Origin of the sequence: Microcoleus sp. BROC3, assembly GCF_036702515.1 — a bacterium.
In the GTDB taxonomy this organism is placed as follows: domain Bacteria; phylum Cyanobacteriota; class Cyanobacteriia; order Cyanobacteriales; family Microcoleaceae; genus Microcoleus.
In genome coordinates this window covers 1-57671 of record NZ_JAUBTQ010000011.1, presented here as the reverse complement: position 1 = coordinate 57671, position 57671 = coordinate 1, and the positions used below count along the sequence as shown (strand labels likewise).

The following is a 57671-nucleotide window of genomic DNA, read 5'->3' as shown; positions in this document are numbered from 1 at the left end:
TAATCTCCCGTTACCTTTGTGACTAGAGCCAGTACCGCCATCGGGGTGAGTCCCATCATCAAGGAAATTGTGCAGAAAAAGGCGCTAGCAACCCGACTAACGCTGAAGGAAATCATCTATGTCGGGATGCTGGCGATCGACGAGTTGGACGAAAAGCGCTTGCAAGAGTTGGCCGATCAGGTGCATCAAATGCAGGTTAATGGCGAGATTTGAGGGGATGAGGGCGATTTCCTACGGGATAGCTATGCTTCACGCACTTCGGGGGAAGTAAGGCAAGGGCGCTCCTATGGAATTCGTCTACTGAAACAAATTCTCATTTTTTTACCAATAAATTGGGGTCTTCTTCTCCTCAACAGGAGCGTTTTCCCATCTAGTATTTGTACCCGTTTCGGTGCTCTTAGCCCCACACAGTCTGCTCAAATCAACTATCGTGCTATCGGAGCGCTGATAAAAACAAAAAGGTCGATCGTTGGATTGAGCCTGGGGTGGAGCAAAAATAGCAGGCATGGAAAAGCGCTCAGAAGACTGCCTCGGCATTGGGGATACTGGAACTTTCATCTCGGTGGTTGGCTCTGACGGTTTTGCACGGGCTGCGTCGGCCGTTGCCATTCCTGACAGCAGCAGAAATGCAACCGAGAGGAGGAGATTCGAGCGTTTCATATTACTTTTCGACAATCTTGCTTCTGAGACTCTCAACAAATGCCAGCACTTCGAATTTCTCTGATTGATTGACCCTATTTTTATCGAGAGCTTGGGATACACCATTAGCAAAAGCGTTAAATTCACTGTTCGTGAGACCTCCACCTATTCCACTATGGGAAAGCTTCATAGTCCGCCCTGTATAAACACAAGGCCCCCCTGCCGCTTGGCAGAATTGATCCACTAACAACTGACGCAGCCTCTGTTTTGAGTTTGTGCTCAAGCCAATAAAGTATTTACCAATTACTGGGTCAGCGAATATGAAAGTTGCTGAATCATCAATGACTGTGGCGATCGCGTTGTAGCCTCCCAGCCTATTGTAGAGAGAATTTCCTCCGGGAACTTGTGCAATCAGATCGGTAGTTACTTTTCCTGCTGATTCTTGTGCTGACATCGCCGACTGAGAACGAGCGAAACTAGGACTTAATCTGAAAGTAGTCACTACTATGACTGTGATACAAATTAATGTCAACAACGTTGCCAAAGATTTACTGAGTTTCATTGAAAAATCTCCAATTGTGATGGTAAATTGAATCGTCAGCACTCGGTCATTTACAGAGACATAGGGTTAAGAAGCCGGCAGCCGATGTCTGAGCCAAACTCAACTTCGTCTCTAGCTCGGTGCGATGATGGAGAGCGATCACTCTCCACATCAATTGATAACTTTACCATCAACTCATCTTACGGTAGAGTTTGTAATATTTCTTAGATAAGTCAGCATTTTTTGATAGATTAACTTCACATTGTGTTGCGTCTTGTCAAAACGCGGTTAAACAAGTTGAATCGCAGCTAAAAACTCAGGTTAAAAGTCCTAAGATTTAATCGAAGTTGTTAATCTCCGGTTAGTTTGTGAGGAGAGCCCGTACCGCCATTGGAGTCAGCCCCATCATCAAGGAAATTGTGCAGAAAAAGGCGCTAGCAACCCGACTAAGAGTTAAGGAAATTATCTATGTAGGGATGCTGGCGATTTACAAGCTAGACGAAAATCCCTGGCAAGAATTGGCCGATCGGGTGCATCAGATGCAGGTGAATGGGGAGATTTGAGGGGGTAAGGGCGATCGCCAGAGTGGTAGAGTGAAAAGGCCGATCGACCCTCAAGTCACTTATGCGATCGAGTTGCCCTCTAAAATGGGTTTACGTGCAACGAATCCTGCATGAGCTTTTGGCAAGTTGTACTCACCGTAACTACCTATGATTTGAACTTGAAAACCTACGCGATCGAGTGCTTCAGCAATATCTTTTGCCTTGTACAACCGCAAACAGTGTATTTCCTCATCTCGCCTGTAGGTTTCCCCTACTTTACGAAGAGTAATGATGCGGCAAATTAAAGTTTCATTCTCTTGATTTTCTTCCTTCTCAACCAGAACTATCCAATCTTTTCCTTCCGTGAATCCTTTGGTTGTGTTTCCAGCTACAATCTGTCCGGGTTCTGCAATGTCAAAAATGAAAACACCGCCCTCGGTTAAGGCGTGATAAATGCGACGGAAAAATTGCACCAGGTTTTGGCGATCGTTGTCTGCATCAAACAGATAATTCAAACATTCGCCGATCGAAGTGACAGCATTACAGGGTGGGATATCAGTTTTAAACAGCGACTCAACTCGAAACTCGCCATCTGGCACTCGGTTTCGGGCAATGGCAATCAAAGACTCAGAAATATCAACTCCCAGAACCCGATAACCAGCCTTTGTGAATTCTAGTGCGGATAATCCGCTGCCACAACCCAAGTCCACGACTAAACCTTGTTGTAGGTTGTTGTGGGCCAAGATATTCAATATAGCAGGGGCAGATTTGAGAGCATAATCGCTATGCCCAACATCATGAATATATGCGAGGTCTTCCTTATACCACTGTGTCATGACTTCCTTCCAGCAGACTACCTCACAAATGTAGTGGCGATCGCACTTTTATTTCTGCTTGACAGACTCAGCCAACGGCTTCGCATTCTCCCGCCGATGAACATTAATCGGACTGTTGCGAATATCAACTTCTAGGGTTACTTATTGTAACTAAGAATCTGTAGTATATTCCCATCCCTTTTAAGTTTTGACTCGATCGCCCCTCGCCTTTAGGCCTTGTCATTACCAACATATTTTAAAGTGGAACTGAGGTGTATTAGAGTCAGAGTATGAAATTGAGTAATTTCACAGACCTCAAGACTTGGGCTGTTGAACAGTGGGGAGATGCCGAGTTAGGGGATAGTCGTCGTACAGACAGAGCGATAGTCGTAGGAGCAGCACTCGGAGCGAACCCAGCAGCAAGTCTACCCAATATCATGGAAGGCTGGAATGAAGTCAGAGCAGCCTACAGATTGTTTGCAGAAGCAGAAGTTACTCACAGTGAGTTGATTAAACCACATACGACCGCAACTAAAGCAAGAGCCAAAAACAGCTCGCAGAAGGTTGTCCTATTTATCCAGGACACATCAGAACTAGATTACACAAAAGCACGAAACATAGAAGGGTTAGGACATATCGGCGACGGTAGAGGGCGAGGGATAATGCTGCATAATTGCTTGGCAGTAGTACCAGTGCCGGGAAACCCGGAGATACTGGGACTGGCAGGACAAATACCTTGGGTACGCAGTCACCAGAGCCCAAATCTCGAAATTGAGAACATTTCACAGGAATTACTCAGAACCGAAAGTGAAGGTGAAATTTGGTCGGAGATGGTCGAATCAATCGGCGAAGCACCAGCCGTTAATTCAATGTGGGTAAGTGTTGGGGACCGAGGCAGCGATATCTTTTCATATATCCGACGTACTACGGCATTGCATTGGTACTGTTTATTGCGGGTCACTCAAAATCGTGTAATTACCAAACCAGACGCAACAAAAGGACATCTTAAAGCATTTTCTCGTAGCTTGAAACCAATGGCACTCAAAACGATTGTGCTACGTGGTCGCAATGGCGAACCCAAGCGTGATGTGGATTTACAGGTTGCTTGGTCACCGTTAATAATTCAACCGCCAGCGACGGGTAATGAAAGAAAACAGCAGCCAATTAATGGTTGGTGTATACGTGCTTGGTCAGTAGATGGTGATTTGGAATGGATTCTGTTTACAACAGTACCTGTAACAGATGCCAACTCTGCCTTAATCCAACTCGACTGGTACGCTTGTCGCTGGTTGATTGAAGAATATCATAAGTGCCTGAAAACTGGTTGTGCGATCGAAAAACGTCAATTAAATTCTGCCAATGCCAAGCGTCACATTACTTGGGTTTTTTGCGGTCGTCGCCGTGCGATTATTACAGCTACGCCAAATTAGTCGCAGTCATCCCCAATTGCCGGCTCAACACTTTGTACCCCCGATCATGCTAAATATTTTAGTCGCTCGCCTTGGTTTGTTGTCAAAAAATTTAAGTCTTGGTGAGTTTTGGAAATATGTTGCCCGTTTGGGAGGTTTTCTGGGACGTAAAAATGATGGGCTTCCTGGTTGTCAAACCCTATGGCGAGGATTTAGTCGATTGATGGATATGTGCTGGGCTGCTGATTTTACAACCCAGTCGTTTGAAAAATGTTGGTAATGACAAGTAACTAAGGCTGGGTATTAACCATTAAATCCCTTTGAATCCCACTTCCAGATCCATCTCTTTTGCCGGACTTACAGGAGATTGAGGCGCGGATTGGGTTTGCTTGCGAAAAACGCCAATTTGATTGAGAACGATCCCGATTAAAATGATGCTGCCGCCGATGTATTGAGCTGTTGTTGGCGTTTCGGATAAAATCAAATAGGCGGCTAAAATCCCCGCGATGGGACTAAACGAACTGGCGAGGGATACATCTGCAGCGCCCGTCGTTTTTAGTCCGGTAAACCAAGACAGTTGTCCGCCAACAACAATAATCGCACCATAGACGAGCATCCACTGCCAGAGGAAGGGCGCAAAAACATCGATAAAGTGGGTGGGAGTATATAAGATTAAAACGGCAATAAAGAAAACAACTGTTCCCAGTGTGGTTCTGATAATAGAGAACAATCCTAACGGAATTTGTTTGAGTGTGACTTTACTAATAATTGTCGAAATAGCTAACGCGATCGCCCCTGCTGCTGCCATGAATTCGCCTCTGCCGATCGTCAATCCGCCCATCTCCATCATATCCGTAGTCGGGGTTTGCAATACAATAGTCAGTGCAACACCCACAAACGAAACCATCGCCCCGGCAATCACCCAAACATTGACGCGATCGCCCAAAATTAGAATGGACAGCGCTAAAATCAGAGGCGGCTCGATGCGTCCAATCAGTACCACATTATTGACAGCGGTTAAATCCAACGCCATAAAAGTTAAGGCTGGAGCCAATGCCCCAGATAGCAAAGAAATTCCGATCAACCCCCACCATGTTTTACTGGGAATCGATCGGAAATTTTGCAGCGTACATTGCTGGCGATAAACCACGAATAAAACTGCTAACGCGCAGAGATTCCCTACAAATAAAACATTACAAAGTGAAATCAAATTTCTGCCGTCGATCGGGTTCTGCGCTCCTAAATCGGTCAATTTGCGAATGACAGAGTTAGAGGCAGCAAAAATTATGATTGCTAGTAATAAATAGGTTCGTCCAGGGATGCGGTTGAATAATTCAGACACGATAATAGGAACATGAATATTTGATGCGTTCTCTTCTTTATAGCACTGTTTCCTATGCGGTAATTCCTTACAGAAATATACAAAAAAATCCCCCGCCAGAAGGCAGGGGATTTTAGTTAATTACCTAGAAACCAGAGTTCAGAGTTACCCGAATTTCCCGGCTGTCGAGGCAATTACAAAGGCCGCGTAAGTGAGGACGTTGCCCACAGTAAAGTGAACTAAGCCAACCAAACGACCTTGGACGATGGACAAAGCAACAGGCTTGTCTTTCCAGCGAACCAAGTTAGCCAAAGGAGTGCGCTCGTGAGCCCAAACCAAAGTCTCGATCAACTCTTGCCAGTAACCTCTCCAAGAGATCAGGAACATGAAACCAGTTGCCCAAACAAGGTGTCCGAATAAGAACATCCAAGCCCAGACTGACAAGTTGTTAGTACCATACGGGTTGTAACCGTTGATCAACTGAGAAGAATACAGCCAGAGGTAATCGCGGAACCAGCCCATCAGGTAGGTAGAAGACTCATTGAACTGAGCCACGTTACCTTGCCAGATGCCCAGGTGCTTCCAGTGCCAGTAGAACGTTACCCAAGCTAGGGTGTTCAACATCCAGAATACAGACAGGTACATCGCGTCCCAAGCAGAGATGTCGCAAGTACCGCCACGGCCGGGGCCGTCGCAAGGGAAAGCATAACCGAAGTCTTTTTTGTCCGGCATCAGCTTAGAACCGCGTGCATCCAGAGCGCCCTTGACCAAGATCAAGGTGGTGGTGTGCAAGCCTAGTGCGATCGCGTGGTGAACCAAGAAATCGCCAGGTCCGATCGCCAAGAACAGAGAATTAGTACCGCTGTTAATCGCATCCAACCAGCCTGGGAGCCATACGTTGCCGTAGTTCGGCCAAGCGGTAGAAGCAATGCTGTCAGGGTTAGACAACAGCACGTCCATGCCGTAGAGAGCCTTCCCGTGAGCAGCTTGGATGAACTGTGCGAACACTGGTTCAATCAAGATTTGCTTTTCAGGAGTTCCGAAAGCGACTACAACGTCATTGTGAACGTACAAGCCGAGAGTGTGGAAGCCCAAGAACAGCGACACCCAGCTCAAGTGAGAGATAATCGCTTCTTTGTGCTGCAACACGCGATCGAGCACGTTGCCTTTGTTTGCTTCAGGATCGTAGTCCCGCACCAAGAAGATAGCTCCGTGGGCGAAAGCGCCGACCATGATGAATCCAGCAATGTACTGGTGGTGGGTGTAAAGCGCAGCCTGAGTCGTGAAGTCCTTACCTATAAAAGCGTAGGGGGGCATCGCGTACATATGCTGTGCTACCAGGGAGGTAATTACGCCCAAAGCAGCGAGGTGAAATGCCAGTTGGAAGTGCAGCGAGTTGTTGTAGGTTTCATACAAGCCTTGGTGAGGCAAGTTGAACTGCCCTTCACTCTTGCCGCCGACCAAACCAGCCTTAGAATCCAACATCTCTTTGATGCTGTGACCGATACCGAAGTTAGTCCGGTACATATGACCGGCAACGATAAACAGAACTGCGATCGCCAAGTGGTGGTGAGCGATGTCTGTCAGCCACAGGGATTCTGTTTGAGGGTGGAAGCCACCCAAGAAAGTCAGAATTGCGGTTCCAGCGCCTTCGGAAGTACCGAAGACATGGTTCGCTGCATCTGGATTCTCGGCGTATACGCCCCAGTTACCAGTGAAGAACGGAGCCAAACCGGCCGGGTGAGGCGGGGTAGACAGGAAGTTGTCCCAACCTACGTGCTGTCCGCGAGATTCGGGGATAGCAACGTGAACCATGTGACCAGTCCAAGCCAAAGAGCTGACACCGAACAAACCAGCCAAGTGGTGGTTGAGGCGAGATTCAGCATTTTTGAACCAAGACAAGCTGGGGCGGTACTTGGGCTGGAGGTGCAACCAACCTGCGAACAGGAAGACAGCCGCCAGTAGTAGCAAGAAGATAGCTCCTTGATACAGGTCGGCGTTTGTCCGAATCCCTTGGGTGAACCACCAATGGTAGACACCAGAGTAAGAGATATCCACCGGGTTAGAAGCGCCCCCTTGAGTGAAAGCTTCTACAGCAGGAGCGCCGAATTGCGGGTCCCAAATCGCGTGAGCGATCGGGCGGACGTTTAGAGGGTCTTTAATCCACTGTTCAAAGTTACCTTGCCATGCTACGTGGAACAGGCTGCCCGAAGTCCACAAGAAAATGATTGCTAGGTGGCCGAAGTGAGAAGCAAAAATCTTTTGGTAAAGATTTTCTTCGGTCATGCCATCGTGGCTTTCAAAGTCGTGCGCTGTGGCAATCCCGTACCAGATCCGCCGTGTGGTCGGGTCTTGGGCAAGGTCTTGGCTAAATTTTGGAAATTTCGTTGCCATAAGCCTTGATTAATCCTGAATCCTGAACAAAGTTGAAGGGATTCGGTTCCGAGTTTGGATTCTCGATTTGAGATTCCTCCCAAATCGAGAATCCAAAACCTAGGGGTAGTTTACCCTACCGAAATGATTCGCGCTAGGAAAAATGCCCACGTAGTGACAATTCCTCCTAGGAGGTAGTGAGCTACACCCACAGCCCGACCCTGAATAATGCTCAGAGCGCGAGGCTGAATCGACGGAGCTACCTTGAGCTTGTTGTGAGCCCAAACAATTGACTCAATCAGTTCTTGCCAGTAGCCGCGACCGCTGAACAGGAACATCAAGCTGAAGGCGAAGACGAAGTGTCCAGCTAGGAACATCAGACCGTAGGCCGACAGTGCCGAACCGTAGGACTGAATTACCTGAGAAGCTTGGGCCCACAGGAAGTCCCGCAGCCAGCCGTTAATCGTGAGGGCACTTTGTGCGAAATTGCCCCCGGTGATGTGAGAAATTGTGCCGTCTGACGATACTGTTCCCCACACGTCCGACTGCATTTTCCAGCTAAAGTGGAAAATCACGATCGAGATGCAGTTGTACATCCAGAACAGGCCGAGGAACACGTGATCCCAACCAGAAACTTGGCAGGTGCCGCCACGGCCGGGGCCGTCGCAAGGGAACCGGAAGCCCAAGTTAGCTTTGTCGGGAATCAAGCGAGAACTGCGTGCGAACAACACGCCCTTCAAGAGAATCAGGACTGTAACGTGAATGGTGAAAGCGTGGATGTGGTGGATCATGAAATCCGCCGTACCCAACTCGATCGGCATCATCGCTACTTTGCCCGCGACTACTACTGCACCGCCGCCAAAAGCATGGCTGACGATTTCCGTTGCATTAGGCGCTGTTGTGCCCGGAGCCAAGGCGTGGATGTTTTGCACCCACTGGGCAAATATCGGACGCAACTGAATCCCGGTATCGGAGAACAAATCTTGAGGACGACCGAAAGCCCGCATCGTGTCGTTGTGAACGTACAGACCGAAGCTGTGGAAGCCCAAGAATATACAAACCCAGTTCAGGTGGGAAATGATCGCATCCCGATGCCGGATCACGCGATCCAACAAGTTGTTGACATTTCCAGCGGGTTCGTAATCCCGAACCATGAAGATTGCTCCGTGAGCGGCTGCTCCAACAATCAGGAATCCGCCGATCCACATGTGGTGGGTGAACAGGGATAGCTGAGTCGGGTAGTCCGTCGCGATGTACGGATACGGAGGCATCGCATACATATGGTGGGCGACGATGATGCTCAGAGAGCCCATCAGTGCCAAGTTAATCGACAGTTGCGCGTGCCAAGAATTAGTCAGGATTTCGTAGAGACCTTTGTGACCTTCACCAGTGAAGGGGCCTTTGTGGTTCTCTAGGATTTCTTTCATGCTGTGGCCGATGCCCCAGTTCGTCCGGTACATATGACCAGCGACGATGAACAGCACTGCCAAAGCTAAGTGGTGGTGTGTTGTATCAGTCAGCCACAAACCGCCTGTTGTGGGGTTCAGACCGCCTTTGAAGGTCAGGAAGTCTGTATATGCGCCCCAGTTGAGGGTGAAGAAGGGGGTTAAACCTTTAGCGAAACTCGGGTAGATGTCAGCCATCAAGCCCGGTGTCAAAATCCACTCGTGCGGCAGGGGGATGTCAGCAACTGTTTTGATCAGCTTGCCGCCGACTCTCAGCGGTGAGCCTGCATCGATCGCGTCCATGCAAGCGTTGATCGGCAGCGAAACGTGAATTTGCTGTCCCGCGTAGCCCAAGCAGCCGCAGCCCAACAACACAGCCAAGTGGTGGTTCATCATCGATTCCACGTTCTGGAACCATTCCAGTTTCGGAGCGCGGACGTGATAGTGGAACCAACCGGCAAATAGCATCAGGGCTGCCATTACCAGGGCGCCGATCGCAGTGCAATATAGCTGGTATGAGTTAGTGATGCCGTTGGCGCGCCACCACTGGAATAGACCAGAGGTGATCTGAATTCCGTGAAAGCCGCCGCCTACATCTGCATTTAAAATTTCTTGACCAAAAATCGGCCAGACCACTTGAGCGCTGGGCTTGATGGCTGTAGGATTAGTCAGCCAAGCTTCGTAATTGGAAAATTTAGCGCCGTGGAAATATGCGCCACTGATCCACACGAAGATTACTGCCAAGTGGCCGAAGTGAGCGCTAAAGATTTTGCGCGAAACGTCTTCTAAGTCACTTGTATGACTGTCAAAGTCGTGAGCGTTAGCGTGGAGGTTCCAAATCCAAGTGGTGGTTTTTGGCCCCTTAGCTAGAGTGCGATCGAAATGACCTGGTTTTGACCACTTCTCGAAGGAGGTTGGAACCGGATTCTTATCGACTACTACCCTAGCTTTTACCTCTCGCTCTGGAGGACTAATGGTCATGAAGACTCTCCTCTCGGTAAGACAAGGAACGAGAACTGAATAATGTACCTGACACTCCCCGCGCTTGATTAGGCGGGGGATTCTCGGGAAAGCCGACACTGCTTGCACTTGACTCTTTGCAGAGCTAGACGCAGGTGCATCGTCTCCCCAAGCATTTTGCTTCTGTGAAGAAGCCAGTTTCCCAGTGTCGCTAACAATGTGCCTGGGTACTGCCAACTCTTATCGCCAGATGAGCTGCCGATCGCGTTCCTGATTTAGGTTTGATGCGGCTGCTCCTTTTGAGGGAGTTTTATGAATTATAAGCTTGCTAGAGAAGTATTAATCGCTTGTTAACAATACTTAAAAAAGGCTCAATTATTGATGTAATAACGCCTTTAAATTCCACAGTCCCTCGAAAAAGTCAAGGGGTAGTGCCATTAACTTTACAAAACTCAAAGATAAAGTAATTTAGGAATACTCATTTGTAGATATATGTTTTGGAAAACGGCTGCGGGAATTAATAGTCGGAGAAGATGGGTTGCCCGCTGCTGCCTCAATCCTGCCTCCTAGGAGCCTTTGGAATTCATGAGCTGCAATTCCCCAATACTAAATTCATTTTTGGGCTATAGTTCCCTATGAGAAGGCTTCTAGGAGTATGGTTGCGTGATTGGGATTAATTGGCACAGAACGGTTGCGGGCAAGCTACTGGCATGGTTCGCAGCAGCAGTATTAATTTTGGGTTTAGCAAGTTGTGGCGCGGGCCACCCCGAATTGCCCAAATCAGGGAACAAGAGTGGCTCAGGTACCGCCCAGGTAAACAAAATCTCAGAGGTTTCTCCCCCAGAAGCCATTCAACAACTGCGTCAGGCTCTAAAAATCTACCAGCCTCAAATTAGTATTTTGAATCCAAAACCTGACGAAGTGCTTCAGGATATAAATGTCTCTGTTCAGTTTCAAGTTAAGAACTTACCCATTTTCAAAGATGCAAACTTGGGCTTGGGCCCCCATCTACAAGTTTTATTAGACAACCAACCTTATGCAGCAGTTTACGACATCAACCAACCTCTAACGCTGTCGGATGTAGAACCCGGAACCCATACCCTGCAAGTGTTTGCCGCTCGCCCTTGGGAAGAAAGCTTTAAAAACGAAGGTGCCGCTGCCCAAACCACCTTTCACATTTTTACCAAAACAGACGACAATAATCCCGATCGAAAATTGCCCCTATTAACGTACAACAGCCCCCAAGGCAGCTACGGCGCAGAACCCATCCTGCTCGACTTTTACTTGACAAATGCCCCCCAGCACCAAGTGGCGCAAGAAAATTCCCAAGATGAAATACTCGATTGGAAAATTCGAGCCACAGTCAACGGCGAAAGCTTTGCGATCGACCAGTGGCAACCTATATATCTTAAAGGATTCAAACCAGGGAAAAACTGGGTACAGCTAGAATTAATTGACGAACGGGGAAATATCGTCAAAAACGCCTTTAATAATACAGTCAGACTGATAAATTACGAACCGCTCGGTCAAGACACTCTTTCAAAATTACTGCGAGGCGAACTAACAGTAGCAGAAACTCGCGGTATAGTCGATCGTGCCTACCAAGCCCCCGAACCCACACCCACCCCAACCCCGGAACCGGAACCGAAACCGACACCTGCATTAGAAAAAACACCAGTTGTCCAACCCTCACCGGCAGTTCCAGAAACCCCAGTTACCCAACCGAGCTTAGAGCCAGCAGTCGCTCCGGCAGTTGCTCCGGTTCAAGTAATAGAACCGACACCGACAGCAACCCCCCAACTCGAAGCGCCAAAAATTGTAGAACCAGTTCAAGTCATAGAACCAACGCCGACAGCAACCCCCCAACTCGAAGCGCCAAAAATTGTAGAACCAGTTCAAGTCATAGAACCCAAACCGACAGCAACTCCACAGTTAGAAACCCCGAAAACTGTGGCTCCCGTTCAAATAATACAACCGACACCAACACCATCTCCAGAAGCAAAAAAACAGGAATACAAAGGATACTACAATCGGTTCCGGAACTTTTTGCGTCAAGTTTCCGAACCTGCTACTCCTTCAGAGCCACCAACCCTGCCAGAAATAACAGAAAAAGCTCCAGTACCAAAAGTAATCGCTCCTGCGATACCAGAACCGTCTCCCAATCTTGTACCGCCAGTGCCACCAGTTGCCGCTGAAACTCCTAGCCAGCCAACCAGTGGCGAATTATCCACTCCCAAAACAACAGTTTCCGAACCCGAAAATCCCCCCAAATCAGAACAAAAAGTCGAATTTGCCACCTAACAAAAACTTTCTGGGCTTCGTCATGGGCGTCCCGCCCGTGCTCCATCTGCGGTCAAAAATCAAAACTCAGGACAATCGAAAATGACCTATCTCGAAACAGCAGCCAAATTCTACAGCGATGTTGCCGAAACCCCCCAAATCGGACTTTGCTGCGTCCAAAGCAGTCCCTTGCAATTGCCAGGATTAAAAATTCCCGAACAAATGCAAGAAATGAATTACGGCTGCGGCACAACCGTTCACGCCGCCGAACTTGTGGGCAATCCATTCGTACTTTATGTAGGCGTCGGCGGCGGCCTAGAAGCACTACAATTTGCATATTTTTCAAGACACAAAGGAGCGGTTATTGCCGTCGATCCCGTTCCAGCAATGCGAGACGCGGCTGCACGAAACTTGCAAATTGCCGCCCAAGAAAATGATTGGTTTGATGCGAGTTTTGTGGAAATTTGTGAAGGCGATGCTTTTGCGTTGCCAGTGCCGGATGCTTCTGTAGATGTTGTCGCACAAAATTGCTTGTTTAATATCTTTGAACCAGCAGATTTAGCTAAAGCATTAAAAGAGACTTATCGGGTATTAAAACCAGGCGGCAGGTTGTTGATGAGCGATCCGATCGCAACTCGGCCAATTCCCCAACATTTGAAAGAAGACCAACGCTTGCGAGCCTTGTGTTTGTCGGGTGCTCTGACCTACGCCGAATACGTTCAACACCTTGTAGACGTAGGTTTTGGGCAAGTGGAAGTTCGGGCGCGCCGTCCTTACCGACTGCTGGACAAACACAATTATCAATTGGATGCGGATTTGCTGTTAGAAAGCCTGGATTCGGTGTCTTTTAAAGTGGATGTACCGGATGACGGAGCTTGCATTTTCACTGGCAAGACGGCGATTTATACGGGGAAGGAAGAGCTGTTTGATGACGGGGCGGGTCACGTTTTGCAGCGGGGAGTTCCGGCAGCGGTATGCGATAAAACTGCTGGGAAATTGGGGGGATCGATGCCCGATAAGGTGTTAATTACTGATTCGACTTGGCATTATAACGGCGGCGGTTGCTGTTAGGAAAAAAAAGCTGGTTTCAACTGCTATTCTCCATCCAACTGAGCAAATAGTTGCAAGATGGGGTAATTGTATGGTAACTCCCGTGATGGAAACCGCAGGCAGGGCGATCGCCAAATCATTAATTTTGACAATCACAATCAGAACTCTAGCACCGCCACTTTCCTCTATCTTTTACACCACCCGGTGCTGTCAGCATATCTCTGCCATTACAACGCTGGCTTGGGCTTTTGCAACCATCCCTCACACTCACAGCTTACGGCTAGCAACCTACTTATTTTTAAGGGCTGTGAGAGCTTGACTTCGTTCCGATTACAGATTGGTTGAACATGACAGCCTAATGCTTTCCACGCCAGTTTACGGGCAGTGCTTGCGCCTCACGAGCCAAGTGTAATCAGTTATCACTGACTCATCGGAGTCACGCTAACCGTCCCTGGATAGGAGTACCTATCAATTGAGGCTAGACGAATTGCAAACCATTATCCCCTTGTCCCCTTTTCCCACATAGAGGACTAAATCATGTAAAGTAATGTAAACAGCCGACGCTCTTTGGTGAAGATTTTGGTAGGTAGCGGATTTATCTATGAACCTGATGCTCGATAGCCAGTATGACTTTGTACCCCGCTACTTCCGACTAGCAATCGCCAACGTCCTCTCCAATATCATGGTGCCACTGGCAAATTTAGTCAGTGTCATCTTCTTGGGTCATCTTGAAGAAATACACCACTTAGCTGGAGTCGCCCTAGCTGGAAACCTGCTTAACTTTCTCTACGAGATTTTTATCTTTTTACGGATGGGTACCACTGGGGTAACGGCTCAAGCTGTAGGACGAAATGACCGAGAAGGCGTGCTGTTGGTGGGACTGCGTAATGGTTTAATTGCTCTGGTACTTGGTATCGCGATCGTACTATTGCAGTACCCTTTGGGACAACTGGGGTTTGCCTTCCTAGATGTCGCACCAGAAGTTAAAGCTTCAGGTCTAGCCTATTTCAACACCCAAATTTGGGGAGCGCCCGCCATTTTGCTAAATTTTGTCTTAATTGGTTGGTTTTTAGGACAGGAAAAAAATGGCTTAGTTGTGGTGGTGTCTGTCGTTGGCAATGCTAGCAAAATCGCACTCGACTACCTCTTGATTATGCGGTGGGGTTGGGAAAGTACCGGGGCTGGAGTGTCCTATGCTATAAGCCAATATCTGTGCCTATTAGTGGGATTGATTTTTTTGTACCAAGAAATCCAGTGGCAAGAGGTACGAGCCGTCGCTGAAAAAATTTGGCATCCCTCAGCGATAAGAGCTACCTTGACTCTTAATGGAAACATCTTTGTCAGCAATTTAATTTTTATCTTTACCTCCTTAACGTTTAACTATCAGGGGGCACAGATGGGGACGATTATCTACGCTCAAAATGCCTTGCTCTTACAGATATGCAATTTCAGTATCTATTTTGTTGAAGGATTGGGATTCGGCACGGAAACTCTGGTGGGAAACTTTAAAGGTAAAGGATCTTCACAACAGTTAGTACCTCTGGCTGGTGTTTCTCTAGGAACGGCTCTGCTGGTGGGACTTTCTTTCGGCGGAGCGTGTTGGCTATTTCCCGATACTGTTTTTGGGTTGTTAACCAACCACACCGAAGTCACCGAAAACATTAATATTTTTGTTCCCTGGTTGCTACTCGTCCTGGTATGCAGTTCAATAAACTTCATGCTGGATGGTTACTTCTTGGGGTTGGCACAAGGGCATACCCTCCGTAATGTTAGCTTAGTTGCTCTTGTGGTGGGCTTTTTACCTGCGGATTTTGCTGCCATTAAGTTTGAGAGTAATCATATCTTGTGGCTGGCTATGTTTTTGTTCGATGCTATCAGAATGGTGACGCTTGGGGTACAGTTGCCTAAGACATTTGCTCGTGATGTTGAGGATGGTGGTGTCTCTGTAAAAGCGTTATTCTAACCAAGTATTTTCTTCAATATTCCTATTTGCCATCGCTTTATCCTTTATACCTTTGCCATGCTGATTCAACAATTTCACCAATTAGTTGTGCATATTCTATTCCAGCCATACGCGCCATAATAATCAGATCCGATCGAACTGGGTGCAGTCCCGATAAAGGATTCACTTCCAAAAACTGCAATTCACCACTCGCATCGCAGCGCAACTCGATTCGAGTGGCATCCCGACAACCCAAAACGCGGTAAACCTCCAGCGCCAACTGTGTCGCCTCGACTGCCAGGAGGTCGAGATCTGTTAGCAAACAATAGGATACCCTTTCGAGATACTCGCCTTTGTTAAGGGCTGTGTAGGCAGCGGTTTCTGCTTTTTCGGTAAAAATTATTTCCATCACGCCGATTACTCTAGCTTGATTACCGTTACCGACAATACCCACCGCGATTTCCCTACCGGGAAGAAAAGTTTCTACCAGAACGGGTTGCTGGAATTCTTCCTGTAGCGCTTGATACACTGAAACTAAATCTTGGCGTTCTTTAACTAGGGATTTTCCTGTTATCCCTTTAGAACTTCCTTCTGCGATTGGTTTTAGGAATAAAGGCATGGGAAGGGATACCGCCGCCGCCTCTGCTGGCGTACTCACCAATTCAAAGGGTGCTGTAGGCAAACCGAAATCCCTAACTACGCGCTTAGTCATCGCCTTATCAAGGGTAAGGGCGCAAGTAAGCGGATCGGAAAAGGTATATGGTTGAGCGAATAATTCGCAGACTGCTGGGACTTGTGCTTCGCGAGAGCGACCTTTGAGTCCTTCGGCGATGTTGAAAATCAAATCCCAGCGATCGCCATTTGCTAACCTAAGAGTAAGTTCTCTACCATTGCCGATTCGTTGAACTTTGTGACCCAAACCGCAGAGCGTATTTTCTAGCCCGATGATGGTTTCTTCATCCTCAAAATCCATGACATCGGTCGCGCTCAAACCGCTCTGAAGATAGTCTTCCTTGAGGTCATAACACAAACCAATAAAAAGCCCCATAACTGTCCAATTTTCTCTTTTTAAATTTTTCCAAGAATAGTGACGATCGTATAAGTTCTTGTGCTAGCTAAACATAATAGTCTTCCAGCAAACCTGTGCGTCGCACATCAAGCGTCACACAGTGAAACCCTCCTCCTAATGTCCTCGCGTGTCTTAGTTGCAACGGTATAACATCAACACCACGCTTCTCAAGTTCTCTGATTAGCGGAGTTTGAGCTTTATCAACAATTGCGAGATTCGGATTCACCATCAGGAGGTTCATCGCAATCCACTTCGTGGCAAGACAGGTACTTGTATAACAACCAATATCAACAATATCATCTAAATAGATGACATCCCATCCTTTGAATAACTCTGGTAGATTGCGTTGACTGACTCGTTCGGCGTTAACTACAACCAAACCAGGGTGAATAGGTACAATTGTGGTGTCTACATGAGTTCCAGAGTAAATATTATCATAAGTATGTATTCTATAATCTTCACCCAAAACAGTTTGAAGCCATAAGGCCCCGCATTGGTTCCCTGTGCCTGAGATCAGGTAGAAAATATCTCGCCCTAAACGCAATATATTCGCGGCATCAAATATCGGCTCATAGTCTTTGATTGCCAAAGCACTCGCATCGAGAACATTGTAAAGTTCATTACTTAGCCTCGGTTTGGGAGCGGAAATCCATTTAGCTCCACTTTGCAAATAATCTATGAGGATAGTTTTGTACGATCGCGCTTCAAAAAAACGGCAACGGAGTGCCATCGGAGCTTCAATAATCCAAGTCCCCACTGTCACCAAAAGGTCTCTTGGGCAATAGTTTGATTGACCATCTGATTCCCAATCAGGAGTAGCAAATTTGACAGCATGATCGGCGATGTCAGGTCGCTGGACGGTCACACCTAGATTTTGAAGTGTTTGTACAAGTTCCTCTAGGTCTTCTTCAGTTTCTGCAATTACTTGATGGTCATAGGGGCCAGAGGGAATGTCCTGAATGCTGGCATATTCTTCTAAGTATTCAACAGCAAATAGCCCTGGGTCGGGGCAGGCAATGCGTGCATTTGTTGCACGTCCCACAATAATTTCTTCGAGGGAGTCCCACTCGTTAAACACGCTGACTTTGCTCATCTTTTTATAGTAGCAGTGAATTTCTTTTTTAAACTTAGGTATTACTTAGGTAACGCCGCCAACAAGCGCGGTCAAATAACTGCGCTTGTTGGCGGCATTAAGTAGAGGGTGCGTAAGTCCTGTTTTTTAGAAAAATATTTCAATCTGGGAACATCCTTAATGAAGATTGAAGCAAGTTATTTAGTAATACTTATTGCTACACTGGATCTACATAAGTGTACGTCTTTCCTTCCCAATTACGCACAGTAGTTTTGCCGTTCTCGTAAGCAATTAGGGCGTCCGCTTGAATTGGCACTTTGCCACCACCACCAGGAGCATCAATTACATAGGTTGGTACGGCGTACCCAGTGGTATGACCGCGCAGTTTAGATATTAGATCGATACCTGTTTGGACGCTTGTCCGCAAATGGGCAGTACCGACAACTGGATCGCATTGGTAAAGATAGTAAGGTCGCACGCGCAGTTTGAGCAAACCGTGAAACAGATCCTTGAGTGCCTGTTCGGAGTCGTTAACACCTTTGAGTAGAACCGTCTGACTGCCTAAAGGAATGCCACCATCAGCCAGCAAATCGCAGGCTTGTGCTACTTCCGGGGTCAGTTCCCGCAGGTGACAGAAGTGTAAAGACAGCCACACCCGATGCTTGCGAAGCACGGCAACGAGTTCAGGTGTAATTCGCTGGGGTAAGAAACTCGGTACGCGGGAACCGATACGCACAAATTCAATGTGAGGAATGGCACGTAAGCGCCCGAGTAAGTTGTCTAAAGGCTCATCAGACATCAACAGGGGATCGCCACCAGAAATTAGCACATCTCGCACTTCGGTGTGTTCCTCTAGGTAGGCGATAATGGCATCTATCCGCCGCGTCACTGGGTACATTTCACCTTGGCTGACTAAACGCGATCGCGTGCAATAACGACAGTAGGCGGCGCAAGTGTCTAGGGCAAGCAGTAACACCCGATCGGGGTAGCGGTGTACCAGTCCCGGTACTGGGCTGTCGTCGTCCTCGCCGCACGGATCTGCCATGTCTGCGGCATCGACTGTCAGTTCTTCCTCCCTTGGCACCACCTGCAACCGCAGCGGGCAAAGCGGATCTTCCGGGTCAAGCAGCGACGCAAAGTGCGGTGTCACAGCTACAGCAAACTTTTCTGGGGCGATCGAAAGTCCTCGCTGTTCGGCGGAAGCGAGGTTTAGCAAACCTTGAAAGTGTTCCAGCTTGCACAACCGATGCCGCATTTGCCAGCGCCAGTCTTTCCAGCGATCGGGGTCGTAAGATTCACCTAAAATCTGGCAAATTGCCTCACGTCGGGATGATGTATCTATCAGACCTTTATCTAATAAAGCGTTTTCGAGCATTTTGTTCTTAGTTATAGAGTCCCCTTAAATCTCGGCCAACTAACACACCAATGGCGATTGTGTGGCAAAGACTGCCGATACTCTGATAGATGTACCTGGTGTTGACACTTACCTGAAGATGGGTGCAAAACACTGATTAGTATCCAGGTACTGTGACGTGGTTAATTACAATTGCGGAAACTTGGTCTGAGTTTGGGGTTTGCTGTTGAGACAGACGCGGGATAGTTTTCTCGCGGGGCGATCGCCCTGCTGACTCTTCAATTAAATCAGGTTTAGGAGCGATCGCCTTCGGGCAATAAAATATAGGGGAGTTGCGATCGGTCTCTCTGTAAATGGGATTTAAGTCTAATTTTGTATCAGTGTCAAGATGTGCAATGCCAAAATATCAAACTGTGCGGTTGCGATTAATAATGCGCTTTACTGATTGTACCGCATGCGGTTGAAAACCCCTGTATTTGGTTATCAAAATCCTTCCTTTCCTCATCTGGTGGCACAGGTCGGAGAGCTTGTGACCAAAAGCCCTAGTCCTCCCATTTTCCCCATGCCGCGAAACTTCCCGCTAAATTAAAGAAGTAAAAAATCATTCACGCCCTCCCAAGGAGATGCCATGCCTCGCGTCAGAGCACCAGAATTCCCAGCAAACTACCCCTGGCTGAACACCGAGAAACCTTTATCCATTGAATCTCTAAAAGGCCGGGTCGTCCTGCTCGACTTCTGGACATACTGCTGCATTAACTGCTTGCACGTCCTGCCCGACTTAAAATACCTCGAACAAAAATATAAAGATTCCCTCACGGTTATCGGCGTTCACTCGGCCAAATTTGAAAACGAAAAAGAAGTAGAAAACATCCGCCAAGCTATCCTCCGCTACGATATCGAACATCCCGTAATCGTAGACAGCGGCATGAAAGTTTGGCAAAGCTACGCGGTTCGCGCTTGGCCGACTTTAATGGTGATAGATCCTGAAAGTTATGTCGTCGGCTTTGTTTCCGGCGAAGGCAATAGAGAAGCACTTGACGAATTAGTTGGGAAGTTAATTGCTGAATACAAAGATAAAAATGCGCTCAACTTTAAAGAACTACGTTTTAGCTTAGAAAAACAGCGCAAACCTGTATCAACACCGCTGGCTTTTCCCGGTAAAGTGCTGGCATTTGCGATCGCTGCAACGGAGGCAAAACAGCTTCACCCACAGGTCGCGCTGTTGGGCGAAATGACTGAAGAAAATGAATTTGTAGATGAAACTGTATTGCCAGGACCTGCTAATTCAGTCATACAAAACTTAGTCGGTTCTTGCTTATTTATTGCCGATTCAGGACACAACAGGATTGTTGTCAGCACCATCGAAGGTGAGGTGCTGCACGTCATCGGTACCGGCAAAGCAGGTTTAACTGATGGGGACTTTGAAGAGGCAGAGTTTTTTGCACCTCAAGGTATGGCTTTTGATGCAGAAAGTCAAATTCTTTATGTTGCTGATACGGAAAATCATGCTCTCAGAAAGATTGATTTTACGACTCAACGGGTGGAAACTGTTGCTGGTACCGGCGAACAAAGTCACGAAATTGCACCGGGCAGCGGCAAGGGTTTAGAAACTAAATTGAACTCGCCTTGGGATTTAGAAAGAGTTGGAAATAGGCTTTTTATTGCCATGGCGGGTTCCCACCAAATTTGGGAAATGCAGTTAGACACTGGCACGATCGGCACTTATGCGGGTATTGGTCGAGAATCCTGTGTTGACGGGAATCTTGCAGAATCTGCTTTTTCTCAGCCCAGCGGCCTCGCTACGGATCGATCGGAGTTGTTTGTTGCTGACAGCGAAATTAGTTCGATTCGCGCTGTTGGTATTGATGAAGACCCGAAGGTGCGAACTGTTTGCGGTAGCGGTGAATTGTTTGGTTTTGGGGATAAAGATGGTCGCGCTGAGCAGGTAAGGTTGCAGCACTGTTTGGGTGTTGAATACGCTCAAAATTACCTCTGGGTTGCTGATACTTACAATCACAAAATTAAGCGGATCGACCACCGGGGCGGTACGTGCAGAACAATGATTGGAGATGGTACAGCGGGTTTGGTTGATGCTAAAGGTCTCAAGGCTCGATTTTTTGAACCTTCAGGGTTGAGCGCGATCGGGTCTCACTTGTTTGTTGCTGATACGAACAATCATGTAATTCGGCGAGTTGAGTTGGATACGCTGGAAGTCACAACTTTGGATTTCGCCAGTTTGTGCGCTCCGGATGTTTGTCTTCCTGATTAAGCCGATCGACCTTTTTCCCATTAGCCAGGGTTCTCAATTCTCCTGATTGCCAGATTGATTGCGGTAAGGTAGGGTGCTCTTAGGCGCACCTTACCGAAATTGTTCAGCAAAGTAAGTTAACCTAATTATTCGCGGCGAGTGCAGTCTCTCACCAGTCATTCAGTGCTGGATGCAGAACCTTTATATTTATGCGGAACTTCTCCCGCGCGATCGCTATCGTTCCGGTTCAAACCAATACGGGGTCAGACTTTCCCGGTTTTGGAAAATCTTTTACACGACTGCAATTCCTGGAAACCCTTATGTAGCGTGGTTTTTGCTTAATTCCACTATCTCGCAAGAGGTAGTAGGCAAAGATTAATAAAATCTTAAATACATGACTGCAGATGTCTAACGATCAAATCGCCCAAACCGGTATCTCAACAGAAATACAGCCAACGGAACGGCCGCCAAAGCGGGGAAGTTCCGTTTAATGAACGCTGAGTATTGTGACAAAGCTCACTTCATTTGGGATGACCGTCAGCACAGGGAACTAGAGATGTTTACCGCTTTGCCGCACACTTAGCAGGTTTGATGCTCTGTTTGGGGTTGAAATTTGTTCAAATCTCGTTAAACTGAAGCCCGAGCAACCATTACTTCAGATTCAAGACTCTTATTTCTATCTGAATATGTCATTTTTTATTCCGCTGTTGACACCCTCCACTGTCATAATAATAGTAGTCAATTATTTATTTTTTATTTTAATCAAGAAAACCTCTAGCAGTAAGCTTTTTCATCAAAATAGTTTTGGCTGTGTTAAGAAATAAAAAAATAAAAAATAAAAAATCGTAAAGCGTGATACAAGTAGAAGTTATAACATATAATATGTTTTCATTTTAATCTTAATTCGGAGGTCTTCCTATGGCGATCGAACTTTCAAGTTTAACGTTTAGCAACCGCGCTGATATTGTCCCCGCCTCTGGGATTGAGCAAATACTCAATACTGGCACCGCCAATACTCTCGCTGGCAACGACAAAATTACTGGTGACACTGGGAACAGTATTAGCAGCCTTGAGAACAAGCTCAGCGGCGTTTCCAATAGCGGTACGCTCAATACCGCTGGTGGTAATGACATAATTAGCGGCACTGGGAACAGTATCAGCAACACTGGGAACAGTCTCAGCGGCATCTACAACACCGGCACGCTCAATAGCGGTGATGGTAACGACATAATCAGGGGCATCCGTAACCAAGGAGAAGACAACTTCAACGATTTTGATTATGATTTTGGTTATGGCATTTACACCGCAGGTGGAGGCACCATTGATACCGGTGATGGTAACGACCTAATCACTGGCATTAGCCAGGCACGGACAGGCAGGGGAATTCAAGTTGACGACTACAGCGCCATAAAGACTGGCGATGGTAACGATACAATCACGGGTACGGGCAACGGGTATGGCATAGTTATCCGCTACGGTGGCATCCTTGATACTGGAAAGGGCAAGGACATAGTCACTGGCGTTGCTACCGATTATGGCGAGGGCATCCTCAACACTTCCACTCTCGATACTGGTGAGGGTAACGACATAATCACTGGCAGTAACACTGGCACTAACGCTACTGGAAGTGGTATCGGTATGGGCATCGTCAACACTTCCACCTTCAATACCGGTGAAGGTAACGACATAATCACGGGTAGTGGTTCTGTTGGCATAGACAACTCTTCCACTTTCAATACCGGTGAGGGTAACGACAAAATAACTGGCAGCGGAACTAGCTCCGGCATTGACAACCGCGGAGTTCTTGATACTGGCAGTGGCAGCGACACAATTACCGGTACTACTACCGATGGGGGCAGCGCCATCCGCACCAGTGGCAGGACGATCCTCGGTGATGGTAACGACACAATTACCGGCATTGGCACCGGAACTCTCAGCAATGGGATCAGAATGAGTAATACCTTTAATACTGGTAATGGTAACGACACCATCACTGGCATTGGCACCCAATATGGCCTCTGGAACTTCGTTGGTATCCTCGATACTGGTGACGGCAACGACATAATTACTGGTAGCGGCACTAAATTTGGCATCTACAACCAGGGCACCATTAATACTGGTAACGGTAACGATTCCATCATTGCTGATGGAGGCTTTGAGGTAAGCCCGTCCGATCAGAGTGGCCTCGTGCTTTTAGGAAATGATAAAGACTACCTCAAGGGTTTTGGTAGAGGTTATTACCAGGGTGGCAATGATGAAGATACACTGGAATTAACGTCAGGCAGTTATACCGTTGGAATATCGGGAACAGCGGTGAGCTTCACCAAGGGTAGCAGCATTATGAGAACTTCCGAGTTTGAAAAACTCATAGGTGGTAGCACAACGTATGACTTCACCAGTTTGACCGAGGGTCAGACAATTTTTGTTGCCTAGCAGTCTATTTGAGAAGTCTGGGACAGCTAGTAATATGAAAAAGTCACCGCTGTTACTAACTTCTGGGATGTCATTGGTTACAAAAAAGCTGAAACTCTTAGAAAGAACGAAACCCCTCAGCCATGAGATAGGATAAGGAAACCATACGGGCCATGATGGAATTGTCCTGAACTTGAAGGTGTGCAGTTTTGATAGGGATAACAAAATTGTCTCAAGGTTTAGTCTCAAGTGGTAAGTTCCACCTTCCCGACCAAAACCAGGGGGGTGGAATTATTTTTAGCTTTCAGTTTTTTGAATGAATGTTCGGATTTGAGTACCTAGGTACTCAAACTTTTTGCTAGACAATTACTAGACCAACTTCTAGCATCTAAACGGAACTTCCCCGCTTTGGCGACCGTTCCGTTGGCTGTATTTCTGTTGAGATACCGGTTTGGGCGATTTGATCGTTAGAAGTCTGCAGTCATGTAAAAGATTTTCCAAAACCGGGAAAGTCTCACTCTGTATTGGTTGGGACCGGAACGATAGTGATCGGGCGGGGGAAGTTGCGTTTATGGTGTACGGCAGAAGACACCTGACCGATATAAGTAGAGCGTAAAACCACTTTTTGCGTCCAAGACTCAATTGCTAGATGTTGTTAATTCCAGGGCTACTCAAAGCGCGATCGCCAGTATTAAATAATCGCAAAAATCTTCGCCCAAATCTAAAATTCTGAATAGCTCAGCAGCCGCATTATTTTTTCATCATCGTTCAATTCGCCGACAATTCGTCGCACGGGTTTTGGCCAGATTTTAATCAAAGTAGGAGTTGCTGAAATCTGATCTGCCTCAGCTTGTTCTGGATGTTTCAAAACATCAATTACTTTTAAAGTGTAGGGACGATCGAGGCATTTCTCTAAGAACTGGTGTAAAGTTTCGAGGGTGCGTTCGGTGCTGGGATTGCTGCCGGAAACAAAGAGGCGCAAAACGTACCCTTGAGTTTGTGGCGGTGGGGTGAGTGCTGTTTGTTTGGGAAGCGGAGTCTGCTGCGATTGCGGGAAGGACGAGGGAGATACGATCGAACCGATCGAGTCCGATCTATCTTGGGGACTGGCATACTGTACAATTAAGTCGTGATTTTCCCAAAGTTCGGGGAATTGTTCGTGATAAGTAGCGATCGCCATCGGTTCGCACATTTCTTCGCTGCGGGGATGCCAAACCAAGTCGCCCGTTCCAAAAATGGCGTTCAGCAGCATTTGATGTCGCAGCACCGGGGGGTATGCCTCGGCAGCAACCCGCAACTGCCGATCGCTCTGATCGACCCAGCAGTCAACGGTTGCCGTATAGCAAGGTATTAGAAAATGCGGCGGTTCCGACAAACCCAGTATCTCCTGTAGAGCTACGCACAACTGCAAGTGCCACTGAGTTTGCTTGCGGGAGTCTATACAATAGATTAAGTCTCCCCCTGGTGTAAACAGCGCAATGCCTTTGAAAATTTCTGGCAAAATCGGGCGATCGACTTTCAATGAAGTACACCAATAAAAGTTAAAAGTTAACTTTTAACTGTTAACTTTTAACTGTTAACACTCGACCTTTAGACTCGGCCTCGCAGCATTTGAGCCATTTCGTTCGGGAACGGCGAGTTCTCTACACAAAGGTCTTCCGTAATCCGACCTTCTTGATAAAGGCCGTAGAGCGACTTATTCATCGTCGTCATGCCTTCATAAGTATCTTTGATCATGATTTGATTGATTTCCTCATTCTGGCCTTTCAGAATGTATTCCTTAACCACGTCGGTATTGATCAAAACGTCGTGGAAAGCAGCCCGCTTCCCGTCTGTGGTTTTGCACAGCAGTTGAGCAATAATCGCCACTAGGGATTCGGAAATCGAAACCCGTATGGCTTCCTGTTCTTCGGGCCCGAACATATCCAGAATCCGGTTCAGGGTTTTAATCGCACTGTTGGTGTGCAGGGTTCCTGCAACTAAGTGACCTGTCTGAGAGGCTTTGAGGGCGATTTCCACCGTCTCTCTGTCCCGAATTTCTCCTACTAGCATCATGTCCGGGTCTTGCCGCAGAGCGCCTTTGAGAGCATTCATAAACTTGAGGGTGTGCCTGCCGACTTCCCGGTGCTTGATCAAGGATTTTTTGCTTTCGTGTACGAATTCTACCGGGTCTTCGATCGTGATGATATTGTAGGCTTTATTCTTATTGATGTAATCGATCATCGCAGCCAAGGTGGTAGACTTACCCGAACCTGTCGGGCCCGTCACCAAAATCAGCCCTTTGTGGTAGCCGCATATTTTCTTAAAGACCTCCGGCAGCTTCAATTCCTCCAGTGTCATTATTTTGGAAGGAATTAGCCGCAGCACCATTGCCGGCCCGGCTAAGGAGTCCATGCAACTGATCCGAATCCGCACGAACCCGAAGTCGAAAGCGCCGTCAAAGTCTAGGGTTTTTTGGAAAATTTCAATTTCTTCATCGCTCATGCACTCGCGCAACCAGCCAAAAAACGTATCTAAATCTGTTGGTGGATAGCCGATGTCGGCAATCTCGCCCCGGGTGCGGAAGCGGGGAACTTCGTTTACTCCGAGGTGAAGGTCGGATACTCCTTCATCTTTGGCTCGGAGGACTAGCTCTTTCAAAGTCGGAGCTCCGCCGCTGCTAAAGCTCGGGCCTTTAGGTGTGGCGAAGGATTGCGGCGGGGGTGCTGGTGCTGGTGCTGGTGCGGGCGGCGGTGCGGGCGGCATTCCTGCTGCTCTGGGGGGCATCCCTGGAGCTGGAGGGCGGGGTATTCCTGGCAGTGGGGGAGCTCCGGGTACGGGCGGGCGAGGAGCTGGCGGATGCTGCTGTGTCATATGCGCTACCTTAAGTTGGTGAGAAGGCTGACTCGAACAGATGATTTGTGGGAGTTGGACAATGCCGATCGCCCGAAGAGCGTCTCTTGCACAAAAGCTTAACTGTTCTCCTCAGTCTATCGCAAGATCAGGTTCTGCTGGTGCAATACAAAGGAAATATTCTGCCAATAGGAGGATGCGCTCACTTTCGATCTACAACCAAATAGGGATTTTCCACATTTTTGGATCAATTTTTTAACGGAAAGAGTTTTACGCACTCAAGTAGTATAAATTGATACTTTATCCAACAGTTAAGGACTTAAACCGATGAATTCTGTCGATCGGGCTTTTACTCCAGCTCTGGAGTTGGCGGAGTCGATCCGCACCCTGGAAGTGTCGCCTTTAGAAATTGTCAATCTGTACTTGGAACGGATTGAGCGATTAAACCCTGAGCTTGGCAGTTACTTTACAGTAACGGCCGATCGGGCGATCGCCCTAGCTAAATCTCAAACCGAACAACTAGCTAGGTTAAACAAGTCACAGGAATTGCCACCTTTTTTCGGAGTGCCGATCGCCATTAAAGACTTGACACCCGTTACCGGCGTTCCATGTACCTACGGCACTCAGGCTTTGCTGGGTAACATCTCTGCCTACGACGAGTCAGTAGTATGGCGGATCAAAGCAGCGGGATTTAACATTCTGGGCAAAACAGCCACCTCTCAAATTGGCTCATTACCTTACACCGAACCAGAAGGTTTCCCACCGGCGCGCAATCCCTGGAATTTAGACTATACGCCCGGAGGTTCCAGCGGCGGCTCAGCGGCGGCTGTAGCAGCGGGTTTGTGCGCGATCGCCCAAGGTTCAGACGGCGGCGGTTCGATTCGAGGCCCAGCTTCCTGCTGCGGTTTAGTGGGCATTAAACCCTCGCGGGGGCGAGTTTCCTGGGCACCTGTCGGAGATTACCTCAGCGGCATCTCGGCCAACGGCCCCCTGGCGCGCACAGTAGCTGACGCCGCCGCACTTTTGGATGTAATGTCAGGCTACACAACAGGCGATCCGTACTGGCTACCAGATTCAAATCCGACGTTTTTAGAGGCTTCCCGTCAACAGCAGGGTAAGCTGCGAATTGCGTTTTCTACGACTATTTCCCCTGTGGGCGAGGCTGCGCCTATCTGTCAGCAAGCGGTACTCGAAACCGTCAAGTTACTGACAGATTTGGGTCATGATGTCGAACCTGGATGCCCAGATTTTACGGGTTTAATCGAACCCTTTATCGCAATTTGGCAGTCAGGGGCGGCTGCAAGCGGCATTCCAGGCCCTGCTTTGGAACCCATGAATCGCTGGCTGTTAGAAAGAACTATTTCCGCTGGGGAATATTTGCGGGCGGTGAATCAAATGCAGGTGATTTCACGGCGGATTGTGGGATTCTTTGAAAAATTTGATGTGTTAGTTTTGCCGACTTATATGCACTCCCCCATCCGGGTTGGGGAGTGGGCGGATTTGAGTTTTGAAGAAACTTTGCAGCGGATCATTAATTGGATTGCTCCTTGTCCGCCATTTAATGCTAGCGGTTTGCCTGCGATCGCACTTCCTGCCATTTTAGATGACAACGGTTTGCCGGTGGGAATTCAAATTATCGGGCGGCCGGCGGCGGAAGCAACTTTAATTGCTTTAGCGGCGCAGATGGAAGCGGCGAAACCTTTCCCGGTTTTAGATTTTAAATAGACAAGAGCAAGGGATAAAAGCACGTTTCCCTTTTTTCTGGGTATTATTCAAAATTAGGACTTGTACGCGGGGAACTAGAAACCCGGTTTTTTCCATAAAATTTTCGTCATCAAACCCATGTTTTACGAAGAAACCGGGTTTCTCCCGCCCAGTCCTACTTATTAAGAATTACGCTGTAAAACTTTAACAATACCTCTTTAGATTGATATACATTTTGATTCTTTTATTTTAAATATTGTAGCAGTTCGCTGCCAATATTTAGGGAAAATTTTTTATGTTTACTTCCGGGCCGATTACCGCTCCCGTTCCCGTTTTTCTGCTTCTTTTAGCAATCATGCTACTCGCGCCGCTGTTATTTGAGCGCTTGCGACTGCCGGGAATAGTCGGTTTAATTATTGCTGGCGTAATTGTCGGGCCCAACGGTCTCAATTTGCTGCAACGGGACCCTACTATTGTTTTGTTAGGTACTGTAGGATTGCTGTTTTTGATGTTCCTAGCGGGGCTGGAAACTAGCCTAGATGACCTCAAACTCAATGCAGACAAAGCTGTCATATTTGGGTTGGCTACTTTTTCGTTGCCGATGATATTGGGGACAGGAGCAATGCTGCTGTTGGGATATAGCTGGCTAGCTTCAATTTTAGTCGCTTCTTGTTTTGCTACGCACACGCTGTTAGCGCTGCCAATTCTCACCAAATTGGGATTGATGCGAACTCAGACTATTACTACGACTTTGGGGGGGACTTTAATTACGAATGTGTTGGGACTGTTGGTGCTGGCAATTGTTGTTAAAGCTTTCAAAGGAAATCTAACTCTCGAATTTTGGCTGTTTCTCATTCCATCTCTTGCTATCTACACTTTTGCTACTTTATGGGGAGTCCCCAAAATCGGTCGCTGGTTTTTCAAGAAATTCGGACACGACGAAAATGCCGAGTTTATATTTGTATTGGCTACCCTATTTCTAGTTTCTTACGCAGCCGAACTAATTGAAATTGAGGCAATTATTGGTGCATTTTTATCGGGAATTGCCATCACTCAAATTATTCCCAAAATGAGTCCGCTGATGAATCGGATTGAGTTTATTGGCAACACCCTGTTTGTGCCGTTTTTTCTAATTTCTGTGGGGATGTTAATTGACCCGCTAATTTTGGTGAAGCAGCCGCAGTCTTTGTTGGTGGCGGCGGTGATGATTTTAGCAGAGGTGGTGAGCAAGTTTTTGGCAGCTTGGCTACCGGGGAAATTATTTGGTTTTGAGTTTCCGAACATTATGGTAATGTTCGGTCTGTCTGTTGCTCAAGCTGCTTCTACTTTGGCGGCGATTACGGTTGCTTTTGACATTAAATTGGTCGATCGCGTAACGGTGAACGGCATCATTGCCATGATTTTAGTAACTTGTGTCGCTTCTCCTTGGATTGTATCTCGGTGGGGTCAAGAAATGCAGCAGCCGGGGTTGAGTTTGCCGACTGCTAGTTCGGGAAAGCATTCATGGGGAGAGCGAGTGTTAGTGCCTGTTGCTAATCCGAATACAGAAGATAATTTGCTGCGTTTGGCTTTGATTTTAGCAAAAACATCTCAGGGAACTTTGCTGCCGCTGCATATTTTGTCCGATCGCGGGGAAGCAATTTCGCCCGCAGAGAAAATGCAGCAAACTCAACTTTTGACGGCTGCGGAAACTGTGGCCCATGCTGCTGCTTGTGCGGTTGAACCGATCGCGAGGATAGATGATGCGATCGATCGCGGAATCCTGCGGAGTGCAACCGAACGCGAGGCTAGTTTAATCGTTTGCGGTTGGAAGGGATTTTCCACGACTCGCGACAATTTTTTCGGCAGCATCATTGACAATGTGGTAAGGCGATCGCCCGTACCCGTACTGATTGCTCGATTTCCCGATCCTCTCCAGAATACAGCCAGAGTTATTTTGGCGGTAACTGACAGCGAGTTGACGCGGTTTGGATTTCAGGAAACCGTGGATATTGCTAAGAGTTTGGCCGAGGAACTTAAGGCGAGTTTGCAAGTGTTGTTGGTGGCGACAAAACGGGAACAAAGCAACAAAAGTGCGGCGGAGGTGGAAATTCTTTCTGAGATACCAGTAAATCGGGTGCGGGGAAATTTTATCAAGTTAGTTTCGCAGAATTTGTTAGAACACGATTTGCTGATTTTAACCACAATTTCTCACCAGAATTTGTGGGAAAAACCGGGAACTCTCAAAGAACCGGAAGCGATCGCCCGGACTCACCAAAATATTTCGATGCTTGTTGTTTATTTTCCTGTATCTTGAGGAATATTGTAACCGCAGATTACGTTATGAATCTGCATTCATCTGGGGTTAATATTTTATGACTAAAGCCAACTTGCAAATTAAACAAAAATATGTAGTTGCGCTCGACTCGCTCTTTCCTAACTAAGAGCGGACAAGCGCAACTACATACCTAAAATTTAAGCTTTATTTGTGACAATTGTGTAAGTCCTATATTTAATCCTAATCCAACGGAATTGCTAGCAAAATTTCCGCACCTTGGCGCGGTTCGAGAATACACTCGATAGCTCTTTTGACTCGCGAAGTTGGTATTTTTTGGGCTGCCGATTAAAAAATCCTTCAACTCATCATCATTAGCACCCGCACAAGAAGTGCACTTAGGTACGGAATGTGCGATCGGCCAGTAAATATGCGTAGAGGCTTTGCCGATCGCACTCCGATGGAGGCAATTTCTCGGCATCTAGGACAATATCTCGGTATCTGGGAGAATTTTGAGAATATGGTGATCTACCCCCTCTAGTTCAATAAGGTAAAAATGAGCATCAGACCAAATTTCAGATGGTTTTCTTCAGTGGCGAGTGTTTTGGGTTCGATTTCGATCGGCCCTTTGAGCGGCGCGACATCCTCTGTAAAAGCAGCAGAAACGGTTGTTGTCCGCAAAGGTATTTTAGAATCGTCAATATCGGTTGCGGATTTGCGCGAACTCGCAGAAACAGGAAAAGTCCCTGCCAAACTGCAAGCTTATGCCAATCTCCTGTCTGAGGAACAGCGGAGTAAGATTTTTCGGGCGCTGCAAGCGAAAATTCCCCTCAATGTAGTCGGCCTGAGCAACTTGCTAAATACGGGCATCGGCACTGCCATCCTGACGGATTTGACTACAGTGATACCCAGGCGCGACGGTGGGGGTGTGGAAGCGCTGCGATCGGCTCTGCTGCAGGGAGCAAACGCGCCGGAAGGCTTATCGGTATTGAGTTTCATTGAGTCTTATCCGAGCTCGCGGGTCGTGGTGGATCTCGATCGAGCTTTCGCAGTTTTGGGAAATATGAACGCAAGTTTTTGGCAAACTCAGCGCTTTATGGCGGCGATCGCACCTCAGTTAGCAGCGGTTAAACCCGCGTTTAAGCTGCCTTTCGATCCCACCCAGCCCGGCCCTAATATCGTGCAGGTACGGGCGCTAGATTTGAACGATAGTACCCGCAATCGACCTATTCCGGTGGATGTGTACTGGTCGAGAGCTGCGACGGCCGACAAACCGACGATCGTCTTTTCTCACGGGTTGGGTTCCGTCCGCACGGATTTGCGCTACTTAGCCGAGCATTTGGCCTCTCACGGCTATGTGGTAGCAGCTTTAGAACATCCGGGCAGCAACGAGACGAATACCAATGCTGCGATGGCGGGGAAGTGTCCCTTGCTAGCTCCTCAAGAGTTTTTAGACCGTCCCAAAGACATCAGTTTTGTACTCGACGAACTGACAAAATTGAACCAAACTGATGATAATTTGCAGGGGAAAATCGCGATCGACCCATCGGTAATAATTGGCTATTCTTTCGGCGGCGCCACAGCCTTGTCCGTGGCCGGTGCCGAACTGCAATTGAGCGGACTCAAACAGCGGTGTCAGGGAGATTTGATTGGGTTCAGCTTGGGCGAAGGCATTCAGTGCGCGGCGGCCGGATTGCCCGAAGAACGGTATCAATTGCGGGATGCGAGGATTAAAAGGGCGATCGCCATGAATCCGATCGCATCATTACTATTTGGAGAAACTGGTTTAAGTGCAATTCAAATTCCCACCTTAATAGTAGCATCTTCTGCAGACAAAACAACTCCCGCCTTAGCCGAACAAATTGCCTGCTTTCCGAAAATTCCCTCTCCTAAATGGCTAGTCGGTTTTGTAGGAGGAACCCACTTAAGCGTCAAAGATCCGAGTACAACTTTAGACCAAGTTCGCAGGCCGAACACAGTAATTAGCGGCGATGAAGTTGTGGGCGACCAAGCTGTTAGCATACGCACTTATATTAAAGCTGTAAGTTTAGCCACGGCCGCTCAACTAACTGCCGAAGCTGACAAATATGCAGTCTTTCTAACACCAGAATACGCGCAATTTGCTTCCACATCGGCAATCCCGGTGCGGCTGGTAACAGAAATATCCCCTGAAATTAATGCGGTAGTGCAAACTTTTGTTCAAGGGAATAAGTAGTGATTACTTATTAGTAGTTAAGTAGGTAAGCGCCCAAAAACCATAGTATTTTGTTGAGTTCTCGACCCAGAACATAATTATGTAGGGTTCGCAGTCCTAGCCTTACCACTATTAGTTATTAGCTAATAATCTGATGTCCGCTCGAACACCTATAATAAAGGTGTTTGTAGTGGTAGTTCGAGGGGACATCAGATTGCGACTAGCAGGCTTTCCTATTGTAGGCGAGACCCCTTACCCCCCAGGGCTGTATTTTCTTCTTAAGCTGTCTCTGATATATTTTGTCCGTGCAAGGGCAAAATATAACAAAGCGCTTTCACAAACTCTACTCCCAAACTGCGATGCCTAAAAAAAATCTTATCCCGCTATTGCTGCTGTTTGCAGTCCTGTTTACCCTTTACGGTGACACTTTAACTTTTCTCCCCAAACCTGTAAGAGATAGTAGCGTGGCAAGTCGGAAGTTTTTCGTCGGGTTGTGGCCAGATTGGTTGAGGCCGAGAGATTTCAACGAGAAAAGGCAACAGGATATTGATAAATTGCAAAAAAGTCCTAGTCCCAGTCGATAGTTTTGAGCTACCCGCGAGAAACCCGGTTTCTCTAACAATACCTAGCCATTTTCTTGGAGGTTGGGTTAAGGGAAGCGAAACCAAACATGACGATTTGAGATTGTAGATTTTAGATTTTTCCTCCAATCTCAAATCGATTAAACTTGAGATTTTAGATTTTCTTCCTATACCAATTTAATCTGAACTTGCACATATCTCGATCCCCCTAAATCCCCCTTCTTAAGGGGGACGAAAGATCGGAATCTTGTCCCCCCCTTATTAAGGGGGGCGCCAGGGTGATCGGATTCTACGGGGCCTCATAAAAAATTGGTACTAGCGGTAAGGTGTGCAATGCACACCCTACAGATAGAGGTTCTGCCTCCAGAACTGTTTTAGATTGGTTCTCCCATCTAAAATCTAAAATCTAAAATCTAAAATTGATTAGGCGTGCTTTTTCAACCAGCTAAACATAGCTCGCAAATCTTTACCAACTTCTTCAATAGGATGTTCTGCTTCCTGACGGCGCATGGAGGTAAAGCCCGGTTTGCCAGCTTGGTTTTCCAGAACGAATTCGCGGGCAAATTGACCCGATTGAATTTCGCTGAGAATTTTACGCATTTCGGCGCGGGTTTGATCCGTGACGATGCGGGGGCCGCGAGTTAAATCGCCGTATTCTGCGGTATTGGAAATGCTGTCGCGCATTTTGGCGAGGCCTCCTTCTACTACTAAGTCAACGATAAGTTTAACTTCGTGCAAACATTCAAAATAAGCTAATTCCGGTTGGTATCCGGCGTCAACTAAAGTTTCAAATCCAGCTTTAATTAAGGCGCTCAAACCGCCGCACAAAACTACTTGTTCGCCAAAAAGATCCGTTTCTGTTTCTTCGCGGAAAGTGGTTTCCAGGATGCCGGCTCTGGTGCCGCCAATACCTTTAGCATAGGCCATTGCCCGATCGCGCGCTTGACCGGAAGCATCTTGATATACTGCAAACAAACTCGGAACGCCTTCCCCTTGTTCGTAAGTCCGCCGCACCAAGTGTCCGGGGCCTTTGGGGGCAACCATTACTACGTCTACATTGGCAGGGGGAACAACTTGGCCGAAGTGAATGTTAAAACCGTGAGCAAATGCTAAAACATTTCCTTCAGAAAGGTTCGGTTCGATTTGTTCTTTGTAAATAGTTTTTTGAACTTCATCGGGCAATAAAATCATGATGAAGTCAGCAGCGGCGGCTGCTTTGTCTACCGGGTGAACTGTTAAACCCGCGTCGGTTGCTTTGGCGGCAGATTTGCTACCGGGATACAAACCGACAACGACATTCAGGCCGCTGTCTTTGAGGTTGAGGGCGTGGGCGTGTCCTTGGGAACCGTAGCCGATGATAGCAATCGTTTTGTTGGCTAAGAGGTCTAGGTTCGCGTCGGTGTCGTAATACATACGGGCCATAGTGCTTGTTTCCTGAGATGCAAATTGGTTGATTGACTGCAAAACTCTCATTTTATCAAGGTAGGGTACTTTTTTTGCAGAAATTTTTAAGATTAAGATTTGGGCGGGGGAAAATAAAGGTCGATCGCGCTGAATTTAGCAGGGTTTGTCGCCGAGTCTGCGATCGTCAAATATAATTGTCAATAGCGTGCTGTGCATTTGAAAAAACCTCACATCTTGCACGATTCTCAAGAACAGGCAAGATGCCTGTTCCACAAAGAGTGAATTTTCTCGCTTCACAGGCCGGAAAGCCTGTTCCTAAAAAGCTTATTGAGAATTGTGCAACATCTCAGAAAAACGCAACTAACTAACTTTTTTCAGATGAAAATAAAAGCAATACATCATGTGGCGATTATTTGCTCGGATTACGAAGCCTCGAAAAATTTTTATGTAGAAGTATTGGGATGTTCAATTATCAAAGAAACTTTCCGAACCGAGAGGAATTCTTACAAACTAGATTTGCGAGTCGGCAACGGCGACACAATCGAGCTTTTCTCATTTTCTCATCCTCCAGAAAGAGTTAACAATCCTGAAGCTTGCGGCTTGAGACATTTAGCTTTTGCCGTAGAGGACATAGAAGCATCCGTTGCCTACTTAAAATCCCAACAAGTAGAAGTAGAAGAAATTCGCCTTGACGAGATTACAGAAAAACGGTTTACATTTTTCCGAGATCCCGATAACTTACCGTTAGAAATTTATGAAATTTAAGGACTATCCCGATTTTGTAAAATCGATCTTAAGTCAATAGGTGGGGTGTGCATTGACCTAAAAACTGCATGATTCATTCCCAATCTAAAATCTAAAATCTCAAATCTCAAATTGTATAATGGACTATATCATCAGAAACACAATCACGATCGGCTTCCCGGCTTTAATGCTATTTTTAGCCATAGGAGCTACAGGTAAAACAGGTGACGCAGCAGTTTGGTCGGGTTTGGTCAAAGTCGGCGGTTCCTTTGGTATGCTGATCGGTTTAGGTGTGTTGGTATTTCTAGGATTTGTTGCAAATTCTGTTAGTTATTTTTTGGTAGATAGCTTGTTGGTGAGATTTTATCAAAAACAGCGAGAGTTGCACCCGCCAGAACAACTGGTAAGAGAAATTGATAAATTGCTGATTACCAACGACCTTAAAATCAAGCTCAAATGGGCGGTGATGCACAGCATCCCCAACAAAAACCTTAGCTTAAAGCACGTAATTTTAAAATGGTTTATTATCGCAGCAACTGTAAATTCCCTATTTTCAATAGTCGGTTATTTAGGAGAACTCAACATTTTTTTTGAATTGAGTTCTCATTTTAAACTACAATATCTGCTGGTTGGTTTCTCTACTTTGATATTCTTCGCTCTGGTGCGATCAAAAAAAAGATGGTTGCTGGTGAGCGCATTTTGTATTATCATTAATTTGGCGGAAATAGTTCCTTGGTACTTTCCAGCGCCAGCAGTTGCCGCAGCAACTCCCGGACACAACTTGCGGATTTTGCATTCAAATGTTTTAAGGAGTAATCGGCGATATTCTGAGGTGATATCGCTGGTTAAAGCAGAACAACCTGATATCGCCGTTTTTGTAGAAGTCAACTCATCTTGGGCAAAAGAGTTATCGGTTTTAAGCGAAATTTTTCCTTACTCTTCTACCCAGCAAGAATCTGAGAGATTTGGCAGTGCAATATACAGCAGGCTGCCTTTAGAAAATTCTTCGGTTAAAGCCTTTTCAAATCAAAGAAAGAGCTTGTCGGCGGATGTTAAATTTCAAGGTAAAATCATTTCTCTGATTCTTGCTCATCCCACTGTGCCGATCAAACAGCACAGTTTTATCAATCGCAACGAACAGCTAGCAGCCATCGGCGAGTATGCAGCCCAAGTAAAAAATCCCGTGATTGTGGTTGGGGATTTAAATACCACAATGTGGTCGCCATTTTACAAAAATATGGTAAAAACGGGAAATTTGCGAAATGCGCGATCGGGCTTTGGCATTTTACCGACTTGGCCGACTTTTATGCCGCTGGCTTATATTCCCATCGATCACTTTCTAGTCAGCAAAGAAATTGGTGTTTTGAAGATTCGTACTGGCCGCAATGTCGGTTCGGATCATTTGCCGTTAATTACAGATTTGGTCATTTGAAGACAGGATTCGATATTTTCTAACAAATTATTGATTAACTGTATCTGGTATTGCTGGATATTTGTCTGTAGCGGCTCTTTGCTGTCTTGAAAACAGATAACTTTTCCGGCGATTTCCTTGTAGTGTTGCAGCATGGAAAAAGTATCGGTGCTGAAGCGAGCGAGATAGTTTTTAGCAGCCTCGTTGCAAATTTCCGTTACTTGATTTAGATAAGCTTCTGACGATTCAGGCGGCTTTTCATTCCCAGTTCTTTTATTCAAAATATAGCTAGCGCCGCCGACTACTGCGGCTCCCACAGGCCCGCCCAACAGCCAACCTAAGCCGGTGGCGATCGCCACTGGAGCCACTTCGCTGTCGATCGACTTTTGAGGTGGAGGTGGTGGCGGTTCCGGTAAGCTGACTTGTGGGGATGGAGGAAAGGAAATCAAAAGTGCGATCGGCTGTTCTTTCTCAAAGAATTCGCAAGCTTTATTTACCCATTCTGCGATGGTTTGCTGTTGATTTAAGACCTCTCGCTGAAATTTTAGCTTCCACGCATCAAAACTCCCTTCCTGAAGCGACAGCGCCATTTCCGATTGATACCGCTGCAAAAGTGTGGGCTGGTAAAGCCAACTCTCGAAGTCAGAAACGCTGGCAAAAAACCCTTTTGATATCAGTTTTTCAGCTTTTTGTTTGATTTCAATTTTGTCTTTGTGCTTTTTTTGAGCTGCAGCTATTTCTGCGGTGACAGTTTCTGCTTTGGCTCGAAGAGATTGGCAAATTTTAGTAGCTATAGCTTCAATTCTGGGCAACTTAACTGCTAGTTGTTCCTGTTGAGCTGCCACAATACTTTGCAAAGCCGATTCAAACATAGCAATTCCTGTAGTTTGGGCGGCCGCCACATCTCCTTTCAGCCTCGCCCTCAAAGCCGGCAAAGCATCGACGCGGTAGATATTGCTGATATTGTTCGGCAAATTGGAGCGAAAACTTTCGGCAACAAACAACAACCGATTGTAAACTTGTTTTTGTTCGTCTGGTTCGAGTAGATTGATAAAATTTGCAACAAAGACTACAGTGTTGATTTGGCGATCGCTCAACCAATCTCTCAAGTTCTCTCGTTCCCCTAAAGTCATCAATTTGCGAGCATCTAAAACCTGCACAACCAAATCAGCCGTTAGCAATTTATCCCGAACCAAATTATCCTGTTCTTCCCGGTCATTGGTTCCCGGCAAATCCAGCAATTCCACACCCGTTTTCAGGAATGGATGGGGACAGTAAACATTCACGGCTGCCACATCATCCCGCATTTGTCTGGCGTCGTCAAGGATGGCGTAGCGTTTCAAAACATCAGTCCCCGGTTCGCTAATTTCCGTGCCGTCTTTCAGGGTAATTTTTGCGTGCAATTCCTCGCCGTAGTTGACATAAATGGCAGCACCTGTAGTGGGCACGAGGTCGATCGGCAAAGCACGATTTCCCAGCAAAGCATTGAGCAAAGTTGACTTGCCGTAATTAAACGGGCCAAAGACAGCAATTTGAAAAGTTGGTTTGGCGAGATAATCGCAGATTGAGGTGGTATCTCGATACAGTTGGGAGTTTTTGTCAAGTTCGAGAATACCGAGTGCTGATTTGAGATAGTCAGTCAGGTTTTGATAAATTTCGGGTTGTTGCATATTGCTGTTTTATTTCATTTAGCGGATGCTAGGAAAGCTTGATATAGCGATTCAATACTCTGCGACTCGGCAGAAACATCAGCCTCCAATTTGTTCAAACGCTCAGACTCAGCCTGACAATTAATCTCGCGAGATTCCTTTTGTTCGAGCAAATTATCTAACTCAGATTTCCGAGAATTAATATCCGCATTCATGCGATCGCCCACTTCCCGCCCGTAAACATCAAAACACTCTTTCACAGCATCGTGAATCGGCTGCCACTGCTCTTGAGCCACCTGCGGCAGATATTTCACCAGCTCTTTTTTCGCGGCTTTCACCAACTCTTTGCGAGCTCCGTCTGCTTGCAAAAACCCAACACCCATCCCCAATAAAGCCAAGTACAGCGGTCCCAAAACAATCCCCGTCAAACTAGCAAGAATCGTACTAACGCTTAACACAGTGATTAAATTAAGCAGGATATTTTTCCAATCAAAACCCGCTCCTGCCATTGCTACGCCCGCCAGATTTCCGGTCGTTAACGAGAACAATCCCATCGCCCATTTTGCCCAAGCTGGCGAGTTATCTTCGTTCGAGTTGCTGACTGCTGCTGGTATTTTTTGCCCGGTCAGTTTTTCTGTGATTTTTTCAGTCACTTTCGTGTAAGATGCTCCGTAATTAGCCGCGCTTTTCGATAGCTGTGAAAATGCGGAATTCATCTCTTGTTCTGCTGTGAGAGTCCAAGCTGCTAATTTGTCGTTGATGTACTGCTCTAATGCTCGTTTTAGCGATGCTTCAAAGGCTTCTCGCTTGCCTTGGCTGAAGAAATCCAGAAATTTCAGCTCCGGTTGATACCGCAAAAAATCTGTTTCAAAGGTATTTTCTAAGTTGAGAACGTAGGTGCGGAAAGAATCTGCGATCGCCCGCGATTTACTATCTCTAACGCCGAGAATTTCTTGTTGAAATTCATCGCGAATGTGAGTCAGCTTCTTAAACTCTGGCTCAACTGAATTAATTTTTCCCTTCAACTCATTGACATCGCGATCGAGTAATGGTAAACGGCGTCCAACAGCTTCGCGGACGCGAGCAGAAATTTGACGCGCCAAAGTCCTCGCCGGACGCAATTCTGAAATCGCCCTTTCCTGGGTTAAAAACGTATTAAGTGCCGCCATAAACTCGGGAAAACCAGTTCCGGCCAAATCCGCATCCGGGTTTTTTATCCGCAACCTGAGTGCCTTAATTGAGGTAATTGCAAACACTCGCTCGTCGTAAATATCGTGTCCTTCTGTTAAACAATATTCAGCCAAATTAGCTTGAAAAACCCGCCGCAGTTTCCCTTCGGCTTCTGCCAATTCTTCGGGATCGTCCGGGTCAATCAAACTTTCCCGCACCTGATCCCAAGCATTAATCAGAAAGAAAACGCTCAATCCGCGATTTTTGATGTAATTTTCTAAATAACGTCTTTCACCCATTGTGCAAGGCTGAGTTGCCCTGAGTACAAACAAAATAGCGTGGCAGTTGTTGATATAACCGAGAGATAATTCGTTGCGGGCTTCTGTATCGTTCAGTCCGGGACTGTCTACTATTTCTATGCCTTTTTCTAGCAAAGGTAAGGGATATTCTACTACGGCACAGTCGATATCTGGAAATGCTGGTTTCTTTTCTTCTTCTAAGCGTTTTGCTTCAGCGGGGTCAATTGTGTAGTTTTGTTTAAAACTTTTAAAATCTAGCTGTTTTGGGCTTTTGCCGTCATTGAAATAAACGGTGACTTTTTTTTCTGACCCATAGCGCAAAATCGTCAGCAAAGCTGTACAGGGATTTACATCGCTGGGCAGTAAGTTTTCGCCGATTAAGGCATTGAGAAAAGTGCTTTTGCCGCGTTTCATGTCGCCTAGCACTAGCAGGCGAAAGACTCCTTGGCGCAAGTTTTTACTGGCGACCTCAATGTCGGCATTGTCTGTTTCTAAACCGAGTTTTCCCGATGCTTCTCCTCCTGCTAATTCTGATTGGTTGATAGCTGTGGCGATGTTGCTGAGGCGATCGGCAATTTCTCGGCGGACTGCGGCTACTCGCTCTAAATCGTTGAGAAAGTTGCTAGTTTCGACTTTAAGGTTCATGAGTGTTTCCTGATAGTTTGCTGGTGAGGTTTTTTAACTTCTGTCTTCTGGGAAAAATATTTTGTAAGCGATCAAAGCAATGCCTCCTACTATCAGCGCGGCTGCCAGCCAAGATGCTATGCGAACGGCAACGACAACAGCAATGACAATGCCTGTAAATTGAGCGACGGCTAGGATTTTTCTGCGCCACTGTTTGAGTTGGCCGTTAACTTGGCTGTCTGGTTCTTCGTACTTGCTCGTTAGATATTCGGGCACTGAGCGGTCGATTTCGGATTCTAGTTCCCGGAGCCGAATTTCTTGTTCGCGCTTCCGCAGCTCTTGTTCTTTGTGCCGGAGTTCTCTTGCTTTTTTATCGGGAGAGTTCATAACTTTTACCTGGTTTCCCGCAGAAAATTTTGTTATTTATTGTCAATGTTGCAGAGCGATAAGTTTTTTACAACTGTAACTCATATTTTCTGCCGTGTCGAGAGATGTTCAGAAATTTCAAAAAGGGCGATTCCCTACGGGATAGCTACGCTTCACGACTAATTAAGCCGATCGCCCTAGACTAGGCGCTGGGAATCATCAATATCCTTCTGGCCCGATAGTAGTGCGATCGCACTCAGCTTCCGACAGATCGACCAAGCGGCAGCGAAATAAGTTGCAGCCCGCTAATTTAGCTTTAGTTAACTTTGCTTTTTCCAAATTAGCTCGGCTCAAATCCGCATATCTCAAATCGGCATTCGTCAAATCTGCATTGTACAAATCCGCACCTTGCAAATTGGCTTTCTGCAAATTTGCACCTTGCAAATTGGCGTGGCGCAAATTGGCTCTCGATAAATTAGCTCTTGATAAATTAGCTTGCGACAAATTGGCTTGATAAAGTTTAATGTCGCCCAATTCAGCATCTTGCAACTCAGTTTTATAAAGATTGGCTTGAGTCAGATTTCCGTAGGGCAAATAAGCTCGCCTCAGAACACTATCAGAAAGATTTATTTCTGGCAAATCTGCTTGAAACAAGTTATCTTCACTTAAGTCAACGGCGTTAAAGTTTCGCTTGCCCTCAGCATACTGAGCGAGCAATTCCTCAGCGCTTAGCTTTTGCATTTTCACCCCTTCATGACGACAGCTAGTGCAGCCAATCCATAACAGTAACTAATGGCTATTAGTCTGCGTATTTATACTTAGGCTTTTTCTTATGTTAAGCTTATGTAACAATGAGCGCATTTTTTCTAAGATTTTTTTTATATTTGTAAATTTCTGCCTTGCTCCACCAGTAAGCGGTCAGCAATGTCAAGATCGATAAACACACCAAAGCCACTCCTCTATTGAAATATGCCAGAACTTCCTCTCTCCTTTGCTCAGCACTACCACGAACGGACCAAATACGACCCTGAAACCATTGCTGCCAAAAGCAAACGGCTAGATTGGACAGAGCAACCTGTGCCTTTCAAAGAATATAAAATTGGAGCGTGTTTTGACCTCAAGCCTTATCTAAAAGACCTCTCGGAGGAGTCCGAGACCACTGCGGATGAACGTTGGTGGCACCGATTGTCCAGCTTGTTGCTGTGCAGCTACGGGTTGACGGCGAAAGTGCAGACGCTTGACGACAGCTACCTGTATTTGCGATCGGCACCGTCGGCGGGCGGGCTCTACCCAGCAGAGGTTTATTTAATATCCCGCGGCACTGGGCAGTTGCCGGCGGGACTTTACAACTATCAGTGCAGAACTCATTCGCTGGTTCATTTCTGGGACAGTCAAGTCTGGCCGGCCTTGCAAGCAGCTTGTTTCCAGTCGCCAGCGCTAGAAAATACCCAATTGGCGATCGCCGTTACCACTGTTTTTTTTCGTTCTTCTTGGCGTTACGAAGACCGAGCTTATCGGCGAATTTTCTTAGACACCGGCCATTTATTGAGCAATATCGAGTTAGCTTGTGCCGTCAACGATTACCGACCTCACCTGATTGGAGGATTCGCCGACGAAGCTGTCAATCAATTGCTATACATCGACTCGGAGCAAGAAGGAGCGATCTGTTTAGTGGCTTTAGCCGACTTGCTAGATATTGAGCAAAACTTGCCTAAATTTAAAACAGCTTTGCCCGGAAACACCACGACAGATTACCCGCAACTTTCCGAAGGTCAACTGTTGGCATACCTCCACAAAGCAACGCAGTTAGAATCAGATACCACCGGAGCGGATGGCTGGAAATTTAATGAAAGTGAAGGGGAATTAGACGATAAATACAACTTTCCCTTTTGTACTAAAGTTTCGACTGTCACTCCTTCGATTCCTTGGGGAGTGAACCTGGAAAATTTAGGAAGCACGATGCTCAAAAGGCGTTCTACCCGTGCTTATACAGGTGCTTCTTTGAGTTTGGGCGAACTGCTAGCCTTGCTCGATTTTACTTACCAGCCACAGCACTACATCGATCAAGGATTAGACGCTTCTCCCGACTATTTCGATCTGAGTTCGATCGAAACTTTTATTGCTGTTTCGGGAGTGAATGGGTTAGAAGAAGGCTGTTATTATTACGCTCCGAAAGCTCAAGAATTGCGGCAAATTCGGTTTAAAAATTTCCGCCGGGAGTTGCATTATTTGTGTTTGGGGCAAGACTTGGGCAGAGATGCGGCGGCGCTGTTGTTTCACACGGCGGATTTAAACAGGGCGGTAGCAAAATATGGCGATCGAGTTTACCGTTATTTGCACATGGACGCGGGTCATTTAGGCCAGCGGTTGAATTTAGCAGCTATTCAACTGCGTTTGGGTGTCAGCGGTATCGCGGGCTTTTTTGACGATCGCGTCAATGAGGTTCTCGGTATTCCTGCGAGTGAAGCTGTGCTTTATATTACAACTCTGGGAAGACCTCGATCGTGACAATAAGTTAGGTGATTTCTGAGAAAGAATTTACCAAGGAAGGTAAAATATGTTTATTGATGAGTAAGGAGATAGGAGCAAGCATTTGGATACGTTAGCCTCAAGAACCTCAACTAAATTGTTAAGAACATCGCAAATCGAAGACCTACGACTGGCAGCATCGAAAATGGATGGAGTAGAACGTCGAGGTTTTCAGGCTGCGATGGCATTGAAATATTGCCTGCAGTAGCGCAAGGTTGGCAGAAACAGTGTTCGGTTGGGGGAGACAAAATATAGAGGTAGGATTGGCGGAAAAAAGAACAGGGCTCATCTGTATGGGGTTACAACCAGCCTTTAGCGGAGCAAAGCGTTGGGAGGAGAAACAGCCGGAAGCGGCATTATCACTGCAACAGATTGCAGAATCTCATTGTCAACTTGATCCAACATTTAAAACATCAATAGCCTATACCCGGTTGACAGCAGCATCCGCACTCTCACAACTCAAAGAACAGGGATTTAGTCAGGAGCAATTACCATCTGCCAGTACAATGGCACAAGTATTGAACCGAATGGGTTATCGTCTTCGGAAAGTAGTAAAAGCCAAGCCTCAAAAAAAATTCCACAAACAGACGACATTTTCAACAACATCAAAGATTTACACAAGCAAGCAACAAGCGAATCAGTCAAGCGACTAAGCATAGACTGTAAAGCCACCGTTAATATTGGGGATTATTCACGTGGAGGAAAAACTAGAGGGGACAATCAAGCTAGCGATCACGATATGGGATGCAAGGAAAAATATATTCCTTGTGGAATCGTAGACGAAGACAGTGGGCAACTACACATTATCTTTGGCAGTTCTTATAAAACCAGCGATTTCATTGTTGACAACCTAATTAATTGGTGGCAAACAATTCCCCCAGAACAAAGACGGGATACCGAACTCATACAAATAAAAATTGATAACGGTCCCGAAAGTAGCGGAGTACGAACTCAATTCTTAAAAAGGATGGTGGAATTTGTTGACCAGATTAACAGACCGATTCAACTACTTTACTATCCTCCTTACCATAGTAAATATAATCCCATAGAGCGCTGTTGGGGCATTCTTGAACAGCATTGGAATGGAAGTAAGCTTGTTGATGTTGAAGCTATGCTTTCATGGGCTTCTAGCATGACTTGGAAAGGGCTGCATCCCATTTTGACTTTAAGCAACATTGTTTACCAAAAAGGGATTTCTCTGACTAAGAAAGCCATGAAGCAACTCGAGTCCCGATTGCAGCGAAATCCGCTTTTGCCCAAATGGGATATCTTGATTCGACCACTTTAGCTGGTAAATTATTTCTCAGAAATCACCTTAGTTGTTATTTGTCAGTAGTATTGCTTCACTAAGCCCAGGCGCATCTAAGTTTTACAGTCAAGTTTGATGAAATTAACATCTTACACCATTCTCAAGAACAGGCAAGATGCCTGTTCCACAAAGAGTGAAATTCGGTGTTTCACAAAGAGTGGAATTATTGTGGGGTGGGCGGGACGCCCGCCCTAAAAATACAATTTAAATGCGAGACAGCTTACCTCTTTAATTTAATTTTTTTCTAGGACTATTTGCCAATGCAAAATCTACTAAATATTCTGTCAAGCACTGATTCTGTCACTTCTTCGCCCGTAACTTCCCCCAATGCTTGAATTGCCCCGCGCAGATCTATTGTCCAGAAATCTAAAGGCAATTTGTTGCTAATAGTATCCGTGCATTGTTCCAGAGACATTTTAGCTTTGGTTAACGCCGCTGCTTGCCGTTGGTTGATTGCTAAATCTGAGTTTGCTGCTTGCAAATCTCCCCCGCTGACGGCATCTAAGATTGCTGTTTCTAAGTCTTCTATGCCTCGTTCTAGGGCGGCGGCTGCGGTAACTATGCGGTGAATTTCTGGGGTAAAAGGTAAATCTGGAATTGTTGTTACTAGGTCAATTTTGTTGATAATTATAATTAGCTGGCGGTGCTTGACTTGTTCGTAAATTTCCGAATCGCCCTCCGTCCAACCAGATGCCGCGTCAATTGTCAACAGCACTAAATCGGCTTGTTTTGCTGCGGCGCGCGATCGCTCAACGCCAATCTTTTCTACCTTGTCTTCGGTTTCTCGAATGCCCGCAGTATCGAGCACCTGCACCGGAATTCCCCCGACAACTAGCTGCGATTCTACCACATCCCGCGTCGTACCGGGCAAATCGGTGACGATCGCCCGATCGCTCTTACTCCACGCATTCAACAAACTCGATTTTCCCACATTCGGTCGCCCGACAATCGCTACTTTCAAACCAGTTCTCAACAATTCTCCGCGATCTGCGGTTGCCAAAATTGTTGACAATTCCTCCAAAACATGATTTATTTCCAAAGAAGTTTTAGCTTCATCTAAAGGCGGCAAATCTTCCTCAAAATCAATTCTTGCCTCAATTTCTGCCAGCACGTCCAAACAAGTTGCTCTCAATTTGCGGATCGGTGAGGCTAATTTTCCCTGCAAAAGGGCCAAAGCACTTTGTGCAGCAGCAGGCGATTTTGCTCCCACCAAATCTGCAATACTTTCAGCTTGAGTTAAATCGAGCCTCCCGTTCAAAAAAGCCCGCAGCGAAAACTCTCCTGGCCCGGCCAATCTCGCCCCATGTTCCAAACACAATTGCAAGACTTGCTGCACGGCCATAATGCCGCCGTGACAGTGAAATTCTACCACATCTTCGCGAGTAAAAGAACGCGGTGCTTTCATAATTAGCAGCAAAGCTTCATCGACTAATTCTTGAGTTTTGGGGCGGCGGATGTGGCCGTAAAGAATGCGGTGAGACTCCCACATTTGCCGTCCTGGGGCGCAAAACAGAGTTTCGGCAATTTTTAAGGCTGCGGAACCGGAAACTCGCACAATGCCGACGCTGCCTTGTTGGGGAACTATGGCGGTGGCGATCGCTGCGATCGTTCCTCCTTTTGTTAGTGATTCAGACATTTTTATTATTCACACATTCAAAATTTCTCTCAATCTCCTGTTTTTGAGTATCAGGCAATTGCTGCTCTGTCTTCGAGGATATAAATCTCTGATTGGTTCTTCAAAAAATTAAAATAGCCGCCTTTTTGGGCAAGCTGCACGAGTTCCTGACTCAAAGGGTAGGGGAGAGTTGGTAATATTTTTCCCAGGCTCGCTAATTGCTCGTCGGCGAGAGGTAAGATAACTTTAATTAGGGATTTAACCAGTTGTACGTTCATTTGACTGACCTCCGGCGTGGTTGTTAAATTATACATATCTCATTGACAGAATAAACAATTTCAGCGAATTTTTTGTAAGATATTAGAAGAGCGCAGCCGCGCTTGACTTACATAGGCAATCCGATCGCCCGTTTGGCCAGTCGATTTTAGATTTTAGATTTTAGATTTTAGATTTTAGATTTTAGATTGACTCCACAGATGAATCGGGGATCTTCAACTCGGGTGTAAAATTTTGGGCGTCTCACGACTCCTGTCGGAAAGCAAGTATCCGTTTTTGGGCGGTAGTCACGGCTCTATCGAACTTAAATTACTCAGCCAAATGTTTTGGCTATCCTAATTTCATGCGATAATGGAACATTAACAGGGTAGAGGGCAGAGCATGATTGGTCAACTTCTAGACAGACGTTACCGCATCATTAAAGTCACAGACTCAAGTGAGGTGGGAAAAACTTATTTAGCAGCAGATACTCACCGTCCCGGGTATCCGCAATGCACGGTTAGAGAAATGCGGCTACCCGGCACAAGTTCGCAAACTCCAGAATTAGTAAAAATTATATTTCAAAGAAACGCAGAAATAATTGAAAAATTGGGAAAACACGACAAAATTCCCGAATTATTGGCGTATTTTGAGGAAAATCAAAGTTTATACTTAATAGAAGAATTTATTGCAGGCTCACCTTTAAGTCAAGAACTAATACCCGGTAAACCTTGGGATGAAGACAAAGTAATTGGTCTGCTATCAGAAATATTAGAAATTTTGGTGTTCATACACGAGAAGGGTTTCATTCACCGCAGAATTCAACCAGACAAAGCGATCCGGCGCGAGTCAGACGGCAAATTCGTGTTGGTAGACTTTAGCTTAGACAAAGAAATTAACCTGGAACTCGCTAATTGTCATTTGTTGGCGCAAACCTCCCCCAATTCTTTTAAAGGGCCTTTAGCAAAAAAACAGGATTGGGCGTCCCAGGAGTTATACGTGCCGATCGAGCAATCGCTCGGCAACCCCCGTTACAATAGCGACATTTACGCTCTAGGTACGATCGCCCAGCTTGCCGTGACGGGACTCTCACCCAACCAACTGAGTGCCTTAAAAAACCACAACAACGAAATTCCCTGGCGAAATCGGGCAACTTGTTCGCCTGCCCTAGCAGATATTATCGATCGAATGGTGCGCCCTGACTGCGAAGAACGCTATCAGGAGGCAGCCGAAGTTTTAGCAGACCTCAAACAAATCGCCGTAAAATGGGAGGTTGAGCCGCCGCCAGCCACAATCATCACGGACGCTATGAGTAAACCGCGAAGACAAAGCCAAACCAAACTGCTGCTGTTGGCTGCAACAGCGGCAGCTTTAATCTTGACTGGTATCATACTTTCCTTTTGGCAGAGTCAAAGTCCGGCGAGGGCAAAAGAATTGTTAGCCCGCGGCATGGCCAAGGCGCAGCAAGGCGACAAAACAGGCGCGATCGCCGATTATACTCAAGCCATCGCCCTGAATGCCAGCGATGCGGAAACTTACTACACGCTGGCAAACGCTCGCTACGACATGGGCGCAACCGAGCAAGCAATACAGGATTACACGCAAGCAATTAAAGTCAATCCTAACCACACCAAAGCTCTCTACAATCGAGGTATGGCCCGCCTCGACATCGGGGACAAGCGGGGGGCCGTGGAAGATTTCACCCAAGTAGTGCGACTCAATCCCAGCGACGGTGAGGCATACTCTCAGCGGGGTTTAGCTTACTACGATTTGGGCGACTACCCCCAGGCAATAGAAGACTACACTCAAGCAATTCGCCTCAGTCCCAACGATGCTACAGCTTACAGCAATCGCGGTTTAGCTCGATCGGCCGCAGGCGACAAAACAGGAGCAATGGCAGATTTTACTCAAGCGATTCAAATTAGCCCCAAACAAGCTGGCGTTTACTACAGTCGCGGTCGATCGAGATTTAATCTGGCAGATTATCAAGGAGCGATGGAAGATTACAGTAAGGCGATCGAATTGCAACCAGAGCTCGCTGATGCTTATACCAATCGGTGCAGCGCTTACTTAAATTTGGCAACCTACGACAAAGCGATTGCAGATTGCACCCGAGCAATTAGCCTCGCTCCCAAAGATGAAGCAGCTTACAACAACCGCTGCATTGCTTATCTGAATTTAAAACAATTTCAAAAGGCCAGCGAAGATTGCAGTTTGACGATCGGACTCAACGGCAACAATCCCAAAGCATACAGCAATCGAGGATTAGCTCGATTGGCTTCGGGAGACAAGCAGGGCGCTGTGGAAGATTTTACTCAAGCAATTCGACTCAATCCCAGCGATGCCGTAGCTTACAGCAATCGCGGTACTATTTACTCAGAACTAAAAAATTACCCTTTAGCGGTTGAGGATTTCGCTCACTCGCTGCGGCTCAACCCCAACAATGCTACCGCTTTTTACAGCCGAGGCCTCGTCCGCCGCCAACTCAAAGACCGTACCGGGGCGATGCAGGATTTTCAGAAAGCTGCAACGCTGTTTCTAGAACAAGGAAGAGCGGATGGTTTCCAAAAGGCACAAGCACAAATCAACGATCCTAAATAAGCTATTAGTCGTCAGTCAAATGTTAAAAAAAGAAGGAAGAAGGAAGAAGGAAGGAGGAAGGAGGAAGGAGGAAGAATGCCAAATTACCAATTCCCAATTACCAACTCCCAATTACCAATTCCCCGTTACCAATTCCCAATTACCAACTCCCCGTTACCAATTCCCAATTCCCGATATGAACATGGTTGGTCAACTTTTAGACAGGCGTTATCGTGTAGTACAAATTCTCAGTTCAGGAGCTTTTGGACAAACTTATTTAGCTGTCGATACTCGCCGGCCGGGCCACCCTCAATGTGTAGTCAAACAACTGCGTCCTCCCAGCAACACTTCCACAGTTCTCAAAACAGCTTACCGCTTATTTAAACAAGAAGCAGAAATATTAGAAAAGCTGGGAAAACACGATCAAGTTCCATTTTTACTCGCTTATTTTGAAGAAGGAAATCAATTCTACCTCGTCGAAGAGTTTGTGCCCGGACACGCCCTAAATAGGGAAATTGTGGCCGGTCAACCTTGGCGGGAAGAAAAAGTGCTGGATCTGTTGGAAGAAGTGTTACAACTTCTCGCCTTCGTACACTCTCAGGGAGTGATTCACCGCGATGTTAATCCCTCCAACTTAATCCGGCGCAAACCAGACGGCAAATTAGTTTTAATTGACTTCGGCTCGGTTAAAGAAGTTGCAAATCACGTCAGTGACTACGATACAGAATTTCCGCGTACCATTGCTACTGGAACTCCGGCTTATATGCCGATCGAACAATTTCAAGGCAACCCGCAATTTAGCAGCGACCTCTATGCAGTCGGGATGATGGCAGTCCAAGCTATCACGGGTTTACCCGGTACGGATTTGCCAAAATTGCAAGATCCGAGTCCTTCTCACACGGGGGAAATTGTTTGGCGAAACCGATCGCAATGTTCTGTGGGACTAGCAAATATAATTGACAAAATGGTCTGTCACCAATTTGGCAAACGCTATCAATCGGCTGAGGAAGTTTTGGCAGATCTCAGCAAGTTGAGGCACCGCCAAGAGCCGGGGAATAAGGCTCAAAAGAAAAGTATTTCTCCGAGCTTACTGTCTTCTGAGAGTTTTTCGTCACGTTTGAAAACTCGGTTTTGGTGGCTGATTTTGGCTGGTGTCGGGGCAGCAATAATTCTGGTATTTCTGTTTAGTTATTTGAGCCGACCGAATCCGATTAAAGCTAAGGAATATCACGAACAGGGAGTGGAAAAGTCTCGCAATCAAGATGCCGCAGGAGCTTTGCAAGCTTTTAATAAGTCAATTCAATTAAATCCTAACAATCCCGAGAGTTTTTATCGCCGGGGTAATGCTAATTATGATTTAAAACAGTATCAAGAAGCAATTGCCGATTATTCTCAGGCGATCGCTCTCAATCCTAAATATGTTCACGCTTATTTTAACCGGGGGCTAGCCCGTCACGATTTTAACGACAAGCGCGGGGCTATTGAGGATTACACTCAGGTTTTGAATCTCCAGCCCAATGATGCTGATACATATTATGAAAGAGGAGTTACTTATTTAGAACTGCAAGATTACAAGACGGCTATTCAGGATTTTAACGCAGTAATTCGGTTGCAGCCGAACCTTGTTAAAGCTTATCATTCGCGAGGGTTGGCTCGTGCTGGAAGCGCAGATTTGCAAGGAGCGATTGGAGATTATACTGAAGCAATTAAACTCGATGCTCAGAATGTTGATGCTTTCTACAGTCGGGGGAGAGCTCGCTTTCACCTAGGAGATTATCAGGGAGCTTTGGCGGATTATTCTCAGGTAATCGCGATCGATCCCAAGAGTGGAGATGCTTACGCTAATCGTTGCAGCACGCAGTTGAATTTGGGAGCGCATCAAGCGGCAATTGACGATTGCACTCAGGCAATTTCGCTGAGCGATGAGGATGGGGTTCCTTACAACAATCGCTGCATTGCTTATTTAAATTTGAAGGATTATCCGAAAGCAATTGCCGATTGCACTCAAGCGCTGAAAGTGAATCCCAATGATTATAATGCTTTTAACAATCGTGCTTTAGCTCGCAGCGCCGGGGGTGACGCGCAGGGGGCGATCGCAGATTTTACAGCAGCAATTGGGTTCAATCCTAACAATGCTGAAGCTTACGCCAATCGGGCTAAGATTTACCAGCAGTTAAATAATTACAACAGTGCGATCGCCGATTACGTGCAAGCTATTCGGATCAGTCCGAATTATGCTGCTGCTTACTACGGTAGAGGCATGGTTCGCCGCTCCTTGGGAGACAAAGCAGGAGCGATTAGCGATTTAGAAAAAGCCGGCAAAATGTATCTAGATCAAGGACTTACCGGCGGTTACAAAGATGCACAATTTGAGATTGAAAAGCTCAAGTAGTCAGTTGTCAGTTGTTAGTTGTTAGTTGTTAGTTGTTAGTTGTTAGTTGTTAGTGAACAGTTAACAGTCAACAGTCAACAGTCAACAGTCAACAATGCCCCATGCCCAATTCCCTTTAAGAATTTTGAAGTCTCTTCACCAATTCATAAAACGGTTCCCAATTATCCTCAATAGCTATGGCTTCCCAAACAGCCTCAATCGTCGGTCTCAACAGCGATTGTTCGGGATTGTGCCTGCGCAACCTGTCCGCCATTTTGTCCATATCATCCGCCGACAAACTTTGCAAAACGTGACAATAAAATTGCCGCCAAGGTGCTATCAAGTCCGCCGGTTCCGCCTCAGCAAAAATTTGACTAGCATCATCTCGCCAAGTGCGAGCGAACTGTCTTCGCAGTTCAAGAAAGAAATCGTGATAGCCTACTTGAGACTCCGCCAGCATTTTAATTGTCACCTTCAACAACTCATCTCCCTCTGCCTCTGGCAAATCCTCAAATCCCAATCTATTGAGCATCAACTGCCGATAAGCTGCATTATAATAACCGCCAAACTTTGCCAAAGCAGCATCCATATCAGCTTGAGGAATCGCCGCTGCTAGCGGTTGCTGGAGCTTCTCTAAATTCCCCTTGCAAATAAACGGTTGATTCCCGTAACAATAAAGACCGTAATGGTCGAAATAAGCTGCTGTAAATTCCGGCTTGTAAGTTGGGATAAAAGCGAAAGGCCCGTAATCGAAACTTTCTCCAGTAATCGACATATTATCAGTATTCAGCACGGCGTGGCAAAATCCTGCTGCCATCCACTGAGCGACTAATTCGGCTACTCGCTTGACTAAATCTGCATAAAATAGCGCATATTTTTCAGCAGGCGAAACACCAGCATTACTTGCTTCTAAATGCAGTTCTGGATAGTAATATTCAATAACAAAATCTAGAAGTTTTTTAGTTAAATCCGGGCGGCGGATATAGTACAATCTTTCAAAAGTTCCAAACCGGATGTGAGAATGACTGAAACGCACCATTACGGACGATCGCGTCGGAGATGGTTCGTCCCCCCGCCACAAAGACTCACCCGTTTCAACTAAACTAAAACAGCGAGACGTACGCACTCCCAGTCGGTGCAAAGCTTCTGCGGCTAAAACTTCGCGAATTCCCCCTTTGAGAGTTAGCCTACCATCAGCGCTTCGCGAGTAGGGAGTGCGGCCGGAACCTTTAGTGCCGAAGTCGTAAAGTCTGCCGTCAGTGCCGCGAACTTGGCCGTACAAAAAGCCTCTACCGTCGCCTAAATTCGGGTTGTATTCGTTGAATTGATAGCCGTGGTAGCGGAGTGCGAGAAAGGGACGGACACAGTGAAATTCGCCGAATGCTTCGATGAAATGTTGGTCGGTTACTTCTGCGGGGTCTAAACCCAATGTCGGCAATAATTGGTCGTTGCGGAAGCGGAGAATGCGCTGCGGAAAATCGGCCGCAGGAACTTCATCAAAATAGTCGCCACCGAGGGATTCGATCGCGGGTTCGTAGTTTAGGGAAAGCAAGGGATTTGACATTTTTCTATTTTATCTTGAAATTGGCGATCGCTCCTCATATTTTAGATGATTTTCGTTCCGGGGTTACGGGTAAGGTGCGCAGTGCGCACCCTACAGTTTCTCGTTTCCAGGCTCTGCTTCCTATTTAAACTGGAACAAAAGTAGGCTCCAAAGTTGCCACTAATTTGAGATTGTACTCATCTTCAAAACACGGCTTTTTATAATCCAAACTCCACAGTTCCAAAGCGCAATCATCTCCGGGATTGAGCGGTTGCAGGCGCAAATGAAACTCTCGGACTTCCGGGCGGTGTTCGCATTTAAAATCAGCAATAGCCCCAACTTGCCGCCTATCTAAAGCCACAGATAACCGCAGAAAAGGATGCAGTTTACTAACTAATTCCCGGTATTTTTTGGGAAGTATTAAAAAGTTTTCATGCTTTTTTTTCGGAGGATTTTTTCGGTGATAGCGAGCTAAATTGGCAATTACTTCAATTTCTGTTTCCGTGTATCCTAATAACTCACCATTGCGAATTAAATAGTAAGAATGCTTGTGGTGGGCCGAATGACTGACGTACAAACCGCAATTGTGCAGAATCGCAGCCGCCCACAGCAACTCCCGTTCTTCGCTGCCCCAATTGTGCAGAATTCCTTGAGTTTGGTCGAACAAATTGAGGGCAAATGCTGCGGTTCTTTCGCTTTGTTCTAAATTGACTTGATATTTGTCAGCCATGTGGAGAATGCTGCGCTGGCGGATTGAACCTTGATAGCGCAAGCGGTTTTCAATTAAACCGTGGGCCAGCATCCAGTCAACAATGACGCCTTCTCGTAAAGAGCGATCGCAAACAGTCAGCGATTCAATTCCTAATAGTGTCATAGCTTCCTGCAAAATCAAAGCGCCTGCCAGAATAATTTCCGCCCGCTTGTCCGACATTCCAGGAATTGCCAATCTTTCGGCATAAGAAAGTTTGCGAAAGCGATTGACTAAATCGCGTAAATCTTTTAAACTTAACTGATATCCGGCTAGGGGACTCGGCACTGTTCCCAACTTTTCGCGAGCGTTAATTGCAGCAAGAGTTTCGATGGTTCCAGCAGTGCCAATCAAGCGCAAAGGTTCGCCATCATGGAATTGAGATCGCAATTCGTCGATCGGTCTTTCCAGAGAAATCCGAATATAAGCTTGCAAATAAGCAAACTCCTCCCTGCTAATCGGGTCAGTTTTGACAAATTGTCCTGTTAAGCGAACAGCACCAATTTTTGTACTGGTGAGACAGCGAGGTTCTGAACTGTCTCCTAAAATCAACTCCGTAGAACCGCCACCAATATCAATAATCACCTGGGACTGATTGTTAAACTCCATACCCGAAAGAACGCCGAGATAAATTCTCCGCGCTTCTTCCTGACCGGAAATTAAACTCACATTCAGGTCTAATTCTTCAGCAACTTGTTTCAGAAAATCCCGCCCGTTAGGGGCTTCCCGAACCGCACTCGTAGCAACAGCGATAATTTGTTCAGCATTAAAAGTTTTAGCAATATCTTGAAAGCGTCGCAGAGTGGCGATCGCCCTTTGCATAACCTCTGACTTCAAGCACCCTGTCTTAACCTCACAATCGCCCAACCGAACCGTATCTTTTTCTCTAGCAATAATCGTAAACGCGGGCAATTTCGGATCGATGCGCGCCACCACCATGTGAAACGAGTTAGTACCCATATCAATAGCAGCAATAATGCGATTTGACTCCGCAGAAGCAAGTGAATTAACCATTGGAGTATCGGGGTTGACAGATATTTATGATTATTTCACGAATCCAGTTAGGCATTCTATTAAATTAGCAAAAATTTGGAACTGCTGATTGGTCAAGAGTTTCACCTGTTTTAAATTTCGGCAGAAGTGCGCTCGGCAGCAGAGATAGTAAGTGATTGTGCCTAAAATTTGATAAAATCTAGAGTTAAAAATCTCAAATCTAGAATTGAAATGCTTAAAGAGCCCGATCGCCAACCCGAATCCACATTGCTAACCGTCGTGAGGCTTTTGAGATGGGACAAACCAGCAGGAAGGCTGATTTTAATGATTCCAGCCCTCTGGGCCGTTTTTTTAGCAGCCCACGGGAGGCCGCCCGCAGCATTGGTGGGCGTGATTGTGTTGGGTACCTTAGCCACGAGTGCGGCGGGATGCGTCATCAACGACTTGTGGGATCGCGATATCGATCCCGAAGTAGAAAGAACGCGATCGCGCCCCCTAGCATCCCGCGCCCTCACCGTGCAAACTGGAATCGGAGTTGCATTAATTTCTTTTGCTTGTGCGGCAATTCTTGCTTTTTATCTCAATCCTTTAAGCTTCTGGCTGTGTGTAGCCGCCGTACCAGTAATTATCTGCTATCCGCTAGCAAAAAGATTCTTTCCAGTGCCGCAATTAGTGTTATCAATTGCCTGGGGATTTGCAGTTTTAATTAGTTGGAGCGCCGCCGTTGACGAATTAGAATTAGCGGCTTGGCTGCTGTGGGGTGCAGTCGTGCTGTGGACATTAGGATTTGATACAGTTTATGCAATGAGCGATCGGGAAGACGATTTGCGTTTGGGGGTGAATTCCAGCGCGATATTTTTCGGGGATAATGCCGCTAATGCTGTGGGTTTTTTCTTTGTTGGTACTGTCGGTTTGTTAGCGGCAATAGGAGTTAATCTGCACTTGCACATTGGTTTTTGGATGGCAATTAGTGCGGCGGCGATTTTGTGGTTTTTGCAATATAGTCAACTGCGGAATGCGGATATTCCCAAGCCGGTTTACGGTCAAATTTTTCGCCAAAATGTTTGGGTGGGGTTTGTGATATTGGCGGGGATGATTGTTGGGGAGATATTTTAGTTTTTTGTAGGGTTTTTCCCGCAGGAAACGCGTGTGAAACTCGAATGATTTAAGTTTGACAGAAGAGGTTCAAATCGATTTAAGCCTGAAAGCCTGTGTCTCTCTGCTTTGTATCCAAGTCTCCAACGGCTGCACGATCCTGAAAAAGGGGGATGTGCGATCGCTCCTTCTCCCTTTTTCAGGATTATTATACGTAAATATACTTAGTTATTAATCCAATAGACTTTTCGGAGATATTACTGATGCGCTGGCTTATAAAAACTGATATTATTTTTGTGTATTATACGCAATTATACTGAATTATAAAAGTATAAAAAACTACGTTTTATTGTCACCAGCTAGGGAAATTGCTTACAGGAAACACTTTCACCGCAAGAAAATAAATGTCTAACGGTGCCATTTCCTACTCGTTATTAAACACTCGGTGTAAATTTTCATTACAAAACGCAAAAAACTGCGGCGCACTGCTGATAAATACATACATAGCGGCGGAAAGTTAAGGGAGTTTAACGATTTTCTCAACTTTTGCTCATTGTATAAAGTTTCATTACAAAACGCAAAAAACTCCGGCGCACTTCTGATAGATACATACATAGCGGCGGAAAGTTAAGGAAGTTTAACGATTTTCTCAACTTTTGCTCATTAAGTTGAATTCGCTGCCATTTGTACAGGCGCACCACAAGTAAAAACCACCCATAAAAAAAGGCAAAAATACGATGTCTGAGACACTACCGACCTATGGCAAGAATTCATTAACCTCTGCCAATATACCCTTCACGGTTTGCAATCAAAGTTTGGAAATCACTCAAGGGATTTTCCCACAGAGAGAAGCCAATAGTCTCTTACTAGGTGGTATGCAAGAACCCGCCCCACCAACTAACTTTCCTTTCCACAGTTCAGGCCTGCTTGCCGCGAATTTTCCCGCCAGCGTAACCGATTCTAGCCTAGACCCCCTCACGGGTGAGGCAATGTCAGGAGTTTATAAAGCTCTGACGGCTTTTGCAACAGCTCCGAATTTCACGGATCAGATGAATGTCCCCTTCGGCGAGAATTGGGACAAGGAGAAGGCGAAAGCTTTAAAGGAAGAATGGTTAAGGGGAAATTTTAGCAACATTCCCTTAATAAAAGTAGTTTCATCAGGAGATATTGGAGGGGCAAATGGCGCTTTTGGAACTGCGACAAATACAATTTATTTATCCAAAGAGTTTTTGGCACAAAATGCCAGGAGACTAGACGCGCTTACGGGTGTTTTATTGGAAGAAGTAGGGCATTTTATTGATGCACAGGTGAATCAGTTGGATGCACCCGGAGACGAGGGTGAGATTTTTGCCGCACTTGTGCAAGGAAAGGACTTGAATCCGGAAAAACTTCAAGTATTGAAGGCTGAGGACGATCGAGCTATTGCACTGATTGAAGGCCAAGAAATCAGCATTGAACAACAATCTGTCAGTCCGATCGATCTGGCGCCTAATACTCCGCCTACAGCACGTGCAGTTACGGTGGGTTCTACTTCCACTACCTGGAGTGATTGGGTAGGACCACAAGACACTAACGACTACTATAGGTTCACCCTTGCTAATAGCAGTAACTTTAGCCTCACTCTCAATGGCTTAAGTGCGGATGCGGATGTCCACTTACTCGACAGCACAGGTACTACCGTTCTTCAAAGTTCTACTAACGGTAGCACTACTGCCGAGTCAATTAGTAGAACGTTGAATCCAGGTGCTTATTATGTGCGGGTGTATCCCTACAGTGGCTCGACTAATTACAATCTCTCGATGTCGGCTGTTCCTAACCGGCCTGCGGTGACCGTCAGCGCCCAAGATGCCAATGCAGCAGAAGTGATTAGCGGTCAACCTGCCAATCCCGGGATATACAGAATTAGTCGTACTGGCATTACCACTGCAC

42 protein-coding genes are annotated in these 57671 nt (G+C 46.4%); 22 read left to right on the top strand and 20 right to left on the bottom strand.

All coding sequences use genetic code 11. The features are described from left to right. Positions 1-18: 18 nt before the first annotated feature. Positions 19-213, top strand: coding sequence for a hypothetical protein (locus QUB30_RS09475; RefSeq protein WP_333332333.1), 195 nt, complete (start codon positions 19-21; stop codon positions 211-213). A 108-nt stretch (positions 214-321) separates the two neighbouring features. On the opposite strand, the gene QUB30_RS09470 is transcribed toward QUB30_RS09475, so the two are convergent. Beyond that, positions 322-660: a hypothetical protein gene (locus tag QUB30_RS09470; protein ID WP_333332330.1), complete on the bottom strand. Its 339-nt coding sequence runs from the start codon at positions 658-660 to the stop codon at positions 322-324. 1 nt (position 661) lies between these two features. Next, positions 662-1243 (bottom strand): group 1 truncated hemoglobin, encoded by a 582-nt coding sequence (locus QUB30_RS09465; RefSeq protein WP_333332327.1) that lies wholly within the window; start codon positions 1241-1243, stop codon positions 662-664. 305 nt (positions 1244-1548) lie between these two features. Between QUB30_RS09465 and QUB30_RS09460 the strand changes: the two genes are divergently transcribed. Next, positions 1549-1743: a hypothetical protein gene (locus QUB30_RS09460; RefSeq protein ID WP_333332324.1), complete on the top strand. Its 195-nt coding sequence runs from the start codon at positions 1549-1551 to the stop codon at positions 1741-1743. A gap of 59 nt (positions 1744-1802) precedes the next feature. Here the strand turns inward: QUB30_RS09460 and QUB30_RS09455 are convergent, their stop codons facing one another. Then, positions 1803-2558 carry a class I SAM-dependent methyltransferase gene (locus tag QUB30_RS09455; RefSeq protein ID WP_333332320.1) on the bottom strand — a complete coding sequence of 252 codons (756 nt, stop codon included), beginning with the start codon at positions 2556-2558 and terminating at the stop codon, positions 1803-1805. 269 nt (positions 2559-2827) lie between these two features. On the opposite strand from QUB30_RS09455, the gene QUB30_RS09450 reads away from it, so the two are divergent. After that, the gene (locus QUB30_RS09450) at positions 2828-3967 is read left to right on the top strand and encodes an IS4 family transposase (protein WP_333332317.1); all 1140 of its coding nucleotides are present in this window, start codon (positions 2828-2830) and stop codon (positions 3965-3967) included. Next, positions 3897-4226, top strand: a complete 330-nt coding sequence (locus QUB30_RS33790) for an IS4 family transposase (protein ID WP_445300476.1) — start codon at positions 3897-3899, stop codon at positions 4224-4226. Before QUB30_RS09450 ends, QUB30_RS33790 begins: the two co-directional genes overlap by 71 nt. Positions 4227-4256: 30 nt before the next feature. Here the strand turns inward: QUB30_RS33790 and QUB30_RS09445 are convergent, their stop codons facing one another. The 3 genes from QUB30_RS09445 to psaA form a co-directional block, all read right to left on the bottom strand. Beyond that, complete coding sequence (locus QUB30_RS09445; RefSeq protein ID WP_333332314.1) at positions 4257-5288, bottom strand: DMT family transporter; 1032 nt, start codon at positions 5286-5288, stop codon at positions 4257-4259. Between the two features lie 144 nt (positions 5289-5432). After that, positions 5433-7661, bottom strand: coding sequence for a photosystem I core protein PsaB (gene psaB, locus QUB30_RS09440; protein WP_333064854.1), 2229 nt, complete (start codon positions 7659-7661; stop codon positions 5433-5435). 110 nt (positions 7662-7771) lie between these two features. Then, entirely contained in the window at positions 7772-10066 is a 2295-nt protein-coding gene (psaA, locus tag QUB30_RS09435) for a photosystem I core protein PsaA (RefSeq protein ID WP_333332311.1), read from the bottom strand. 642 nt (positions 10067-10708) lie between these two features. Between psaA and QUB30_RS09430 the strand changes: the two genes are divergently transcribed. The 4 genes from QUB30_RS09430 to gntT all read left to right on the top strand — a co-directional run bounded on the left by QUB30_RS09430 (position 10709) and on the right by gntT (position 15338). Further along, entirely contained in the window at positions 10709-12346 is a 1638-nt protein-coding gene (locus QUB30_RS09430) for a hypothetical protein (protein ID WP_333332308.1), read from the top strand. An 81-nt stretch (positions 12347-12427) separates the two neighbouring features. Continuing rightward, the gene (arsM, locus tag QUB30_RS09425; RefSeq protein WP_333332305.1) at positions 12428-13396 is read left to right on the top strand and encodes an arsenosugar biosynthesis arsenite methyltransferase ArsM; all 969 of its coding nucleotides are present in this window, start codon (positions 12428-12430) and stop codon (positions 13394-13396) included. 70 nt (positions 13397-13466) lie between these two features. Beyond that, the gene (locus QUB30_RS09420) at positions 13467-13694 is read left to right on the top strand and encodes a hypothetical protein (protein ID WP_333332302.1); all 228 of its coding nucleotides are present in this window, start codon (positions 13467-13469) and stop codon (positions 13692-13694) included. Positions 13695-13976: 282 nt separating this feature from the next. Beyond that, positions 13977-15338, top strand: a complete 1362-nt coding sequence (gene gntT / locus QUB30_RS09415) for a guanitoxin biosynthesis MATE family efflux transporter GntT (RefSeq protein WP_333332299.1) — start codon at positions 13977-13979, stop codon at positions 15336-15338. Between the two features lie 37 nt (positions 15339-15375). Here gntT and QUB30_RS09410 read toward each other — a convergent pair whose 3' ends face one another. From QUB30_RS09410 to QUB30_RS09400, 3 genes are all read right to left on the bottom strand, one after another. Next, the gene (locus tag QUB30_RS09410) at positions 15376-16365 is read right to left on the bottom strand and encodes a D-alanine--D-alanine ligase (RefSeq protein ID WP_333332295.1); all 990 of its coding nucleotides are present in this window, start codon (positions 16363-16365) and stop codon (positions 15376-15378) included. 67 nt (positions 16366-16432) lie between these two features. Next, positions 16433-17479, bottom strand: coding sequence for an inosamine-phosphate amidinotransferase 1 (locus tag QUB30_RS09405; protein ID WP_333332292.1), 1047 nt, complete (start codon positions 17477-17479; stop codon positions 16433-16435). Positions 17480-17675: 196 nt separating this feature from the next. Continuing rightward, entirely contained in the window at positions 17676-18833 is a 1158-nt protein-coding gene (locus QUB30_RS09400; RefSeq protein ID WP_333332289.1) for a KamA family radical SAM protein, read from the bottom strand. Between the two features lie 607 nt (positions 18834-19440). Between QUB30_RS09400 and QUB30_RS09395 the strand changes: the two genes are divergently transcribed. Beyond that, positions 19441-21081, top strand: coding sequence for a thioredoxin-like domain-containing protein (locus QUB30_RS09395; RefSeq protein ID WP_333332286.1), 1641 nt, complete (start codon positions 19441-19443; stop codon positions 21079-21081). A gap of 897 nt (positions 21082-21978) precedes the next feature. Next, positions 21979-23493, top strand: a complete 1515-nt coding sequence (locus QUB30_RS09390) for a hypothetical protein (protein ID WP_333332283.1) — start codon at positions 21979-21981, stop codon at positions 23491-23493. A gap of 700 nt (positions 23494-24193) precedes the next feature. Here QUB30_RS09390 and QUB30_RS09385 read toward each other — a convergent pair. Beyond that, positions 24194-24994, bottom strand: a complete 801-nt coding sequence (locus QUB30_RS09385; protein ID WP_333332280.1) for a circadian clock KaiB family protein — start codon at positions 24992-24994, stop codon at positions 24194-24196. Between the two features lie 68 nt (positions 24995-25062). Beyond that, positions 25063-26325 carry a type IV pilus twitching motility protein PilT gene (locus tag QUB30_RS09380; RefSeq protein WP_333332277.1) on the bottom strand — a complete coding sequence of 421 codons (1263 nt, stop codon included), beginning with the start codon at positions 26323-26325 and terminating at the stop codon, positions 25063-25065. Positions 26326-26631: 306 nt separating this feature from the next. On the opposite strand from QUB30_RS09380, the gene QUB30_RS09375 reads away from it, so the two are divergent. From QUB30_RS09375 to QUB30_RS09365, 3 genes are all read left to right on the top strand, one after another. Further along, the gene (locus QUB30_RS09375; RefSeq protein ID WP_333332273.1) at positions 26632-28029 is read left to right on the top strand and encodes an amidase; all 1398 of its coding nucleotides are present in this window, start codon (positions 26632-26634) and stop codon (positions 28027-28029) included. Positions 28030-28303: 274 nt separating this feature from the next. Next, positions 28304-30304, top strand: a complete 2001-nt coding sequence (locus QUB30_RS09370; protein WP_333332270.1) for a cation:proton antiporter domain-containing protein — start codon at positions 28304-28306, stop codon at positions 30302-30304. Between the two features lie 514 nt (positions 30305-30818). Then, entirely contained in the window at positions 30819-32477 is a 1659-nt protein-coding gene (locus tag QUB30_RS09365; protein WP_333332267.1) for an alpha/beta hydrolase, read from the top strand. A gap of 983 nt (positions 32478-33460) precedes the next feature. Here QUB30_RS09365 and ilvC read toward each other — a convergent pair. Beyond that, complete coding sequence (ilvC, locus tag QUB30_RS09360) at positions 33461-34510, bottom strand: ketol-acid reductoisomerase (protein WP_333332264.1); 1050 nt, start codon at positions 34508-34510, stop codon at positions 33461-33463. A gap of 309 nt (positions 34511-34819) precedes the next feature. Here ilvC and gloA2 point away from each other — a divergent pair, with 309 nt between their 5' ends. Both gloA2 and QUB30_RS09350 read left to right on the top strand, forming a co-directional pair. Continuing rightward, positions 34820-35206, top strand: a complete 387-nt coding sequence (gloA2, locus tag QUB30_RS09355; protein WP_333332261.1) for an SMU1112c/YaeR family gloxylase I-like metalloprotein — start codon at positions 34820-34822, stop codon at positions 35204-35206. Between the two features lie 118 nt (positions 35207-35324). After that, positions 35325-36617: an endonuclease/exonuclease/phosphatase family protein gene (locus tag QUB30_RS09350; protein WP_333332256.1), complete on the top strand. Its 1293-nt coding sequence runs from the start codon at positions 35325-35327 to the stop codon at positions 36615-36617. On the opposite strand, the gene QUB30_RS09345 is transcribed toward QUB30_RS09350, so the two are convergent. From QUB30_RS09345 to QUB30_RS09330, 4 genes are all read right to left on the bottom strand, one after another. Next, positions 36584-38266: a dynamin family protein gene (locus QUB30_RS09345; RefSeq protein ID WP_333332254.1), complete on the bottom strand. Its 1683-nt coding sequence runs from the start codon at positions 38264-38266 to the stop codon at positions 36584-36586. The genes QUB30_RS09350 and QUB30_RS09345 overlap by 34 nt on opposite strands. Positions 38267-38280: 14 nt before the next feature. Then, positions 38281-40359 carry a dynamin family protein gene (locus QUB30_RS09340; protein WP_333332251.1) on the bottom strand — a complete coding sequence of 693 codons (2079 nt, stop codon included), beginning with the start codon at positions 40357-40359 and terminating at the stop codon, positions 38281-38283. A gap of 33 nt (positions 40360-40392) precedes the next feature. After that, positions 40393-40725 (bottom strand): hypothetical protein, encoded by a 333-nt coding sequence (locus tag QUB30_RS09335; protein WP_333332248.1) that lies wholly within the window; start codon positions 40723-40725, stop codon positions 40393-40395. Positions 40726-40923: 198 nt separating this feature from the next. After that, positions 40924-41445, bottom strand: a complete 522-nt coding sequence (locus QUB30_RS09330) for a pentapeptide repeat-containing protein (protein WP_333332245.1) — start codon at positions 41443-41445, stop codon at positions 40924-40926. A gap of 228 nt (positions 41446-41673) precedes the next feature. Between QUB30_RS09330 and QUB30_RS09325 the strand changes: the two genes are divergently transcribed. The 3 genes from QUB30_RS09325 to QUB30_RS09315 all read left to right on the top strand — a co-directional run bounded on the left by QUB30_RS09325 (position 41674) and on the right by QUB30_RS09315 (position 44521). After that, a complete protein-coding gene (locus QUB30_RS09325) occupies positions 41674-43212 on the top strand; it encodes a SagB/ThcOx family dehydrogenase (RefSeq protein ID WP_333332242.1) in 1539 nt (512 codons plus the stop codon). 236 nt (positions 43213-43448) lie between these two features. Then, positions 43449-43886, top strand: coding sequence for an ISAzo13-like element transposase-related protein (locus QUB30_RS09320; protein WP_333332239.1), 438 nt, complete (start codon positions 43449-43451; stop codon positions 43884-43886). Continuing rightward, the gene (locus QUB30_RS09315) at positions 43808-44521 is read left to right on the top strand and encodes an ISAzo13-like element transposase-related protein (protein ID WP_333332570.1); all 714 of its coding nucleotides are present in this window, start codon (positions 43808-43810) and stop codon (positions 44519-44521) included. Before QUB30_RS09320 ends, QUB30_RS09315 begins: the two co-directional genes overlap by 79 nt. A gap of 271 nt (positions 44522-44792) precedes the next feature. On the opposite strand, the gene mnmE is transcribed toward QUB30_RS09315, so the two are convergent. Continuing rightward, entirely contained in the window at positions 44793-46178 is a 1386-nt protein-coding gene (mnmE, locus tag QUB30_RS09310) for a tRNA uridine-5-carboxymethylaminomethyl(34) synthesis GTPase MnmE (RefSeq protein ID WP_333332236.1), read from the bottom strand. A 50-nt stretch (positions 46179-46228) separates the two neighbouring features. Continuing rightward, the gene (locus QUB30_RS09305) at positions 46229-46471 is read right to left on the bottom strand and encodes a hypothetical protein (RefSeq protein ID WP_333332233.1); all 243 of its coding nucleotides are present in this window, start codon (positions 46469-46471) and stop codon (positions 46229-46231) included. 343 nt (positions 46472-46814) lie between these two features. On the opposite strand from QUB30_RS09305, the gene QUB30_RS09300 reads away from it, so the two are divergent. Both QUB30_RS09300 and QUB30_RS09295 read left to right on the top strand, forming a co-directional pair. Beyond that, on the top strand, positions 46815-49013 hold the full coding sequence (locus QUB30_RS09300) for a tetratricopeptide repeat protein (RefSeq protein WP_333332230.1): 2199 nt from the start codon (positions 46815-46817) through the stop codon (positions 49011-49013). After that, complete coding sequence (locus tag QUB30_RS09295) at positions 48970-51384, top strand: tetratricopeptide repeat protein (protein WP_333332228.1); 2415 nt, start codon at positions 48970-48972, stop codon at positions 51382-51384. Before QUB30_RS09300 ends, QUB30_RS09295 begins: the two co-directional genes overlap by 44 nt. Positions 51385-51499: 115 nt before the next feature. Here the strand turns inward: QUB30_RS09295 and QUB30_RS09290 are convergent, their stop codons facing one another. Both QUB30_RS09290 and QUB30_RS09285 read right to left on the bottom strand, forming a co-directional pair. Further along, a complete protein-coding gene (locus QUB30_RS09290; protein WP_333332225.1) occupies positions 51500-52927 on the bottom strand; it encodes a protein adenylyltransferase SelO family protein in 1428 nt (475 codons plus the stop codon). 124 nt (positions 52928-53051) lie between these two features. Continuing rightward, complete coding sequence (locus tag QUB30_RS09285) at positions 53052-54668, bottom strand: Ppx/GppA phosphatase family protein (protein WP_333332221.1); 1617 nt, start codon at positions 54666-54668, stop codon at positions 53052-53054. Positions 54669-54878: 210 nt separating this feature from the next. Between QUB30_RS09285 and QUB30_RS09280 the strand changes: the two genes are divergently transcribed. Both QUB30_RS09280 and QUB30_RS09275 read left to right on the top strand, forming a co-directional pair. Continuing rightward, positions 54879-55763 (top strand): 4-hydroxybenzoate solanesyltransferase, encoded by an 885-nt coding sequence (locus tag QUB30_RS09280; RefSeq protein ID WP_333332218.1) that lies wholly within the window; start codon positions 54879-54881, stop codon positions 55761-55763. Positions 55764-56479: 716 nt separating this feature from the next. Beyond that, positions 56480-57671, top strand: a 1192-nt coding sequence (locus tag QUB30_RS09275; RefSeq protein WP_333332214.1) for a PPC domain-containing protein, incomplete at its 3' end; no start/stop codon positions are given.

What these genes read in the sequence shown, in the direction of transcription:
- QUB30_RS09470 (WP_333332330.1), bottom strand. Translation starts at nt 660, where the DNA reads ATGAAACGCTCGAATCTCCTCCTCTCGGTTGCATTTCTGCTGCTGTCA.
- QUB30_RS09455 (WP_333332320.1), bottom strand. Translation starts at nt 2,558, where the DNA reads ATGACACAGTGGTATAAGGAAGACCTCGCATATATTCATGATGTTGGG.
- QUB30_RS09450 (WP_333332317.1), top strand. Translation starts at nt 2,828, where the DNA reads ATGAAATTGAGTAATTTCACAGACCTCAAGACTTGGGCTGTTGAACAG.
- QUB30_RS33790 (WP_445300476.1), top strand. Translation starts at nt 3,897, where the DNA reads ATGCCAAGCGTCACATTACTTGGGTTTTTTGCGGTCGTCGCCGTGCGA.
- psaB (WP_333064854.1), bottom strand. Translation starts at nt 7,661, where the DNA reads ATGGCAACGAAATTTCCAAAATTTAGCCAAGACCTTGCCCAAGACCCG.
- psaA (WP_333332311.1), bottom strand. Translation starts at nt 10,066, where the DNA reads ATGACCATTAGTCCTCCAGAGCGAGAGGTAAAAGCTAGGGTAGTAGTC.
- arsM (WP_333332305.1), top strand. Translation starts at nt 12,428, where the DNA reads ATGACCTATCTCGAAACAGCAGCCAAATTCTACAGCGATGTTGCCGAA.
- QUB30_RS09420 (WP_333332302.1), top strand. Translation starts at nt 13,467, where the DNA reads ATGGTAACTCCCGTGATGGAAACCGCAGGCAGGGCGATCGCCAAATCA.
- gntT (WP_333332299.1), top strand. Translation starts at nt 13,977, where the DNA reads ATGAACCTGATGCTCGATAGCCAGTATGACTTTGTACCCCGCTACTTC.
- QUB30_RS09410 (WP_333332295.1), bottom strand. Translation starts at nt 16,365, where the DNA reads ATGGGGCTTTTTATTGGTTTGTGTTATGACCTCAAGGAAGACTATCTT.
- QUB30_RS09405 (WP_333332292.1), bottom strand. Translation starts at nt 17,479, where the DNA reads ATGAGCAAAGTCAGCGTGTTTAACGAGTGGGACTCCCTCGAAGAAATT.
- QUB30_RS09400 (WP_333332289.1), bottom strand. Translation starts at nt 18,833, where the DNA reads ATGCTCGAAAACGCTTTATTAGATAAAGGTCTGATAGATACATCATCC.
- QUB30_RS09395 (WP_333332286.1), top strand. Translation starts at nt 19,441, where the DNA reads ATGCCTCGCGTCAGAGCACCAGAATTCCCAGCAAACTACCCCTGGCTG.
- QUB30_RS09390 (WP_333332283.1), top strand. Translation starts at nt 21,979, where the DNA reads ATGGCGATCGAACTTTCAAGTTTAACGTTTAGCAACCGCGCTGATATT.
- QUB30_RS09380 (WP_333332277.1), bottom strand. Translation starts at nt 26,325, where the DNA reads ATGACACAGCAGCATCCGCCAGCTCCTCGCCCGCCCGTACCCGGAGCT.
- QUB30_RS09375 (WP_333332273.1), top strand. Translation starts at nt 26,632, where the DNA reads ATGAATTCTGTCGATCGGGCTTTTACTCCAGCTCTGGAGTTGGCGGAG.
- QUB30_RS09370 (WP_333332270.1), top strand. Translation starts at nt 28,304, where the DNA reads ATGTTTACTTCCGGGCCGATTACCGCTCCCGTTCCCGTTTTTCTGCTT.
- QUB30_RS09365 (WP_333332267.1), top strand. Translation starts at nt 30,819, where the DNA reads ATGAGCATCAGACCAAATTTCAGATGGTTTTCTTCAGTGGCGAGTGTT.
- ilvC (WP_333332264.1), bottom strand. Translation starts at nt 34,510, where the DNA reads ATGAGAGTTTTGCAGTCAATCAACCAATTTGCATCTCAGGAAACAAGC.
- gloA2 (WP_333332261.1), top strand. Translation starts at nt 34,820, where the DNA reads ATGAAAATAAAAGCAATACATCATGTGGCGATTATTTGCTCGGATTAC.
- QUB30_RS09350 (WP_333332256.1), top strand. Translation starts at nt 35,325, where the DNA reads ATGGACTATATCATCAGAAACACAATCACGATCGGCTTCCCGGCTTTA.
- QUB30_RS09345 (WP_333332254.1), bottom strand. Translation starts at nt 38,266, where the DNA reads ATGCAACAACCCGAAATTTATCAAAACCTGACTGACTATCTCAAATCA.
- QUB30_RS09340 (WP_333332251.1), bottom strand. Translation starts at nt 40,359, where the DNA reads ATGAACCTTAAAGTCGAAACTAGCAACTTTCTCAACGATTTAGAGCGA.
- QUB30_RS09335 (WP_333332248.1), bottom strand. Translation starts at nt 40,725, where the DNA reads ATGAACTCTCCCGATAAAAAAGCAAGAGAACTCCGGCACAAAGAACAA.
- QUB30_RS09330 (WP_333332245.1), bottom strand. Translation starts at nt 41,445, where the DNA reads ATGCAAAAGCTAAGCGCTGAGGAATTGCTCGCTCAGTATGCTGAGGGC.
- QUB30_RS09325 (WP_333332242.1), top strand. Translation starts at nt 41,674, where the DNA reads ATGCCAGAACTTCCTCTCTCCTTTGCTCAGCACTACCACGAACGGACC.
- mnmE (WP_333332236.1), bottom strand. Translation starts at nt 46,178, where the DNA reads ATGTCTGAATCACTAACAAAAGGAGGAACGATCGCAGCGATCGCCACC.
- QUB30_RS09305 (WP_333332233.1), bottom strand. Translation starts at nt 46,471, where the DNA reads ATGTATAATTTAACAACCACGCCGGAGGTCAGTCAAATGAACGTACAA.
- QUB30_RS09300 (WP_333332230.1), top strand. Translation starts at nt 46,815, where the DNA reads ATGATTGGTCAACTTCTAGACAGACGTTACCGCATCATTAAAGTCACA.
- QUB30_RS09295 (WP_333332228.1), top strand. Translation starts at nt 48,970, where the DNA reads ATGGTTTCCAAAAGGCACAAGCACAAATCAACGATCCTAAATAAGCTA.
- QUB30_RS09290 (WP_333332225.1), bottom strand. Translation starts at nt 52,927, where the DNA reads ATGTCAAATCCCTTGCTTTCCCTAAACTACGAACCCGCGATCGAATCC.
- QUB30_RS09285 (WP_333332221.1), bottom strand. Translation starts at nt 54,668, where the DNA reads ATGGTTAATTCACTTGCTTCTGCGGAGTCAAATCGCATTATTGCTGCT.
- QUB30_RS09280 (WP_333332218.1), top strand. Translation starts at nt 54,879, where the DNA reads ATGCTTAAAGAGCCCGATCGCCAACCCGAATCCACATTGCTAACCGTC.